Below are 57,671 nucleotides of genomic sequence, written 5' to 3' on the forward strand. Positions count from 1 at the left end.
TTTCTTGGTCATGGTAAACTCCTCGTTGAGTCGTTAGTTTACCAAGTTTACTTGTACGGTTTCTTCAGCATAGCTCAGTACAACTGTCATAATTAAACTGGTTTTGGCTGTATACTCTACTGTTATAGAAATGTATAGTCAGAATACAAACGCTAGTTATAAGCTGTATGCTACTAGTAGCCGTTTACTTGTATATGGTTGACACATTGGTAGTAAACAAATACTACTACGCTTTAGTGTTTATACTTATAATGAGTAAACTAAAAACCTAATGTTCCACTCTGACAGTTGTTGATTATTAACTAGGTATCGATATCACACATTTTATGAATACAGAAAACATAATATCTGCACTTAACAACCCCATGCGTCGTCAAATCATAAAGTGGTTGAAGGACAGATCAAACTTCCCAGCGTCATTACCAGAGCATGCTAATCTGGATGGTGTATGCGTCAGCTACATTCAAGAAAAAGCTGGATTGTCGCAATCAACCATTTCAAACTATATGGGTGTGTTAAAAAAAGCAGGATTGGTTACGTCCGAACGCCATGGACAATGGACGTTTTATCAGCGTCATGAAGCTAACATCGAAGCATTTCTCAATGAAGTTGAAAAAGAGCTGTTAAAGCTTTAAAAATTTCTCATAATCTTTAGAGCTATTTTTCTTTGTTACAAAACATCTAGATATTTCAATATAACGATTAACTGTCTCCATACGGCATCATCCAAACCAGTTACTTCTTCCTTTCTAGCTATCCCTTCTCTTCTGCCATCCTATTAGCTTGTAAAAACTTCATCCATAATGGAATATAGTCTCCTAATCAGGTTTTAATCTGCATAAAAAAAGCCGAGATATACTCAGCTTTTTTGTATTTATCAATATGACACTATTGATACATAGCTAATTTAATGCGCGCCTAAGCTTTGCTCAGCATCTGGCTTATCACGCACACCGAAATTGTCTATCATCGCCTGGCTCGCCTCGTTCAAACCGATGAGCTCTACTTCAGTGCCTTCACGGCGAAATTTAATAATCACTTTATCTATGGCGGCGACTGCTGTCACGTCCCAAAAATGCGCGCGCGATACATTGAACCGCCCCGGGATTGTTGGAGACTCAATTTTCTGAGAGAATATGACAATGAAAACACGAAATTATACCCCTGAAATGAAAGAGAGCGCCGTCCGTATGCTGATTGCAGCTAAAGACGATTACCCATCCACCTGGTCAGCCATCAAAGCCATAGCGCCAAAGATAGGTTGCACGCCTGAGACCCTACGATCATGGCATAAAAAGCACATTGATAAAACCATTCCTGCAAACATTCAAGCTCAAAGCCAAGCGGAGCGTATCAAAGAGCTTGAACGTGAGAACAGAGAGTTAAAGCAAGCCAATGAGATTATAAAGAAAGCTGCCGCTTTTTTCGCCCAGGCGGAGAAGGGCCGCAAACCCAAGTAATGGTTGATTTTATTGAAGATCATAAACAACAATATGGAGTCGAGCCAATCTGTAGAGTATTACCGATTGCTCCATCCACATACTATCGTGCTAAAGAACTAGAAGAAAATCCTGAAAAGCGTTCACAGCGTAGTCAGCATGACGATTTCTACCTTAATGAGATTAAACGTATCTGGAAGAACAGCAAATGCCGATACGGTGCTCGTAAAGTTTGGCAACAGTTGAAAGCAGAGGGTATACATCCTGCACGCTGCACTATAGAGCGGTTAATGCGTCAGCATGGTATGCAAGGTGTTTGGCGAGGTAAAGGTAAGATAACGACTAAGTCTCGTGATGATCAAAAGCGTGCTGATGATTTAGTTAATCGTAACTTTAACGCCCATCGCCCTAACCAACTATGGGTAGCTGATTTTACCTATATAAAGACATTGAGTGGTTGGGTATATACCGCCTTCATCATTGACGTATTTGCCCGCTGTATTGTTGGCTGGAAGGTGTCTAATCGTATGAATACTGATATGGTGATGGCAGCGTTAAATCAAGCCATTGCAGACAGAAATAACCCAAAAGATGTGATTCATCATAGTGATCGCGGCGTTCAGTACTTATCCATTCGCTATATTGATAAGATGGCTGATTCTAGCGTCATTGCATCTGTTGGTACGACGGGTGATTCATAAGATAATGCGTTAGCTGAAACGGTTAACGGGCTTTATAAAACAGAGGTGATTGAATATTTAAAACAGCAGTGGCAAGGTGTGAATGATGTTGAATTAGCAACCCTTGAATGGGTCGATTGGTTTAACAAAACTCGCATTCATAGTACGATTGGTTATGTGTCGCCTTTTGAGTTTGAGAGACGATACTATGATAGTCTTACTGAGTCAGACAAAGCTGCCTGACTCAAGCAATCCACTCTCCGATATAGTCGGGGCGGTTCATCTTTGTGGTGGCAGCTTTTATAGAGTTAAGAAGTGATATTTTGCGTCATTTTAACATACATGAAGTGGATTAATAAAAACATCGCCCTTTTGGCGAGGATTTAACTTTTTAGCTATCCCAATTACCGATCCTAAGTCACCACTCTACTCTTCTATTTGAATAAATTTATAGTCTTTTGGGCTTTACAGATCTCGATTCTATATTAGAATCACACGAGACATTTAATAGTGTCTCCATATACCCCATCTCTAGGAAACTGACATGATTGTCCGGCAAACACCCAATGCCCTTAAGATATTTTTCACTCTGCGTGGATCAATCATTCCAAAAATTTATCCGCAAATTTTGCTGATTACTATTCTTAGTACGCTCATCACGATTATTCAGCACTGGATGCCTGACTCGTTTCCTTATTATGGTATGGCAACGTTTACCTTGCTCGGGATTGCCTTATCGTTGTTTCTTGGGTTTCGAAACAATGCCAGTTATCAGCGTTGGTGGGAAGCGCGCGGACTGTGGGGTCAGCTGGTATATGACTCTCGTAGCTTAACGCGCCAAGTGCTGTCTTTTATAGATGATGACGATGCGAATGCCATAGATGATGGCGAGGATGACAATGCGACTGCACACGATACTCAGCGAACGATGGTATATCTGACCATTTCTTTTGCCCATGCTGTGCGCCACCGATTGCGTGGTACGCCACCTTGGGCGGATATCGAGCCTCTTGTTGCAGCGATACACCATGACCGTATGCGCCAAGCGAAAAACGTACCTGATTATATAATGCGCCTAATGGGTAAACAGCTTGGCGATATTCGGCGTCAAGGACTGGTATCGGAACAAGTCATACAAAATATGGATGAACGCCTGACCTCTATGACAATTGTACTGGCAGCGTGCGAGCGCATTCATAACACACCACTGCCCTTTGCTTACATGCTGCTGGTACATCGCACGACCTATTTATATTGCATTATGTTGCCCTTCGGTTTGGTAGCATCACTCGGTTGGGCAACCCCGTTGATTTGTGCGGTGATTGCTTATACCTTTTTTGGTTTGGACGCGCTTAGTGAAGAGTTAGAAGAACCTTTTGGCTTGGCGGCTAACCAGTTACCTTTGACTGCCTTGTCACGCACTATCGAGATTAATCTACGAGAGGCATTGGGAGAGACGGATATTCCACCTGATATCACTCCTATCAATGGTTATTTACAGTAGCTTCTATTAATAGTTTTAATAAAAGCCACTTAGCTTACTACTTTAAGATGAAACGGACTAAATACAGACTTCACTTGAATAATCGCTCATAGACCACTATAAACAGTGCATATATTCTCTGCCTAATATAGCCAGTCCACTATAAAAGTATGACAGCGTTAACCTCGCTTGAAGTATCACATCTACACTCGGTTGCCTTGTACTACTTTTAAATTGAATCGACTATAGCTTGACTGATTTAAGTGCCACTTACGACCATACTGAGCCTGTCTCAGATTTTTGCGTTATGCTTTTGGCATGATTTGAGCAGATGTTTAACTAACTAAATGTCTATAGCAGCGATTTTCGAATGACTTAATGTTAGTTACTTACTACTAATGACTGATTAACTTTTTCCTATTTATCTATATAAGCGAGGCTCATATCATGAGTGATGATTCAAAAGACAACAACGACAACAGCGCAAATAACCCAACCAGCAATCAGCCATCAGTTAAAGTCACTGACCTGACGCCAAATAAAGGCGCATTGGTAGGCAAAAAGACTGATATTCAAAACCCAGAGCTTTGGGAGTTCCCGATGAACTACCCACTAAGCATCATCGGTCATGAAGGCGAGCGTGAAAGTTTGCTTAATGAAGTGAAGCTAATTTTGGGTAGCCAGTTCCCTGATTTTGATTTGGCGTCTATCGAAGTTAAGCCGTCTAAAACGGGTCGTTTTCACTCAGCACGGGTCAATTTGTACCTCACCGCTGCTGAGCAAGTGAATGCGCTTTATGCCTCACTTGATAATGCAAAAACGGTTCGTATTGTTTTATAAGTCGCATAAAAAACTTTCACGCCTTTTTAGTCCAAATCGTCACTCGCTAGTAATAACATATGGGTGGCGATTTTTTGTGGTTTGATGTACAATCTGCGCCCGCATTATTGCCGCCATGACTCGCAATATCAGTCGACAATAACCGAGAGAATGAAAAGCAAATCGTCACGAAATTTTTACAAAAATTTTATTATTGACTGCATTTGCGTCTAACCCTTATCCCATCGTCCTTTGCCAAAATTTGGACTGCCTACAACCTTGTAGCAACATAGTTTTATTCTAAAATCAATATAGTATTTTCAAAATTTTCCCGCTATATTGTGCCTACCAATTAACAAACACGCTATATGTAGTACTCAGTGATTTTAACCGTCACTATGAGTAGTGGTAGCTTTTTGTCCAAAAAAACCAGCTAGCACAACCCAGCATAATAGCGTTATAAAGAATGTCTGCCGCCCACTCGGCACGCAGCATCACAATAAGCAATCAAAATAGAGGCCAGCATGACACATATTGACAAAATCCAAGTAACCAAACGTGATGGACGTTTAGAGCCTATTGATTTAGACAAAATTCACAAGGTAATCGCGTGGGCGGCTGATGGTTTGGACAACGTGTCTGTGTCTCAAGTTGAGCTAAAGTCGCACATTCAGTTTTATGAAGGTATCAAGACTCGTGACATTCACGAAACCATCATCAAATCTGCCGCCGACCTAATCTCTGAAACCACGCCTGACTATCAATATCTGGCTGCGCGTTTGGCTATCTTCCATTTACGTAAGATTGCTTATAACAAATTTACCCCGCCGCACCTATATGACCATGTCAAAACTTTGACTGATGCTGGCAAATACGATCAGCATATCCTAGCTGACTATAGCCGTGCTGAATTTGACGAGTTAGAAGAATATCTGGATCACTGGCGTGATATGAACCTTGCTTATGCCGCTGTCGAGCAAATGGCTGGCAAATATCTAGTACAAGATCGTGTGAGCAAGACTGTCTATGAGAGCCCGCAGTTCTTATACATGCTGGTCGGTATGTGTCTGTTTAGCCAATACGACAAGTCAGATCGTCTTGATTTCGTCAAACGCTTCTATGATGCAACTTCAGAGTTCAAGATCTCACTACCGACGCCTATCATGTCAGGTGTGCGTACGCCATCGCGTCAGTTTAGCTCGTGCGTATTGATCGAATGTGGTGATAGCCTAGACTCTATCAACGCCACCACTAGCGCCATCGTACGCTATGTGTCACAGCGTGCTGGTATCGGCATTAACGCAGGTCGCATCCGTGCCCTTGGTAGCCCTATCCGTGGCGGCGAAGCGCAGCATACTGGCTGTATCCCGTTCTACAAACTGTTCCAGACTGCGGTGAAATGCTGCTCACAAGGTGGCGTCCGTGGCGGTGCTGCGACGTTGTTCTATCCACTATGGCATTTGGAAGTTGAGTCATTACTGGTACTCAAAAACAACCGCGGCGTCGAAGACAACCGTGTTCGTCATATGGATTACGGCGTCCAGTTAAACAAGACAATGTACACTCGCCTAATCAAAGGCCAAGACATCTCGCTATTCTCACCAGGCGACACGCCAGGCCTATACGATGCGTTCTTTGAAGACCAAGACAAATTCGAAGAGCTATATACCAAATACGAAAATGATCCTAACATCCGTAGCCGTCAAATCCCAGCTGCTGATTTGTTCAGTCTAATGATGCAAGAGCGTGCCAGTACGGGTCGTATTTATATTCAAAACGTCGATCATTGCAACACGCATAGCCCATTTGACGCGACGGTTGCCCCGATTCGTCAGTCAAACCTATGTATGGAAATCGCACTACCGACCAAGCCACTGGATAACATCAATGATGAAGAAGGCGAAATCGCCCTTTGTACGCTATCAGCGGTCAACTTGGGTAAAGTCGAAAACGTCAGCGATATCGAAGAGCCAGCCGAGCTAATCGTCCGTGCACTTGATGCCCTGCTCGACTATCAAGACTATCCAGTAAAAGCCGCTCAAAACGGCAGCATGCGTCGTCGTACGCTAGGTGTGGGCGTAATCAACTATGCGTATTACTTAGCCAAGAATGGCGCACGCTACTCTGACGACTCAGCATTGGGTCTGACCCATCAAACGTTTGAAGCGTTGCAGTTCTATCTCTTAAAAGCGTCAAATAAATTGGCCAAAGAGCAAGGCGCGTGCCCTGCGTTCAATGAGACTACGTACTCACAAGGTATCTTGCCAATTGACACGTACAAAGCCGACTTGGACAAAATCTGCCAAGAGCCGCTACATCTAGACTGGGAAACGCTACGTGGCGAGATCACTGAGCACGGTCTACGCAACTCTACCCTAACCGCCTTGATGCCTTCTGAGACCTCAAGTCAGATCGCCAACGCGACCAACGGTATCGAGCCACCACGTGGTCTGGTCTCTATCAAAGCGTCAAAAGATGGCATTCTAAAGCAAGTCGTGCCTGAGATTGACAAGCTAAAAGATCAGTACGAGCTACTATGGCAAATGCCAAACAATGACGGTTACCTAAAGCTGGTCGCTGTCATGCAGAAGTTCGTCGATCAAAGTATCTCTGCCAATACCAACTACGATCCAGTTCGTTATGCTGGTGGCCGTGTACCGATGAAGATATTGCTAAAAGACTTGCTAAACGCTTATAAAATGGGTGTGAAGACGTTGTACTATCACAACACTCGTGATGGTGCTAACGATGCCCAAGCGGATATGGAAGATGATTGTGCTGGCGGTGCATGTAAGATTTAGGTTGAAAAAAGAAGCTCTTTAAATAGAATTTCTGATGGATGGCGGGTTTGGCTTTTGGTTAGGCTCGCTGTTTTTTAATAATTTAATTACATCTTATAGCTGTACCCATAAATATTAAGAAAATCTTTTGACCATTGTAAAAAGGGAATTATTGATGGCCAGTAATATTGAGCGCATGAATAACAATAATGATGCTGATAATCAACCAACACTTGAAATTGGGGGTAGAGGAAATTTAATATCTCCAAAAATTTATCAATCTATATACAATCATATAACAGGGAGAACTGAGAAAACCTCTCAAACTTATGAAGATAATATCTTAGTTGGCTTTGATGAACTAAAACAACTTCACCTCAAGATATTACAAATTAAAGATATTCATAATGTACTAGCCCAGAATGAAACTATTTCTCTATTTTTTTCAGGTGAAAGAAGAGAAGTCTTTACATCCTTTGAGAGATTTGAAAAATACAATTCTAATAACACTAAGCCTACAAAGAGCTTGCAGCTGAAATATAATTTTTCGCTTTTACTAGCAGGAACTTCAGTACCTCAAGAATATGTTGTGACGATCAAGTTAGTATCAAGATTTGCTTCTATTCAAGCTTTTGAAGAAAAGAAAAATAGACTTCTTCCTTCAGGTTTAGTAAACATACTTGTATCTAATACTGCTGATATCACTATTGAATATGTAGACTATCTAGTCGCAAAGACTTATCTTCAAGCATTCGATGAATGGATAAAAGGCTGTCCCTGCGAGCAAGAAAGTAGATTTACTTCATTATTACAGTCTTTTTCGCATTATGTTCCAAGGATTATTCAGTTAATTATAATTGCGATTTGTTTATATTATTACAATATTTATATCTCTACACTGTCAGAAAGTTTTGATAAGGATTGGGGACGGTTTTTTCTCTTTTCTTTAGTTTCAATTTTTGTTCTGACAAAAATAGCTTTTATAGTTGGAGAAAAAATCGAAAGATATATAGATAGTTTCAAGCAAGACTCATATTTGAATTTGAATAATGGCGATAAAAAATTAATTAAAGAATTTGCTTCTAGAAAAAAAGCTACTTATAGAAAAATCTTTTTTCAATTGGTAATGACTGTGGTATTGGGTATCATCAGTTCTAAACTGTCTCTATTATTTTGACGAAGCCTATAATTTATGGGGTGCGGCTGAACGTAGCTGTAGGGTACTCGTAGCGTACCGATGATATGTAAATTGTGTTTAAAGGTGCGCGAGGCGCACCCTACAAATTAAGCGTAAAGATATTAACAAATAAGACCTAATTTTCGTGCTAAAATTAGCCCTATATTTAGAGCGTAATTTCAACGGAGAATGCGTCATGCAACCAATATTTGCGACACAAACAGCCAGTATTTCAGAGCTAAAAAACAATCCTTCTGCATTGATTAAACAGTCAGATGGTGAGTCGATTGCGATTTTAAACCACAACAAACCCGTGGCTTACTTGGTCTCAACAGACGTCTTTGAGCGCATGATGGAAGCGATGGACGATATGGCACTCAGCCAAACCGTAAACGCACGGATGAATGATGGGCAAACACCGATAAAGGTCACGTTAGATGACTTATAGTCTTGAGTTTCACCCGCTAGCGTTAAAAGAATGGAAAAAGATAGCGCCAAGTATCCAGCAGCAATTTAAGAAAAAATTACAGCAGCGACTATCCAACCCTCATGTGCCTGCGTCAAAACTCTCTGGACATACAGACACTTATAAAATTAAATTACGCACCATAGGGTATCGTTTGGTATATACCGTCAAAGATGACGTGGTGGTGGTTTATGTATTGGCAGTTGGTAAAAGAGAAAACAACAAGGTATATGACAGTCTGGCGACGCGTCAGCCATAATCAAAACCTAGCAGAATAAAACGACGGAGGTCATAGACGTGCAATATACCGCAATCATCAAAGACGGTGGTTTGTTTATCCCAAACGTATTTTCAGACCTAAACGATGGTGGCTCGCATATCGTACAAGTCGAGGTTGATATTGCAGCGGTGCGTCAGCAGTTAGGTGTAGACGAAACACCCAAGACAACTATCGCCAAAAAAAGCGCGGCAAAAGCAGCCAAAAAACCAGTATCGAGAGCGGCTAAAAAAGACGTAAAAACAGCAGAAGAGTCTGATGTGAGCACCTTACGCAAAAGCGCACTTGATGAATTAGAAGCACTCGATGATAGTGAGCTGAGCGAAATATTCAAAGCCTATATGAACGATGGGCAAGAGTCGTCACAGATATCGCTAGAGAACCTATAAGCTAAAACGCTATAATCCAAAAATGTGTCATAACCTCAAATCAAAACCAGTCAAACCCCTATAAATTAATAACCGTATCAATTATAAAGGCAGTCCCATGACTTACTCGATTTTTTCTCAAACGCCAAACAATGCGCTAAAAGAGCCGATGTTCTTTGGTCAGCCCGTCAACGTGGCGCGCTATGACCAACAAAAGCACCCTATCTTTGAGCAATTGATTGAAAAGCAGCTATCGTTCTTTTGGCGTCCAGAAGAAGTCGATGTATCAAAAGACCGTATCGACTTTAGCAATCTGTCCTCGCATGAGCAGCATATATTTTTGAGCAACCTCAAGTATCAGACCCTACTCGACTCGATCCAAGGTCGTAGTCCAAACGTGGTGCTACTGCCGCTGGTGTCTATCCCTGAGCTTGAGACATGGATTGAGACATGGTCGTTCTCTGAGACCATTCACTCACGCAGCTATACGCATATCATCCGCAATATCGTCAACGATCCAAATATTATCTTTGATGACATTATGCAAAACGAGCACATCTTAGGCCGTGCCTCTGATATCGCCCAGTACTATGATGAGCTGTATCGCAACTCGCAGCTATATAGCCTGTATGGTCCAGGTACGCACAATATCAATGGCGAGGAAGTAGCTGTTGATTTGAGATCATTGAAGAAACAAATGTACCTATGCATCATGGCGGTCAACGTCCTAGAAGCCATTCGTTTCTATGTATCGTTTGCTTGCTCGTTTGCCTTTGCTGAGCGCAAATTGATGGAAGGTAATGCCAAAATCATTAAGCTCATCGCTCGTGATGAAGCGCTGCATTTGACTGGTACACAGCACATGCTGAACCTGATGCGCAACGGTCGTGACGATCCTGAGATGGTCGAAATTGCCGCAGAGTGCTATGAAGAAAGCATTGAAATCTTCCGTAAAGCTGCTGAGCAAGAAAAAGAATGGGCAGGCTATCTGTTTAAAGACGGCTCGATGATCGGTCTAAACAAAGACATTTTGTGCCAATATATCGAATACATCACCAACTTACGTATGGAAACTGTCGGCTTGCCAGCGGCGTTCCCGAACTCAAAATCAAACCCAATCCCGTGGATTAACACGTGGCTATCGTCTGACAATGTGCAAGTAGCACCGCAAGAGACTGAGATTAGCTCATACTTGGTCGGTCAGATTGACTCTGATTTGTCAGACAGTGATTTTGATGATTTTGAGCTATAAAGGCTCCGAATTATAAGAGCTGAGTTGTAAGAGCTTTGAGCTAGAAAGACTGAACTATAAGAGCTTTGAGCTAGAAAGACTTTATATGATAAAGGCTTAAGCGATAGAAATTTGAAGTTATAAAATTTCTATCGCGGTAATCGTCTTATGGGTTAATAGTAGGGATAGCAATAGCACAGACATATCCCAATAGGATTCACGATGACTTGGGTAATGACCAGTAAAAAGCAGTTCTATCTGCATGATGACGAGAGTCTGCTAGATGGACTGCTACGCACCGGACACGAGGTAAACTACCAATGCCGCGAAGGCTACTGTGGTAGTTGCCGAGTCAAACGTATTGCCAGCTCGCATACGGTCGACTATCCATTTGACCCACTGGCGATGATTGAAGAAGATGAAATCCTGCCCTGCTGTTGCCGTGTGCAAGGTGTTATTTATATCAATCATGATCCTATTGAAAAGTTATAGCAGGGTTATAAGCAAGAAGGGTTATCAGTAAACAAAGCTAGTCTTTGAGTTCAGAAAAACCAGCTCCAACAAAAAGCGCGCTCCTTATCTAAAGGAGCGCGCTTTTTTGTGCTATCAGCTAAATAAAAGTGCTGACTCATATATACATTATGAGCCAACACATAGTGGTGGTAAGAACAACTACAACTTACTGCGACGCGGCATCTTGTTCAAACAGTTTCATTAGCTCTTCGCGCATACGATCACGCTCTGCCTTTGACATCATTGGCGTTTCTTCATCGCCTTGAATGTTTGGCTGCTCCATTCCGCCCATGCTCTCATTTTGTAGTACGACAGGACGCTCAAGTGGTTCTTGTGCTGGACGCTCTTCTAACGTGATTTTTACTTGGGCATTTTTACCTTGGCGTAGTATCTGCGCATCCAGTTCAGTGTTTGGCGGCTTACGAGCAACATACTGAATCAAGGTATTGGCATCTGTCATCTCAACATCATCAATGGTTAGGACGATATCACCAACACGTAGGCCACTTTTTGCCGCTGGGCTGTTATCAATGACGTTTAGCACTTCTACGCCTGTTGACGTCTCTAACTGTGTTGGGTCACGTAGCTGTGACTGAATCTCAATACCTAACCAGCCACGACTGACACGGCCGTCTTTGATCAAGGCATTCATCACTTGCTCAACCAATGCCGTCGGAATCGCAAAGCCAATACCCATCGAGCCACCAGAGCGCGAGAATATGACGGTGTTGATACCGACTAGCTCGCCATGAGCATCGACCAGTGCGCCGCCTGAGTTACCCGGATTAATCGCCGCATCAGTCTGGATAAAGTCTTCAAACTTATTAACGCCCAGTCCAGTACGACCAGTCGCTGAGATAATCCCCTGCGTCACCGTCTGACCCACACCAAATGGATTACCAATTGCTAGCGCCAAATCCCCCACACGAATTGGATCTTCGCGGAAGCCAAGTGGTGTCAGCCCTGTCATATCGACCTTGATCACGGCCAAGTCGCTATCAGGATCTGTACCAATGATTCTGGCACGGCTCTTACGACCATCATTGAACGCGACTGTGATTTCATCTGCTTTTTCGATCACATGGGCATTGGTCACGATATAGCCGTCTTCTGATACGATCACACCAGAGCCTAAATTGGTATTGCCCTGCTCTTGTGATGGGCCACCATGATACTCAAAAAACCGGCGCAGTACGGGATCATCCATATAAGGATGCTCGGTCATCGTTTGCGTCGTATAGATATTGACTACAGACTGCGACGCACGCGCCACTGCATTATGATAAGAAGAGATAGGCGCTGGCGTGTCCGACACTGGCTCTGCTGCTTGCTGCTCCGCAGGCGGGGTTCTCGGCGGCTCCCATGTGGCCTCTGACGTCGACTTCATACTCGTGAACAACCAGATAAACGCTGCCAACACTAGCAGCAATAAGACCCAAGGTAACCATTTTAATAAAGACGCCTTGTTGTTGGTGTTCCGGGATGACGACATATAAAACCTCTATAAATTTATTGCAAACAGACATTGAAAAACGATGTGAAATAATGGCGACCGCTTAGCTAGTCTTGACCCATTCATCAGATGGTCAAATGCTATACAGCTAGGCAGACTCACGTGTATAAATTATAACCGCAATACCAGTAAATAGTAACGTATCGTGTACCATTTCAGTTATCCAGCTTGTCTGCTTGCTTACAACGACATGTTAAAATAGCTTTTACGATGCTCGACATTTCAGCATTTCGAGAATTGAACATAAAGCTAGAAGCCCAAAACCAAACATTTTCAAACATGACAGATAATACATAATTTTTGCTTAGTGAATCCATAGCACCTTACGACATACATTTTATTGATGACAGGAAAACATAATGACTGCAAATCATACGACAGCTGAATCCAATACTCAAAGTATCAGCGCTCAGGCATTGACACAGTTCTGTGACGACTACTTATCTACCAGTGCGTTTAAAGACTATGCACCAAATGGTCTGCAGGTCGATGGTGGACAACCGATTCAACGTATTGTCACTGGTGTCACGGCTTGTGAAGCCTTGATAGATGCTGCGATCGCTGACAATGCCGATGCGATTATGGTGCATCATGGATACTTCTGGAAAGGTGAACCTGCTACGCTTACTGGTATGAAAGGTCGACGCGTGCGCAAGCTGATGCAACACGGTATCTCTATGATTGGCTATCATCTACCGCTCGACGCACACCCAATCTCTGGCAATAACGCAAAGCTTGCTGACGTACTCGGTATGACGATCAACGGTGCGCTCTATCCTACCGAGTCCCATCCTGTGGGCAATATCGCTACTTGTACACCGCAAACTGCTGACGATCTCATTGCCACCATTACTCAAGCCTTAGGTCGCGCGCCATTACATATTCCAGCTGAGTATCATACAGACTCATCTGTTCAGACAAATGGTAGGCTGATCGAACGTGTGGGTATATGTACAGGTGGCGCGCAGGATATGATTGAGCAAGCGGCTAGCATGGGCTGTGATGCGTTTATCTCTGGTGAGATATCTGAGCGTACCACGCATAGCGCACGTGAGCTTGGGATTGACTATTTCGGTTGTGGTCATCATGCGACGGAGCGTGGCGGTATTCAGGCGTTAGGAGAGATAGTCGCTCAAAAATTTGGTCTGCCAGTTACTTTTATCGATATCAAAAACCCAGCATAAACTAGCCACTTAAAAAGCCATTTTAAACGGTTATTATTTATAGAGAAAAATTTGCAGAGAAAAACTTCTAGAGAAAACGATAGTTCAAAAGCCAAACCAGACTTGCTAACAGCTTCAGTCAAACCATAAGCACAAAGTCTAGTTTGACTGCTATTTGAACTTTGTTATTCTATTTTTGATTATCGTGTACCAAATATCTGGAAAATTAACCGTTTATATCTTAATTGTTAAGTTTTATCGCTTTTTTCTTAACTCTACTTGAATAATGCAATTAGTAACCGCATATTACTACCCGTAAGAAAGAACGTTTTGTCATGAAACTTCCCACTATTACAGCTTCCGGTTATGGCACCAAAATAATGCTGGTAGTTGTTTAAGACTTTATGATGCTATATCAGCGATAAGATTTTAAACCGCTACCCATTGAAATACTATGTTTGCACTATATATGTTAGCGGCATGGTATTTTTTTATTTTTGGTGTCGCGATGACGGTATGACATAGTCAGTTTGATAGACAGCTATAAACTATTAACTCTGGTTATTTTGCTTACCCTCATCGCTGGACAAACAACTTTATTAGCCAGCTAGTCTATTACTAGTAACTTAATATTAGTGATTCAAAGTATAGCCAGCCATCAAAGTTAGCATAGTTAAAACAGAGGAATGTATTTGCCTCATTGGCAAAACCTTACATCAATGTTTCAAGCTATGTCTCTGTCTCAATAACTTAATCATGACCTTACCTATGTTTGATATATAGTTGTTTGGCCACTAGCCATATTTAGTTATCGATGAAGGAATCATCTGATTTATATCCTTCGCGTCGTTGTGCGTTCAGTATTTTAAACCAGTACTAATAAACACTGTTTAGAACGCTTTTATGACATATCGATAGCTGGCTGACGACAAACTATCCCACTAACTCTTAGAGAGAGTACGCTAGTGGCGCTATAGTCAAACAAGATAGAGTGGCATTCATCCTATTAAAAATGCCACTCTATTTAAGATACGATATCGATATATGTCAATATTATGCACATATATTTATACGTGTTTTTGCGGTAAGAAGGATGGCTAAAATCAGGAGACATCCATGCAGCGTATTACTTATCGTGTAAAAGTATCTGCGCAAGGGGCCAAACGCCGTATTTCTTATTTACTGCGTCCATCTAAACGCCTACTGAACACCAAAAGTAACATCGTTTCATCCGTTACCCCTATTGCGTCTAATCATTTTGCCAGAACCAAGAAGCTGGCACAAATCTCTAGCATCGCTCTACTCTCGTTGCCCGCTGAGAGTTTGACGACCATGAACACATCGGTACCAGCCTATGACAATGTCATGCTGGAAAATACCTTGACCATTGCTGCGGTACCAGGCGATAGCACTTACTTTGCTACCGATGGCTTCCAACATGGTTTTGGGTTTGATCTGGTGCGCACTTATGCCGACGAGCTCGGTGTCGATATCAATCTAAAAGCCTATGCCAGTGAAGAAGCGGCACTAAAAGCACTAAGAACAGGCAATGCTGACATGGCGCTGACCACGGCTAGCACCAAGCTAAAAAGCCAGTTGAACCTATCATCTATCAATGTCAGCTGTGGTTATGATTCTAGTCTGACTAAGAACGGTCTACACCCTAAGGTAAGTTGGACGTTTAGCTCATCCAATGATCCACTGTCTAGAAAAGCCAGTTACTTTTTGTGCGATAGCATCAAGCTAAAAAACACACAAAAACTTGCTGCGTTCTACAATCAAAACCTGCTTAAAGATGCCTATAGTCAGGATCACTTCCAGAGAACCTTAACGGAAAAGTTACCGGACTATCAGTCTTCGTTTGAAGAGCAAGCACGCAATTATAATCACGACTGGGAACTATTGGTCGCGATGGGTTATCAAGAGTCACATCTTGATGCCAATGCTGTGTCGCCGACTGGCGTACGCGGATTGATGATGCTGACCAATAACACTGCAAAAGCGATGGGCGTCTCAGACCGTGTCGATCCTTACCAAAGCATTGGCGGCGGTGCACGCTATCTAGAGCAAGTAAAAGCAGACTTCTCTGATGTGCCAAAAACTGACCGTATCTGGTTTGCCCTTGCAGGTTATAACATGGGTCCCAATGCAGTAAAAAGAATCCAACGCGAACTACGAGCTCAAGGTATCGATGATAAGAGTTGGGCAAACGTCTATACTTATTTAGCAGATAATAGAGCGTCGAATAGCCGCTATGGTCAAGCCATGCACTATGTCAGTAATATCAGAAGCTATCTTGAGACTATTAAGACTCAGACGGTCTAATTTGTAGCTATTACTAGACGGTTCGCAAGCTAAACCTTCACAGTAATTTATTCTTATTAAATAAAAAAAGCTGCTCTTATAAAGAGCAGCTTTTTTGTGCGTTACGATTCATAGTTAATATTAATGACGTCTCGTTTAAACGGTATCCATTAATATTTTATTCATTAGCGATTAGGTACATTCAGACGCTGACCGCGCTGCAACATCGTATCAGCGGCGATATTGTTCATATCAGCCAGCTCTTGGGTTGAGACACCATATTTACGTGCTAGACCAATCAAGCTGTCGCCCGAACCAACCGTGTAGCTTACTGTCGCTTTTGGTACTTTAAGTGTTTGGCCGCGTTGTAGCTGAGCATTGGTCGATAGATCATTGGTCGCCGCCAAATCCTCTACTGAGATGCCAAACTGACGTGCCAAAGCAATCAAACCATCGCCAGATTTAACTTTATAGTTTTCAGTGTTACCTAATTTCGTACCACTGCTTACTGAGCTACTACTACTAGCAGAGCTGCTACTTTGGCTGCTACTAGATGCACTTGCCACACTGCCGCTAGCAGGGATGGTAATAGTACGGCCCAGTATCAGATTCGAATTGGTATTCAAGTTATTCGCTGATGCCAAATCACTTAAGCCAATATTGTAACGTTTAGCGACACCCGTTAATGTATCACCTGATTTTACTTTGTAGCTGACCGCTTTGTCATTCAACTGACGGTCGACCAATTCTTTAGAAGCAGGTACTTTAATCGTTTGACCACGTTGCAAGCGAGCCTTTGCATCGAAATTGCTATTTACCGCAGCAAGTTCCGTTGCACTCACTCCGATGCTATTCGCAATACCAATCAGCGTATCACCTGATTTTACTTTGTAATTGGTGGTCGCGACCGAGCTTGAGCTGTTACTACTGCTCGCACTTGTAGTACTTGCAACATCGAAATTAACACTGGCTGGCACTTTAAGTGTCTGACCAACATATAGCGAACTTGTGCTGTTGATGCCGTTGAGGCTGGCTAAAGTATCTGTCGACACATTGAATTGACGTGCCAATGCAATTAATCCGTCCCCTGCTTTTACTTTATAATTCTTGGTCGCAGTGCTTGATTTACTCGGCTTGGTAGAAGGAGCGGCAGGTGTTGTCGCAGGTGCAGTCACTTTACCCGGTATGAGCCATAATTTTTGACCTCTGAGCAAATCAGCACGGCTGCTCAGATTATTATAGCTGGCTAGCTGAGTGACCGATAAGCCAAAACGATTGGCCGTACCGATAAGCGTATCACCACCTTGTACGACGTAACTATCAGGCTGACTAGCGGCTGCATTGTTAGCAGTACTTAATGGCTCGATAGTCTTGGCATCATATAGATACAATGTGCTGCCAGAGAGCAGATTAGCACTGGCATCTATCTGGTTCCATTCTGCAATATCACGCCAGCTAACCCCTGCTCGACTCGCAATGTTCGAGAGCGTATCGCCACGTTTTACCGTATAAGTGGTACGCGTGCCTTGTGGTTTTGGCTTACTTACCGAGGTTTTGGCAAAGCTAAGTTTTTTCTCTGCGCCACTCGCTTCTAAGATAGATTGCTGTGTTTGTACGGCTGATAGATTAATATTGCCGTCAGCATTGATGACATTGGTCTCAGAAGTATTTCTACGGATTTGATTGGCGATGAAATCTCGCTCTTCTTTGCTAAGCGGTGGCTCTTGGACAATCGTATTGTTCTGAGTAATCTGAGCTGAGGTGGTCGGTAAGCTGTTACTGCTCTTAAGCTCAGCATTGATCTTGTTAGTCTCTGCGGTGGTCAGTGGTGGCTCAGTGCGAGCTGAGGAATTACCACTGTATACCGAGCTGCTAGTCGGTGTCGCAGACGGTGAGATATAGCTGGTGGTCTGCTGAGGTACACTTGCACTAGCGGCATAATCAGCCAATGCGCTACCAGTAGACGGCAGTGATGAGGCAGTATATGGTTTGTTATTGTAGCTTGGCGTAGTCGCTGTCGTGCTTGAGCTACCTGCGTTGCTTGATGCAAGCACATTGCCTGTACCATTACCTCTGAGCCCACTTAGTTTGGCATCAGCATTAAGGCTAACATCGTTAGGAATGATGACACGCTGTGGACCTGAAGAATCAACACGGCCTGATGTCAGTGCAGTATTTAGACGTTCTAGCTCATCGTAGCTAACGCCAGTTAACTGCGATACTTCTGCCAAGCTCACACCATAGTTAACAGGTACACTGCGGAAATGCTGACGGTTAGCGATAGCGGGCAAATACACACCATACTGCTCAGGCTTGGCGACGATTTCGGCTACAGCTAAGAAACGCGGCACATAGTTCATCGTTTCGGTCGGTAATTGAAGCGACCAATAATCTGTTGGCAGTCCGCGCGCTGCGTTGGCATCGATTGCTTTTTGTACACGGCCAGGGCCAGCGTTATAAGCAGCCAATGCTAGCTCCCAACTACCAAACTGGTTGTGCAATGCTGTTAAGAAGTCATAGGCAGCACGTGTTGATTCGATAACATCGCGGCGACCATCATAAGTGCTGCTTTGATTCAGACCATAAATACGGCCCGTACTCGGGATAAACTGCCACAAGCCCGCAGCTGCCGCACTACTCGTACCACTTGGATCGTAAGAGCTCTCGATAACCGGTAGCAAGGCAAGCTCTGTTGGGATGTTGCGACGCTCTGCCTCTCGTACCGTATGATAGATATAACGACTGGCACGTGCAGTTAGGCGATTTAGATAATCCTGTCTACTGGTAAACCAGCTTTTTTGACCTTCAATACGCTGATTATAGATTGGCTTACCACCATTCATGCGGTAGCCTGCGCGTAGACGATTCCACAAATCACCATATTGCTGAATAGCAAGCTGGTTACCTTCTACCATGGTCATGTCAGTGGCTTCTAACAAGTCAGCCAACTCATCCAAACTCTCTGCATCTAAAAACGCAGTTGAGTAGTCTGCACTACCTGTATTAGTCCCTTGATTGGCAGGACTTTTAGTGATGACAGATGAGCTATTGGTCGCACCTTTGTTTTTTACCGCTGATGTATTGCTACACGCACTAATCAGTAAAGTGGATACCGCAAGCGTCAATGGCAACGCAATAAATGAGCGAGAGTGTGATAGCACAGTAGACATGATATTGGAGGTTTCCTAACGACAGAAATTAATAAGATAAAGTTGATGGATAGTATAGTATGCAATGTAAAGCAAAGACTAGCCTAATATAAAAGATAATCATAGACGCTCAAGTAGCCTATAAAACTAAGTAATAACTGTTTAACCAACTAAAATCTCTTATAAGTTAGAATCTCAGCCAATTAAACTAACTATCGCTTATATAACCCATTATATTTTTGAGTCTTGCGTGATTAATGGCGATTTAATTAATAGCTACCTGTGATACTGCGCGCAAGAGCACTGCATTACCAGTAGACAAGGTCAAGGTCACACGAGATGTGGTAACAAATGATACTTGCTGACCATTTTTTACCCAGCTCTCATTGGTCGTCACATTGGCTTTGGCTTGTGAACCAGTAATCACCACATTATCTACCGAAATATCATAGCGATAATTAGACGTATCATTCCAGCTGTTTTGAAGCAGCTTTAAATACGCGTCTTTATCTAAACTGGTAGATTTACCTTTTCTAGATAATGAAATCAATGCGTCGTCCGATACTAGGCGCGATACCTGATTGATGCTCTGGCTATTCGCTGATGCTTTCATTGCGGCGGCATAGTTCTGTACCAAATCTTCGGTCATAGTTGCTGCTTGTGCATTGATACTGATGGTGCTGGCTACTGCTACGATTGCAGTGATGCTGGCGCTTTTCACCAATAGAGCTAATAGCCTATTTCCCAATAATTTTTTCATGATAATCCTTAGCGATATTTTTTTCGTTAGTGTCATATATTGACGATTAACGCTCTTTTATCATTTATTTTGGCAGTGTGTCTGTATAGATATATCTATATAAGTATACTCATATCATATGCCGAGCCTATCATCGAATTCTCACAGCCATGTGACACCCTGTGTAATTATTGCGAATAAAAACCCAAGCTATCAAATCAAATGTTCTTAACATTTTATGCTATAAATCCTAGCTCAAACGGTTAGATGCTTTGCAGCTCTAGTTTGATAGTCAGCCCATAATGAGCTGACCATTTTTAAACCATCAATCTTTAGAACCATCAATATTTATGGTTAAGCTATCCACGTTAGAGTTTTGCTTCATTAACGCTTCGTTAGGACTTAGGTTCGTTGTTACTGTCTTCATATTGCTCATCATCGCTGAGCTTCATGCCTAAACGCTCTACCCGTCTATCCATCATCTGGCGAGCCAAGGCCTGCATGTCTTCGACGCGGTCTATCTCATCAACAATTTCGAGACCTAACAATGTCTCAAACACATCTTCTAGCGTGACTAAGCCTTTAACTTCACCATATTCACCGACTGTAATCGCAATATGAATACGATTTTTTAGCATCAACTCTAACAAGTCAAACAGCTTCATTTTAGAGAAAACAAAAGTGATGTCTCGTTGAAATTGCGTCAACGGCTTATGCATAGCATGGTTCACTTTAGCCAACAGCATGTCCGTTTTTAGGACAAACCCTGTAATGTTATCTAGGTCACCATCATAGATTGGCAGGCGAGAAAATGTCAGCTTTGGACGATCAACCAATAGCTCAGCGACGGTTTTATTCTCTTCGAATGCAAGCATCACCGAGCGCGGTGTCATGATGTCTTCGACTTTAATCGCGCCAAATGCGAGCAAGTTACGAATGATACGCGACTCTAGTGGGTCAATTTGTCCTGACTCTTCACCGATACTAGCAAGAGCAGCAAACTCACGGCGGCTAAATGTTTGCGGCTCTTTACCGCGTACCAATAGTTTCGTCAGACGCTCTGAGAACCAGATTAATGGGTATAGCAGCATGATGATGCCACGAACGAAATAAGCAACCAAACCACTTAGTTGACGCCAGTAAACTGTACCCAGTGTTTTTGGGATAATCTCAGACAAGAATAAGATAGCAAGCGTCATGAGGGCCGAAAACAGACCAAACCACGCGCTACCAAAGACAATCGTAGCCTGTGCACCCGCACCGATAGAGCCAAGTGTATGGGCAACCGTATTTAACGTTAAAATAGCAGCTAGCGACTGGTCAATATTGTCTACTTTGAGACTTTTAAGCATTTCTGCTTTTTTTGGACTGGTCTCTTGTACATCCGCAATAAACGATGGCGTCATGCTCAGCAAAACAGACTCTGCTAATGAACAGACAAAGGAGACACCAATAGCGAGTAAGACAAAAAATATCAATAAAGAAACGCTAAGCGCGGTTGGTGCTGCCGCCTCGCTAGATGTTGATACAGCACCAGCTGCCCACACTGCATGCGGTAGCATAAGAATTGCTAATGCAGATAGTGCTAAAAAAGAAGTATAACCAAATCGAGAACTAGTAGTCATTCTCGGGGGAGGTTCTGCAGATGCGTCTTTACGATGAGCGCGCGGACGACATAAACGAGGTACAAACATAAAAGTGGTGAACAAGTTAGGTAACCTAAAAAGAGTAAAAGGAAGATAATGTCATGAGCAATTTATATCGAGTTGCAGAATACTATTAATAAAGTAATAAAAGACTTCTGTCTATCGTATAAATAATTACTCAAAGCTGATTTAATCGCTATTTCAAAGCCATACTATGCTTCAATAAGCCGTATTATGCTTGAATATATAGCATACTAAATACAGGCAATCACTGCCATTTGATAGTAGCATTGATGATACCATTTCACAATAAGTCGCCATTTTTAAGTTTTTGTTTTTTGATGACTTTTATTACCCTACTATTAACGGTTGTATGACGATATCTTTACTAGCCAATTCATGACAGTTATTTAGCCTGAGGCTTTATATAGATTATCTAAATATAGTAAAAACATTGTTGTCCTATCCGTTGGCTGATAGTATGCCTTACGCTAAGAAAAACACGCTCAGCCTATGATTAACAGTTACCAAGTCTGGGATTTTTTGTTACTATGCGTCTAATTTTATTATTGTCTATGACTTACTGAGAGATATTATGAGCTTATTTATTCAAGCTGCCCATGCTGCACCAGAGACTGCAGGTGCTGCAGGTCTATTCGGTCAGATTTTACTGCCTGTTGCGTTTTTTGCGATTTTTTACTTCTTGGTCATTCGCCCGCAGTCTAAGCGTACCAAAGAACACCGTGCCATGGTTAATGCATTAACCGTTGGTAGTGAAATCATTTTCGCTGGTGGTTTAATGGGTCGTATCAAAGCAATCGAAGGCGATTATGCCGTTGTGAGCCTAAACAACAATACTGACGTGAAAGTACAACGTGCTTCTGTTATTTCAGTATTGCCTGCTGGCACGATCGAAAGCGTCTAATTAGAATGTTCACTATTTTTTATTAGTGAAAATTTATTAGTGAACATTCAATAGTCGTCGCATTAACGAATGTAATGACTAAAAAATGACCGTATATGATTTACGGTCATTTTTCGCTATTAGCGCAGTGAGGTAAAATTGCTATATAAATTAGGCTTACTGTTTAGATGTCCTATCTTTATCCAAGTCAGCCATATGATTTTTGGTGACCAGATAAACAGACATCTGTATTATTTGCTTTACTGTTTTATGCGTTACTATCATCGCGGATGATCGCAATGGTGCATGATGACGGCTGCTGAACATAGCACTCGACCGTTGCTATCGCTAACTTCCCATCTGCTAACTTGTGGCCTACGTCGCCAGTCGTTTATCAACTTAAAGAAGTGATTATGCAATATCCCGCTTGGAAATACTTACTAATTGCCGTCGTGCTACTCGTTGCCGGTCTATATGCTGCCCCCAACCTTTATCCTGACGAACCTGCTGTGCAGATTACGAGCGCAGCCGCAGGAACTCAGCTATCTGAAGGCATCTTAACCGAGTCTCAAAGCTTACTCGAAGAGGCAGGTTTAGATAACCACGATGGTACGTTTGAGGGTAACAGCGCGCTGGTACGCCTCAACAACCCAGTCGATCAGCTAAAAGCGCAAGAAGTGCTACGTCAAAACTTGGGCGAAGACTATGTCGTTGCCCTTAACCTAGCACAGACTACCCCGCAGTGGCTACGTGATATCGGTGCAAGACCGATGAAGCTTGGTCTCGATTTGCGTGGTGGTGTACGCTTTGTACTCGAAGTCGATATGGACAAGGCGCTTGAACAGCGTTTGACCAGTGCCAGTCGTGATATGCGACGTGAGCTACGTGCTGAGCGAGTAGCAATCAAAGGTATCAAGACCGAAGATCGCGGCGTGGTATTGCATTTTGCTGATACTGACACTCGTAACCGTGCCCAAAATGTATTACAAGGCTCAATGAGCAATACGTTTAACTTGCAGTCTTCTATTGATGATCAAGGTCCTGCATTGGTCTTATCGTATAACGATGCGACACTTGACGAAATCAATAGCTACGCGGTCAATCAGAACTTAACGACTCTACGTAATCGTATTGCTGAGCTGGGTGTTACCGAAGCTTTGGTACAGTCGCAAGGTGCTAGCCGTATCGTTGTTGAGCTACCTGGTGTACAAGATACTGCTGAAGCAAAACGTGTACTTGGCCGTACTGCAAACCTTGAGTTCCGTATGGTAGCAGAAGATGCTGACACTTATACTGGCGGTATACCTCCAGCGGGCACAGAGGCATTCCCATTCGAAACACTTGATGGTCCTCCTGTATTGTTAGATCGTCAAGCGATCGTCACCGGTGACAAAGTAACCAACGCGCAAACTGGCTTGGATGAAAGCGGTCTACCTGAAGTAAGTATTACCTTGGACAGTGCTGGCGGTAAGCTCATGCAGAACGCCACACGCACAGCGGTTGGTCAACAGATGGCTGTATTGTTCATTGAAAACAAACAAAGAATCACTTACGAAGAAGATCCAGCGACTGGTGAGACGACTGAAGTACGCACACCTTACGCTGAAACAAAGGTCATCAACCGCGCCAACATTCAAGCGGTATTGGGTTCATCATTCCGTATTACTGGTTTAGATAGTAGTGCTGAAGCAGCTGAGCTTGCGCTATTGCTACGCTCGGGCGCACTTGCTGCACCGATGTATTTCGTAGAAGAGCGCACTATTGGTCCATCACTCGGACAAGAAAACATCGATAAAGGGTTGTTCTCTACGCAAGTCGGCTATCTATTAGTCTTCGCGTTTATGATTATCTTCTATCGCCTGTTCGGTGTGATTGCCAACGTTGCGCTAGCCGTTAACGTTATTATTATCATTGCCATTATGTCAATTTTGGGTTCATCACTTACCCTACCGGGTATCGCAGGTATCGTTTTGACCATCGGTATGGCGGTTGATGCCAACGTACTGATTTTTGAGCGAATACGAGAAGAGATTGCCAATGGTGTGCGGCCAAAATCAGCCATCGTGGCAGGTTTTGATCGCGCATTTAGCAGTATTTTTGATGCCAACATTACAACCTTATTGGTCGCGTTTATCCTATTTGCGATTGGTACTGGTCCGATTAAGGGCTTTGCGATTACGCTAGCTATTGGTATTGTCAGCTCGCTATTCACCGCTATTTTGGTGACACGTGCACTGGTACAAATTGCTTACGGTAAGCGTAAATCCATCAAAAGTCTGAGCATCGGTTAGGAGAATATTATGGCGATCGATAATAACAACCCTTTAGAACAGCAGAATAATCCTGATCGAAATGGCTCAAACGGTGACACGACCAATGCAAGTACGCGTCGCCGTAACAAACCGCGTCGTAATGGTAAAGGTAGCAATACTAAAACCAATAACCCTACTACCGCAAAGTCAGGCAAAAGCTCTAGTCGTCGCGGCGGTAAAGGTCAAAATGCTAAAGACAGTCAAGCACTGTCTACCGCTGTTGATTCTGACGTAATATCAGGTGACGCCGCTGATGATGCCGCAGCTGTTGCTGAAGGTGGCATCAAAGCGGTTGGTAACCAGCGTATCATTCCATTTATGAAGATAGAAAAGCCGATGGCACTACTGTCTTTATTTATGGTAATCGGTAGTATCATTGCTATCGCGGTAAATGGTCTGAACTTAGGTCTTGATTTTACTGGTGGTGTCTCAGCAGACGTGCGTTATGAGCAGCCTGTTGAGCAAGTTGCTGTTGTACAAGCGCTGGCAGACAATGGCTTCGATGATGCGGTTGTACAGTATCTAGGTACGCGTGAAGAGCTATTGGTACGTCTACCTCCTCAGTCTGATAACGTCGATGGACTAAGCGCAAACCTGACTCAAGCATTGGCATTACCTAGCAACACCGCTACGATTAGCAACGTTAATATTATCGGTAGCCAAGTTGGTAATGAGGTTTATTTAAACTCAGTCATGGCATTGGTATTGGCACTGGTTTGTATGCTTGGCTATGTTGCCCTACGCTTCCAGTTCAAACTGTCTCTAGGTGCTGTACTGTCACTATTCCATGATGCTGTCGTAACCATCGGTGTATTTGCGTTATTCGGCTTCCCGTTTGATTTGACGGTATTGGCTGCGGTATTGGCATTGATTGGTTATTCATTGAACGATACCATCGTTGTCTATGACCGTATTCGTGAAAACTTCCGCCGTGTTCGCGGAATTACGCCAGAGCAGACGATTGATTTGTCATTGACCGAAACGCTACGCCGTACGATTATGACCATTTCAACTGTTCTATTGGTCGTACTAGCCATGCTCTTCTTGGGCGGTGATGGATTATACTGGTTCTCAGTAGCTCTGTTTATTGGTTTGCTTGCGGGTACTTACTCATCGACTTATATCGCCAGCTCGATTCCGCTACGCATGGGTCTGTCGCGTGATGACTTTATCGTAAAAGTAAAACCAGAGTTTGAAGAAGAAATCGTTACTTTCAACGATCCAAAAATGTTTGAGCAAGACAACGTTTAGTAAGGTATATTAGATGGATTGATACGTTGAACTAGCGTGTTATCACACTCTATATAATTACTGATTGTACAGCTAAAACGTTTAAATAAGAGCACCTGACTCATGAATAATGAGTCTAGGTGCTTTTGTCTTTATAGCTATTTTGTCTCTCATATTAGATGTACTGCCTTACAATTTTATTATTATTTAACGAACACACCTCTTTATCGTTCACGCATAAACGAGTCACCCATGTCAGCTAATTCCGCAACTTCTCACGCGATGCCACCTATTGATACAAGCTATAAACGTATTGTCGCGATTGCATTGCCTGTGCTACTCGCCAATTTGGCTATGCCATTGCAGAGTGTCATTGATACGGCCATTGTAGGCAATATGAATGACACGGCGAAACTTGCTGGGATGGGTCTAGCCATACAACTGCTGTCGCTATTGCTTGTTAGTTTCAACTTTTTGCAGTATGCATCATCTGGGCTTGCTGCGCAGGCATTGGGACAATTAGCTAATAATACTAGCAATGCATCAGCTGTATCAGTGCCCACGCCTTTGCTGTCTATCTTACAACGCGCGTTACTATTGGCCTTTGTTATCGGAGCAATATTACTACTTGCAAAGCCATGGCTGATTGATTTTGGCTTACAAGCACTATCAGCCAATCCTGAGAGTGGCCGCGCGGCGAAGACCTACTTAGACGTACGCTTTTGGGGCGTGATCGCGGAGCTGATGAATTTTGCATTTATTGGTTGGTTTGCAGGGCAAGGTAAGACCCGTTATATGCTGTATCAGCAGGGCTTTATTGCTGTACTTAATATCGTACTGACTCTGTTTTTTGTATTTGTAATGCAGATGGGCTTGGCTGGTGTCGCACTGGGAACGACTATTGCATTTTGGTTTGGAATATTGATGGCACTGTGGTTGAGCCGTCAACACTTAAAAATATCGTGGTCTGTATTATTTAAAGCAGATCGACAGTATTTTACGAAAGAAAAAATGCTTAGGCTATTTTCTTTAAACAAAGATATTTTCGTGCGCACCCTTATTTTAACGCTAAGCTTTGCTTGGATTACTCGACTTTCTGCTCAAAGCGGTGATGTCATACTGGCTGCTAACGCTATTTTATTGCAAGTATTAAGTATATCTGCCTTCGCTTTAGATGGCGTCGCTGTCTCTGCTGAAACGCTAAGTGGACAAGCTGCAGGGCGACGTGACTGGCCACGGTTTCGTATTATTATAAAGCGTACAGGCGTGGTTAGTTATGGTCTTGCTATCATGTTAAGCGCCATCTGGTGGCTTGCGATGCCTACGTATTTGGGATTTATGACCAATATTGAGTCAGTGTTTGCCCTCGCCTATGATTACCATTTATACGCTGTATTATTGCCTCTTGTCGGCGTTGGTGCCTATTGGCTAGATGGGATATTTTTTGGTTTAACGGCTGGTAGCGTGATCCGCAATGCAGCGCTGATACTGGCTGCTATTTTCTTCCCGTTAAGCTGGCTGCTCTATCAACAATGGGATATGACTGGTATTTGGCTTAGCGTGTGGTGTCTATTATTATTGAGACTAGTCATTCTAGGTGGGTTTTTGTACCGTGCCAATCAGACTGGCAGTTATGAAAAACTACAACCTGAAGCTTAGTTAGTTTTATATTATGTTTTTTCTCTCAATTTTTACTTTTTAATTTTGCAGCAATACCGTTTGAATCAATAATTTTTATATCGATAGATTTATAAAAATATCATAAGAAAAATTTAGGATGTCATGTGAATACTCATTCAAATGAATTAAGCCATCAACATGAAAACCGTTACCACTGGGCTGAGGGCTTTAAGAAAAGCTTGCCAGTTGCTATGGGCTATTTGCCTGCCGGTATTGCCTTTGGTGTACTTGCACAGGTAGCAGGTATCCCGATATGGGCAACGATTATGCTCAGTATCGTTCTCTATGCTGGTGCAGCTCAATACGCTTGTCTGCCAATGCTGAGCGCTGGCCTACCGATTGGCAATATCGCCACCAATATTGCCGCGATTAATCTACGCCATGTATTCTATGGTATGCCGTTATTACAGTATTTACCGAAAAACAAGCTGGCAAAGACGTATTGTTTGTTTGCTTTGACCGACGAGACTTTTTCGATCATGACAAGTTTGCCAAATGAGTCGCGACGAGCGCTGATACTTCCTATTAGCTTATTTAATCAAAGTTGGTGGGTACTGGCGAGTACGGTTGGCGTCATGATTGGCAGTACGCTCAGTGATTTAGTGCCAAATTTAGATTTTGCGTTGGTTTGTCTGTTTGCGATTCTCGCTTATGAGCAATTTCAAAGTATCAAACGCTACTTCCCGATTGGTATTGCCGTCCTTGGCTTAATCATTGCTTCGCTATTTACCAGTGACTGGTTGCTACTAGTAGCCATCACTATCTGTATGTTTATGATCTTGGTACGTGGGTTTTGGATAGAGCGTCAAAAGACGGGAGACTCTTATGACCAGTAGTTATCTTATTTTTGCCACGCTTGCCATGGCAGCAGTGACCTTTATCACTCGTGCATTGCCAGCACTGATACCTAGAAAGCTACTCGATACACCTTGGCTACACCGATTAAATGAGAGTTTGCCATTATCAGTGATGGTGCTGCTAATTTTGACTAGCCTGTCCTATCAAGACGTATCGACGACTGTTACTTTGAATGACACCGAGTTGCATCTATTAATGGCTCAAATCGGCGCACTTATTTTGGTATTGTTTATCTATCATATCAGCCGTCAGCTTTTGGTCAGTATGGTTGTCGGTATCGCAGCAATCAATGGTTTATTTTGGTTATTTAGCAGTTTTCTAGGCTAAAACTGTTTCGACCATTTATAAAACGCCAGTACCCTTAGCGATATTTTAAACATAAAAAAGCTAGATTCATTCAGAATCTAGCTTTTTGTTATCTGAAAATAATTGCTTTAACTTAGCTTAAAGCTCTTCTACACCCATCATATCAACTGGGGTATCAGCCACTATTTGTACGCCTTTTTTACCAGTTTTTGCAGTATCATTACGCTGCTCTTGCAGGTGATCAAGATACGCTTCATTGATCTGACCAGTGATATAGCAGCCGTTAAATACCGCACAATCAAAACCTTCCACTCGGCTATGTTTGGTATCTTTTACCGCGTCGATCAAATCATCCAAATCTTGGAAGATCAAACGATCTGCGCCGATGATATCACGTACTTCTTCAACGCTATTTCCCGAAGCAATAAGCTCGCTACGTACGGGCATATCAATGCCGTATACGTTTGGAAATTTCACTGGGGGCGCAGCACTGGCAAAAAACACCTTGTTAGCACCAGCATCTCGTGCCATTTGAATGATTTCATGACAAGTCGTACCACGAACAATAGAATCATCAACCAACAGTACATTTTTGCCTTTGAACTCTAGTGGCACAGCGCTCAGCTTTTGGCGAACGGATTTTTTACGCTGCTGCTGACCTGGCATAATAAACGTACGACCGATGTAACGGTTTTTCATGAACCCTTCACGGTACTTAACGTTCATTTTTAACGCCAGCTCCATCGCTGAAGTACGCGACGTATCCGGAATTGGAATGACCACGTCGATATCATGATCCTCACCCCATTCAGCAAGGATTTTATCTGCCAGTTTTTCACCCATGCGTAGGCGTGATTTATAAACTGAGATATTGTCCATAATCGAATCTGGACGAGCAAAGTACACATATTCAAAGATACAAGGCGTGTATTCTTTTTGCTCGACGCATTGATGCGTATGCAGCTTATGGTTTAAATCGATAAAAATTGCTTCGCCTGGTTTTACATCACGAACGATAGTAAAGCCAGAACCTGTCAATGCCACTGATTCAGAGGCAACCATATACTCAGTGCCGCCATTCGGTGCCATACGTTTACCAAAGATAAGTGGACGGATACCATTTGGATCGCGGAATGCAAGTAAGCCATGACCCGTGATCAGAGCGACCACGCCATAAGCGCCTTCACAGCGTTTATAGACGGCTTTTACTGCTTCAAAAATATCATCAGCCGTTGGATGTGTTTTGCCTAGATTCTGCATCTCATGTGCCAGTACGTTTAACAGTACTTCAGAATCTGAGTCAGTATTAAGGTGGCGACGATCTTCGATGTACAAAGATTTGGCCAAACTCTCAGCATTGGTCAAGTTACCATTATGCGCAAGGGTAATACCATATGGTGAGTTGACATAAAATGGTTGTGCTTCGGCGCTGCTAGAAGTACCAGCTGTCGGGTAACGAACGTGACCGATACCGAACTTACCAACCAGTTTCATCATATGACGATTCATAAATACGTCACGTACCATGCCATTTTCTTTACGTAGATAGAGTCGCCCATCTTGCAAAGTGACAATACCTGCTGCATCTTGCCCGCGATGCTGTAGCATCGTCAAACCGTCATAAAGAATCTGATTGACTGGTTCGTGAGCTGCAACTCCAATGACTCCACACATAATAGCTATATCCTATTTTGACTCATACATTAGTACGACAATAACGGCAAACTTAACGACAGTATGTTGCTACAACCACTCGCCATCGCACGCCGCTAACCTGATGATATTGTAAGAAACTTAACGAGATTTTTCGATAATCTGTTTTTGATTATCAGTGACACGTGCAAACATTTAGAAGTATAAAAAGAAGTAAAATAATAGACAGTTAGATAAAATAATAGGCAATTAAACAATTACGACTGATTGACCTGATCCCAAGCCATGCCTAATACATCTGATACTAGAGCCTTGCCCATCGGTGCATATGGCATTAGCTCAGGCGCTAGTACTGAGGTTTGCCATTGCGGCATCTGTACTAGCAATGGCGCACTGACGCTCAGTACAACCAAGACCATCAATACGTTTTTGGCAGCACCCAGTACGCCGCCTGCCATTTTGTCCAAGACGCCCAAACGTAAGGTTTTGAGCACGCCTGAGAATACGAAAGCCATCAGATGCATAACTGCTAATATGGCAATCACTACCAATAAAAAAGCCATTGCCATCTGTAACACAGGGTTTTGTACGATACCCGTCAATTGGGGCGACACCACTCCTGCCAGCCTAGTAGCAGCGATAAGGGCGATAAACCAACCTACCAAGCCTATTGCTGTTTTAATCAGTCCTACTTGAAAGCCGCGCCATAAGCCAATCAAGACAACGATAGCAATCACAATATCTAAACCACTCATGCTCTACGCCTTATTACCTTATTTAGTGGATTAACTTTCCATGGCATCGTAATAGCCACCGATTGCCTGAATGCAAGACTGCACCAGCCCAGGACCACGATAGATAAGCCCCGTATAGAGCTGTACCATGTCTGCGCCTGCTTCGATTTTTTTGACGGCTTTGGCACCACTATCAATACCGCCTACGCCTATCAAAGCGACTTTACCATCTAACTGATCAGAGAATTGTTGCAAAATCTGGGTACTAATATGACTCACAGGACGACCAGATAAGCCGCCCATTTGGTCGCCATCACGCAAGTCTTCGACACCTATGCGGCTTAGTGTTGTATTAGTAGCAATCAAACCATCAATCTCAAAGTCTATTAATTGCTGCGAGATATAATCAACTTGTAATGGCTCTAAATCTGGAGCAACCTTAAGCACTAATGGGACATAAAAACCATATTCAGTAGCTAACTGACTGTGACGGTTTTTAATCGTATCCATCAGCTGAGTCAGCGCTTCACCACTTTGTAAATCACGTAAGTTTTTGGTATTTGGCGATGAGATGTTGACCGTAATGTATGAGGCATGCGGATACACACGCTCTAAGCAATACACATAATCATCGGCGGCTTGCTCTACCGGCGTATCGGCATTTTTGCCAATATTGATACCGATATTGCCTTTGTATTTACAGCGTTTAACATTCTCGATTAGATAATCAACGCCTTCATTGTTAAAGCCCATACGATTGATAATTGCGTCTGCTTGCTTGATTCTAAACAGTCTTGGCTTGTCGTTGCCTACTTGCGGTCTTGGCGTGACGGTTCCTACTTCTATAAAACCAAATCCTAACTCAGCCAGCGCATCAATATAATCGCCGTTTTTGTCCAAGCCTGCTGCCAGACCGACTGGGTTAGAGAACTGCAAACCCATACAGTCTGTTGGTTGCATTGACTGACCATACGCCAAGCCTAAAACACGCGCTTTATGCGCTTTATCCAATAAAGATAGCGTCATCTCATGGGCGTGTTCGGGATCCATATTAAACAAAAAAGGACGAAGTAAGGCATAAGACATAGTGATGGCAGACCCTGCTTGGAAGAAATAGTGAATAAAAAATGCGAATGAAATCGGGCGCAGCGATTATATCAGCTTAACAGAAATAAGAGCAAAGTTTCAGTCGCTAAATTTCTACATTTAAGCAGTAACCAATACTGATGAGTCTCTGCTACATAACAGTGAATTGTCGTTTTCTAAGTTAAAGACATAGCATAAAGGCACTCTTAAACATCTACGGCACTGGACGCCCATCAGTCAACGCAATCCAACCACGTATAATGCGATATAAATGCCAGATAAAGGTGAAGGTCATAATCAGTAAACCAAGACCAGCCAATAATATTGAGCCAATAGCGATATTGCCACTATCCGCTAGTATGCTAACGCCAAAGCCACCTAGCGCAAAGGTAATCAAAATAATGCCAATGACGAACCAAACAATACTGTACCAAAAGGTCTTGATTTGCCAATCAAAATGCGTGGCTAACCATGACCCATTAGCATCATGGCGCTTAGCATAGTTCATGACAATCGGCACAATCCACAACAGACCTGCAGTAAAGTAGCTGATCACATATAAGAAATAAGTGATATGGTTATAAGTAATTAAAGAACGGCGCTTATCGTTGCTCATACTGTCCCGCATTATGTGAGGTTTTCCTTACTGGTAATATTTTTGTTCAATAGTCATATGGTTAACTATTTAATGGAGCCGGATAAATGGCTTTTCAATGATACCAACGATACAGCAGTATTCTACTGTCTAATATCGAGTGTCGAGTAAAAGCACACAGTGATATAAGCATCTAAAATACTTATCACAAAATGATGCATTTTAAGAAGTGACCGTTGCTTGTACCTGAATAGATTTATTGGTCAGGTCTTGCTGCATAGATAACTGTGTAAATTGCCAGCCTTGCTGTTCAAGCTTACCCAATGCAGTGCTGACGACCGCTTGACTAGGATGCGTAAAGCTCAATTGTACTGCATCGCCAGTCGCAACTACCTGAGCACCTGCTATACCTGAGTTATTGAGCAGCGCGTTAATACGACTAGCAGGAGGCATATCAACCTCTCCAGTAGCGTTATTCCCAGTATTCAATGCACTATTATCAATATTACCTGCTTGAGCACGCAACCAAAAATAATCTGCCACTTGCTCCTGATAGTCGTTTTTACTATCGCTCGCTGCTTGATGAACGCTATAGCCACCATAGCCGCCTATAAACAACAGTAGAAATACGGATAATACAGCTAATGCTAGCTGATCACGGTGAGGTAATGCTTGCCAGCGCGTCGTTAGTACATTTTGATAATTATTCATACGCTCTGACAATACATGAGCCTTAGTACTGGTTGCAGAGACAGCTGTATTACGTTTGGTACGGCGTTGTAATCGTTTCATGTTTTGACCTTTATTACCAATACCTTGATGAGTTACGACGCTGCCGCATTATTTGCCATGGCACTGTTTTCTGCAATATTATTTTCTACCACATTGACGGTGACTTGACCACTAAACTGACCTTGCTCATTACTATTCACTTGTGCAAGTTTGGCATTTAAGCCTTGTGCTACCAGCGTGCTCGTAAATTTATCAAGACTACCGCGATCTGGAGCAATCAAGGTGAAACTGAGCGCTGATGGTTGCATTACCAGTGACTGTGCATGCAATGAGGACTGTTTAATTAATGGTGATATTCGCGACAGTGCCGCCATATGTGATGCAGGCGCTTGGCTATCGCTACGCAGTTTTGGTTGCAGCTGTACTTGCAGTTTGGTGCGCGTACTCAGTGGCTCATCGGCGAACCAAGATTGATACTGTGCCGCAATTGCAGTCTTGGTTGCGGCGGTTGCTTCATTATACTTGTACCACTGCACACCATCGGTTGCCATTTGCAGCACTAACGCTGATAGCGCAACCATCATCGCCACCCGTAGGTATGGTGATAATTGTGAGTCAGTAGATTTCATAAAGAAATTAAGCGCGTGACGCTCAGGACTGTCAATTGGCTTAGGTACTTTATGCAGAGTCGTCAGTAGCAGCTGATGATCAGCGATCAGCGCTTTAGTTTGCGCCACTAAATCTATTGTCGATGATGAATCTCGTGAGTCAACAGATCCGTCAATAGGTGCCTCAATAGATGGCAAGACCATTACTTCACTCAAATGCGGGAAACGCTCAAACATTAGCGGTAAATAGCTGACGGCCATACCCTGACGCAATGATTGGCGCAGCAGCATAGTCTGTGAATCTTGATAGAGGGTCACTTGTTGACCTGCGCCCTCTTCTGGCGGTGGCAACAATAAAAAGTCTGGCAGTAACGCTACTATATTCATACCGGCTAGCTGCGCGCTTTGTTGCCAGGATTCAATGTCGTTTTGTGCCAGTGCGTACAGTTGCGTCGTATCAGTATGGCTCAATTGACGGATGTTTAATTGCTCAATAGGCGTTAATGACGTTTCTTCAAATAAATATTGTTTGCCGCTATTACCCAGCTGTTTAAGCTGAGTAGCATTGAGCGCCGTATCCACTTGCAACGCATGACTTGAGGGAAAATATAGACAAAGCGTCTTTTGGCTACTGGACTTATAGTTACCATAGATTGTTTGCAGCTGTTGCCAACCATCAACCATTTGCCATTGCTGTACATCTTCGTGCCAGACAGCTAGCGGGCTATGCTGCGCTCGTAACCAAACATGTAACACTAAGCGTGTCCTCAATTATTGCTGCTGTTATCAAAATATCGTTAAGGATTGATGCGGTTTTTGAAAGAGCTGGACGATTTTATATGATTGATATAGGGCTGAACTTTGTACCAATACCATTTTAAATCCGTCATATCTAATCAATTCTGCTCTAGCAAAGCGTTCCTAATCAAAATATTAGATATCTAGTCTAGTAAGGCTGGTCAGGAACAAAGCGATCAACTTCCGTTGCCATGCCAGTCATCACAAACTCCATATCAAACACTCTGGCTTCCGCTAGAGAAAATGACTCAGGATAATCGCCTGTCAGCAATCCCGCGATATAGGCGACGATAGACATATGACAAACAACAACCAAACACTCAGCTTCAATATTGGCAATATCTATCAAAGCTTGGCGCGCATCATCCGAGGGCGTGATATTGTCCTGCACAGATGAGGCTACTTGCGGCGCTCGTGACTGAAATGCAGATAAAGTCTGCTGCGCTCTAATATAAGGGCTAACCACAAAACGAACTGGGCTATAGTGAGTGGTCACATACTCTGCCGTCTGCGCTGCTTGCTGCTGACCAAAGTCCGTCAGCTGACGCGCGCTATCTGGACGTGTTTCGTCTTCTGCTTGACCATGACGTACTAATATAATTTTCATAACCTTCCTTGGAGCGCTAAGTTCGACTCTCTTGATACTGCCTTCTAATAACATGTCTTACTTATCAGCATCGCTGTCTTTGCTTTTGGTATGACTGCCAGAGGTTTTCATATGAGCCGTAAGTGCTGCATTGCTATGATCATGCGCCATGACAAACTCAACATCGCTACGGAATCCTGCTTCCATTAGATGTAGCGCAACGCCTAGAGCAGCCTTGTCTTCATAAATGACCGCATAGAGCGCATGAGTAATTGGCATATAGATACCCGCTTTGGTCGCCTTTTCATGTACTTGCTGAATAGTATTTACCCCTTCAGCGGTTTGGCCAAGCTTTTTGACCGCGGCATCAATACTCATACCGCGTCCAAGCATATTACCGATACGATAGTTACGACTTAGCTCTGAGCTACAGGTAGCGTATAAGTCGCCTACCCCTGATAAGCCCAAGAAAGTGAGCGGATTGGCGCCTTCTTCAACACCAAAACGACTCATTTCTGCCAAAGCACGAGTAAGAATCATCGCCTTAGTATTCTCACCTACTTCATAAGCTGCCGCCATACCCATGGCAATTGCGTAGATGTTTTTTAGCGCGCCGCCAAGCTCGACGCCGCGTATATCATCACTAGCAAATACTCTAAAGAAGGCACTATGTAATGCTGCTTGCACGGCATGACGCAATGGCTCTGACTCACTTGCGATAACAGTAGCAGACGGCATGTTTTTCATGATTTCTATAGCGAGGTTCGGCCCTGACATGACGCCAAAATTTACTTCTGGCAGCACTTCTTTGATGATATCACTCATCATCGCAAAGGTGTCTTTTTCCATACCTTTGGTCAACGACACAATGGACTGACCACTGATAAAAGGTGCGATGTTTTTTAGCGTTTCGCGAAAGGCTAAACCTGGCACAGCGATAAAAATAATGTCTTTGTCTTTGACGCTTGCCGCCAAATCATGGCTGTATTTCAATCGATCATCAAACTTATAGCCCGGTAGATACTTTTTATTGGTCTGTGTTTTCGCCATTGCTTTTACGGTACGCTTATTACGTACCCACAGCGTGGTATCACAGCCATTACGTGCGGCTAAATTTGCCATTGCCGTACCAAAGCTACCACCACCCAAAAACGCCAAACGCAGCTTGGTTGGATTGCTATGAATGTCGGCCATATCCTTTGCCACAGCTGATTCAACAGGACTAGGATTTGACTTTTTACGGCCGAGACCTGACTTGGTTGCTCGCTCAAAAATACCTGCAAGCATACCATTATGCTTTTCAGACGACTCTTTGTCCGTTTCATTATTAGCACTGGTGTTGTTTTTATTACTATTGTTAGGGCTTGTCATGTTCTTTTATCCGTGTTGACTGACGTATTATCAATAGAATCTATCGTGCTCAGCTACTGGCCTTGTGATTTTTGAATTACAACTTTGTGAAATTATAATCTTATTAATAAACAGTACTGAGCTACATTACGACTCGAAGCGAACTAACGGTTCGATATCGATAGGTTTGCGTTTGGACTCATCCTTGGGACTTGTGCCAGTATAAACAAAAGCGGTCACATAATCATCTTCGCCTACACCGAAATACGCTTTTACCGCAGGCTCATTACACAGCAGCCCAGTGCGCCAAACCGTACTAAATCCTTGGGCTTTTAATGCCAAAATTAGGTTTTGTACAGCAGCACCCGCACTGAGCATCTGCTCAAAAGGTGGCACTTTTTTGTGTTCTTGCATTTGAGTCACGGCCGTTATGATTAGCGGCGCTCGCAGCGGCATATTTTTAGTTTTAGTGATGGTTTTTTCAGACAACTCTTCGCCATCTTGTAGCGCTTTTGCTTGGGCAGCTTCGAGCAAGGCACGGCCTAACTCGTGGCGCGCCTCACCCTGCGTCACGATGAAGCGCCACGGACGCAATTTTTTATGATCTGGCGCAGTTGCCGCACACTCAATGGCAGATTCAATCTGCGCACGCGTTGGTGCTGGCTCATCTAGATTACCCATACTGCGTCTTGAATTGATCCAACCTATCAGCTCGTCACTGGTAGAGGAGATATCATTCGCCGCTACGTTCTTCACAGACAGTTTTTTATCTTCTACTTCTTGGCTTTCATTATCAGTTGTAGTCATTGTTTTATCCTTATTTATTATTATCTATCACTACTTATTATTAATAATATCATTTTCTTATTTTTTAACAGCTATAGAGCAGTTGAGAGCTACACATAGGCAGTCTCAACTCAGCGATAAACTACGCAACATCTTCGACTCGGTGGTCCATGCGTAGATAGTCCTCCGACTGCATTTCAAGCAGACGTGAACGAGTACGTTCAATCTCAAACGCCAACTTCTCTCCTTGATATAAGTCTAGAATCGGCTGCTCTGCCCGTACCAATAATTTCACACGGCGATCATAAAATTCATCGACAAGATAAATGAAACGGCGCGTTGGATCACGCAAGTCGTCATCTAGCGCTGGCACAGAGTCAACTAAAACAGTGCTAAATCGTTTGGCAAGCTCAATAAAATCAGCGGCTGATCGCGGCGCCATACAGAGATGACGGAAATCACAGAATAAGATATCTTCGGTACAAGCGTTGATTTTTACTTCTCGTCCATTGATAGTAATGGACTCTTTGCTGATTTTCTGATTATTCGACAAGCTCGCAAAACGGTTGGCTAACCAATGATAGTTCGCCTTAGTAAGTGGCGCTTCGTATAACTCAGCTTGCTGCAATACGCGCAGACGATAATCAATTCCCGAATCGATATTCATTACCGTCGTATGACGCTCAACTTCCGCAATGGCAGGCATAAAACGGTCACGATGCAAGCCATCTTTATACAGTCCAGCTGGCTCAATGTTTGAAGTAGCAACTAAAGTAATACCGCGATTGAACAGCATAGTAAACAAATCGCCCAATATCATGGCATCAGAGACGTTAGAAACAAAAAACTCGTCAAAACAGATGATAACCGCTTCTTTATAAATAATATCAGCGACTTTCTCTAACGGATCGCTCTCACCTTGTAGTTTGTTAAGCTCTCTATGGACACGCTGCATAAAATGATGGAAATGCAGACGCATCTTGCGCTCGATGGTCAACGAGTCATAAAACATGTCCATCATCCATGTTTTGCCGCGGCCGACACCGCCCCACATATAAAGACCCGTTGGCGCGACAGGCTTAGATTTTAAAAAGCCAAAGAAACCTTTCTTTTGCGGTGCGCTATTGATGAGCTGATGGTATATCTCATCAAGATAGCTCATGGCCTGAAATTGCTGCTCATCCCGAGTAAACTCATCTGTACTGACAGCTTTCTCGTAACGTTGCAATGGAGATAAACTCATAATACGACTCATCGTTGGATTAAATAAATATCAAAATAGTAGAATAATTTGGCATAGCGCTGGTGTTATCAAGCAAGCCATATCAAAACGGAAACCATTAAGCTGAGTTAGCTATGAATAAACTTAGCTATCCTGCCCAAAGCTATGCTTGTCTAATAAGCCCTTGAGCTCTGATAAGCGACCATGGAAGAAATGACCCGCGCCATCGACCACGCTGACTTCAATGCCTAATCGGTCTGCAAATACCTGCATATTATCAGGTTCAATCACCTCATCCGCATTACCATAAATCTCAAAAGTTCTATCTGCAGGCAAATTAATATCAGTACTGTCGTTTTTTTCGACTGATGGTGCGATAAGGGCGATTTTCGTTACTTCAAAGTCACCCAATCCCCATATATGCGCGGCTTCAAGCACTTGCTCAGCCACGCGTGCCGTGACATAACCACCAAAAGAAAAGCCACCCAGCCATAGCTTTCGAGCATTGGTTTGTTCAGCAATCCATTGTAGCACGGTCATTGCATCGACCACTTCACCTTCCGCATAATCATGCTCGCCTGTCGATTGGCCAACGCCGCGAAAGTTAAAGCGCACCACATGCATACCATTATCACGGGCAAAGCGATACATGGTGGTGACCACTTTGTTATTCATCGTACCATCAAACAACGGATTGGGATGGCATAGCAGCGCCACCGTGTCTGTATTTGGGTCATTAGGATTGTCATTTTGCCACAGTGCGTCAACCTCGAGCACGCCAGCAGGAGCAGGAATTAATTGCATAGTATTACTTATTAATAAAAAATGAATGGCTCAATTATCCTAGATACAATTTATATTTCAAGTGATTTGCTGTGTACGGATGCGACTTGTTTTATTTTTGGTCAATAAAGGTTGTCTGTAGTTTTGCAATATTGCTGTTCTTAAGATATTAAACTGGTTTATATCTAGGGCAAGGTTCATCGGCAATATACCCGTAATACAGCACACAATAACTGTCTAGACAGGTAATATCTAGATAAGCTACATTCATAAAGCTTTGCCTATAGCTAAGACGTTCTGCTTATATAAATCAGGAATTATTTATGAACACTTTTAATAAAACTGCCAGTTTGACGGCAACGTTAGTGGCTGCACTTGCTTTGAGCGCTTGTCAAAGTACGCCTTCCTCACCAGTTATCCAGCGTGCCAACTCTATCTATGAAACAACAGGTATCGCTGATACCAAGGTCAAAGCACAACAAAATGCGATCGATAGTGCGCAAAAAACCTGTCGAAGCAAGCAAGTGATTATCGTTGATGACAATGTAAAGTATAATGGTATCTTAAATGAGCGTACTGGCCGTATGGTTGGACAAGTGGGCGCAGTCGTTGGCTCAATCTTTGGCACTGGTTCGCCAGATTTGTCACGTAGCGATGATTATGAATACACCATTAACTTCCGCTGCCAATAAACATAGTCAATACCATATAAATCAGATACAGTGTCAGGCTCACTCAATCTACTATTTGTAGCACTTTCACTCGCCTTCCTTGTATCTGAATTATCTTGAACCGACTATATCTAGCTAAAAATACCCATCTACTTTTCTCTACACGACAACTTCTTTTAGACGGAAACAGATTTACGATCTAACCGCTAACATTAAGTGATATACAATCCTTCTTTGATTAAACAGCCAACAAACTGAGATATAGATAATATATCAATCAAAGCTTGTTGGCTTCGCTTTTTGTGCGCGCTGTTTTAAGTTAAACTGTTCCCTATTGTATTTAACCTGCCCTCATCAGCTTTTTCTGTTTTAATCATCTTTGGTCTTCTATCATGCGCAAACCCAATCTTTCAAACACCAAACAAGCCAAAGTATTAACGCCTGCTAAAGATTTGGCCACTCTAGAGGCAGAACTCGCTGAGCAGGAAGACCATCTAGAGGATACGGTCTTACGCCTAAGTGATTACTTATCAGCGGTTGAGATGGTCATCAAACAAACTTTTGACCACCGTGTCTGGGTAAAAGCTGAAATCCGTAATCTATCGAGTAAAGGTGGTCATTACTACTTTGAACTAGCAGAAAAAGACGACGATGGCAAAGTAGTCGCCAGCTGCCGTGGCAATCTCTGGCGTTTCAAAGCTGCTCGTATATTAGCTAAGTTTGAACGTGCGACTGGTATGCCGCTTGAGCGTGATTTGACCGTACTCCTTAAAGTATCGGCAGGGTTCCATGCCCAGTACGGCTTTTCAATCACCATTGAAGATATTGATCCTAGCTATACGCTAGGCGACTTGGCCCGGCAATATGCAGAAATGGTTGATCGCTTAACAGGCGAAGGGTTATTACATCTCAATCAGCAGCTACCTACCCCTTTTGATATCGAGCATGTACTGGTCATCGCCCCTGAAAAGGCGGCTGGTTTAGGCGATTTTCAAGCAGATGCCGATCGCTTAGCCAGTACAGGTGCGTGTCACTTCCACTACCATAATGCAACTTTTCAGGGCAATCATGCGCCCGCTGAAATCCGTCAAGCCATCGTTAGCGCCCAGCAGCAGTTTTACGATACTTATCAGCGTCTACCAGACTTGTTGGTCATCATTCGCGGCGGCGGTGCAGTTGGTGACTTGGCTTATCTCAATGATTATGAACTGGCAGCTTTGGTTGCTGAGCAGCCCGTCCCTGTCTGGGTGGGTATCGGTCATGAACGTGACAAAGTCATCTTAGATGAAGTGGCACATACCAGTTTTGATACACCCTCAAAGGTGATTGCTGCTATCCATAGCCACTTGGCCCAGCTCGTCACTCAGACGCTACAATATCAGGCACAAATTAAGCAAGCGGCTCAGCGTCAATTGAATACTGCTGAACAACAAACTGCGCGACAGTTGAGCCAAATACAGTCGCAAACGATTGGGCAGCTCACCGCTCTACGAAAAGACAGTGACTATGCATGGCGCAGTATTCAACAGAGTGCCCAGCGCCAAGTAAAGCAAGCAGTCAGACTGACGGCTGAGCGATACACACAAACGCAAACCTTGGCGCATCAACAGCTCGCAAAAGCCGCTACCAATAGCAAAAGTCATCAAGAGACAATCATGCAGAACGCGCAGCAGCAAATTGTGCAAGCACAGCGCGATAGCGAACATCTACGTGACATCGTGCTATTACATCGACCGTCTCGCGTGCTCAAGCAAGGCTACACCATGCTCACGGATGCTAAAAACAAGCAGACTCTCACTAGTAGTACCCAACTCTATCCTGAACAAACCGTTCATATCATTTTAAAAGATGGCAACGCAAAAGCGCAGATTCTCGATATCACTACGGATAAGAAAGCGATAGAAACTTCAGGCACTCCAACTTAACCACATAATAATATCTACAGATTACTCATCTACTTACCTTTAAAAATTAGGAAATTTTATGACTACCCCTACTCGCCGACGCAAAAAAGCCGCCCCAAAAACCTTTAAGGCGGCTTATGATATTTTAAAGACCAATGCGGCTGAACTACAGCAACAAGACGAGCCTGATATTGATAATCTAATGACAACGGTCGAAGAGTCTATTGCCGCTTATCGTGTTTGCGAGACTCGTATCAATGCTGTACAGCAAGCACTGGATGCAGCCTTTGCCGAAGAAAAATCTACTAGCAGTGTTGATAGTTAAATAAAAATCAGCCGCTAGATAGCAGCTGATTAGTTAAATTAGTTACATCAAGCTCATTTGACACTGTCACAGCCTTATATTTAGCTTATTCAGGCTCATCAACCTCAAAGACTTGGCGCAGATAGGCAAGATACGTGTCGTTATTGATCATGGTCTTGCCTGGGCTATCAGACAGCTTAGCGACTGGCTGACCATTGCACTCTACCAATTTAAGCACGATATTAATCGGAGTAATGCCCATATCATTGGTCAAATTGGTGCCGATGCCGAAACTGGTTCTAATGCGACCTTTAAAGTATTGATGCAGCTCCCACGCCTTCTCTAAATCCAACCCATCGCTAAAAGTTAGAATTTTAGTTTTTGGGTCTATTTTTAGCTTCTCATAATGGGCAATTGCCTTATCACCCCAAACATATGGGTCGCCGCTATCATGACGCAGACCGTCGAATAACTTGGCAAAATATAAATCAAAATCACGTAAGAACGCATCCATTCCAACCACATCTGTCAATGCAATACCCAAGTCGCCACGGTACTCATGCACCCATGCTTCAAGCGCGGCCTTTTGTGAGTCGCGCAGACGCACATCTAATGCCTGAAACGCCTGCATAAACTCGTGCGCCATCGTGCCTATCGGCGTCATTCCTAATTGTTTGGCCAAATACACATTTGATGTACCACCGACTATCTTTGGCTCGGCTTTATGTAGCGTCTTCACTACATGTGCCTGCCAGCGTCGACTAAAACGTCTACGCGTGCCAAAATCAGCGACTATAAATGGCGGCGTATCTTGACCGTACTGAGTTTGTTTTTCGGCATATTGATGTAATAGCGCTACTTTTGCATCGAGGCGACGTTGTCCTTCTTCAATCACGCTGTCATTAGATAGCGCATTAAAATACAGCTCATTGACAATAGCCAATACGAATACTTCAAAGAACATCGCTTGAATCATTGGCCCTTCGATATCGATAAACAGGCGACCTTTATCGTCTGTACTTACCGTAATAAAACGACGTTTTAGCTTAAATAATTCTAGATAATCAACGAAATCTGAGCGAATAAATCGTAGGCTACGTAAGTACTCTAGCTCATCTGGCAAAAAGCGCAATTCGCATAAGCTGTCTAGTTGCTGCTCTAGATCTTTTTGGATATCAGCCAACGGATAGGCTGCATCTTTATTGTTACGGCAGCGAAAGCGATAAACACCATGGGTTTGCGGGAACTGATGCAGCATGGCTTGTAACATCGTAAATTTGTACAAATCATTATCAAGCAATGAAGTAATAATAGGTGCATAAGAAACGGTCATGCTATGGCCTTAAAATTGCAAAATAAGAAACAAACGTCATTTGATAGACAAAGCGACATCATATGTGGACGATAAACAATACACGCTCATTCATTATGAGCCATCGATAAACCGTTCAGTATAACGAAGTTTGGTATTTATTTCAGAGTTCACTTTTGATTGCCGAAAAAGAACAGTAAAATTCCAATAAAACAATTACTCAGACCATTCATAAAAACATCGTATAAGTCTATCCTGAAAATCTATTCATAGATGGTTAACACGGCTTACGCTTTTGCACTCATAAACTGCTCCACATAATCATCAGCAGGATTGTGCCGTAACTCGCTTGGCGTCCCCGTTTGTATGAGTCGACCACCATTTAGCATACTGATACGCTGACCTACTTTGACAGCTTCATCGATATCATGGGTAATAAATACAATGGTTTTGCTCAATCGTTCTTGCAATTCGAGTAATTGGTCTTGCAGTTGAGCGCGAATGAGCGGATCAAGTGCAGAGAACGCTTCATCCATTAGCAAAATTGGATTATCCGTCGCTAAGGCACGAGCCAAACCAACGCGCTGCTGCATACCCCCTGAGAGCTCATCAGGGTAGCTGTTTTCCAGATTTGATAGCCCGACTTCATTCAGCCAATGTCGAGCCGTTTCATGTCGCTCGTTTGCGCTCATTTTTCGGACACGCAGCCCATAAGCGACGTTTTGTATAACTGTCATGTGTGGCACTAAGCCGAAATGCTGAAAAACCATGCTGACTGTCTGCTGACGATAATGCTGCAACTGCTTATCGTTGAGCGCTAAAATATTAATAGCCGTAGCAGAGCTTTCTTCTACTGCCTTACTCATATTATCTATCACTGATTGCCTATCAGCCATCGTGTGAGTCGCATGATCTCTATTCAGAGCAGTATCTACCCATATCTCACCACTGGTTGGATCGATCAAGCGGTTAATATGGCGTATCAGCGTTGACTTGCCCGAGCCTGATAGTCCCATGATGCAATGCAACTCGCCTGCCTTAATATCTAAATTAATATCATACAGACCAACCGAGTAGCCCGTTTGCTCTTTTACCTTGATGCTATCCATACCCTCAGCCAGCAATGCCAATGCAGACTGTGCTTGCGTAATACTGGCATTATAAATCTTACTGATATTTTTTAATTGGATATGAGTCATCGGTGCTCTCACTATTCATGTGGTTTTTATCATTAGGGCTTCGGTCGATTACCATGGATTCAGTCGTATGCCACTAGACAACTTTCTATCCAATCGGACGTCTGCCTGCTTCGATGGTTTTTTGACGGGTACGCTTACCTTGACCAAATGCTTGCGTAATACGGTCAATGATAATGGCAACGATAACGATGGCCGTACCTGCTTGTAGACCTTGACCGATATTGAGCGTTTGGATAGATTGCAATACATCTTCACCAAGCCCAGGAGCACCAATCATTGAGGCCAATACCACCATGGCAAGTGACATCATTACGGCCTGATTGATACCTGCCATAATACTGGGCAACGCTTGTGGCAATTTAATCCAAAGGAGCAGCTGTAGGTGGGTACTACCAAAGGATCGTCCTGCTTCGACCATTTCATGATTGACTTGCGTAATCCCTAATGTCGTCAGACGAATCAAGGGTGGCAGCGCATAAATTACAGTCGCGAATAACGCAGGCACTTTACCAATACCAAACAGCATCAGCACTGGTATGAGATATACAAAACTCGGCATGGTCTGCATGATATCTAGCACTGGCGTCACTATCTTGCGTAGCAGTTTGCTACCTGACATAGCGATACCAATAGGAATACCAATCACCACCGTGACCAGTACCGATACGATAAGCAGCGCTAAAGTATCAATTAATGCGCCCCATAAACCAAAAGCGCCAATAAAAAACAGCCCTGCTCCACATGCCAGCGCAAACCAAATCTTGCGAACACCAAACCAGCCAAGCACAGTCACAAATGCAATAATCAACCAAGGCGGGATAACCGTTAATAATCGTTCAATAGGTAGTAGCAGATAAGTAAGCGCCATCGTGCTAATAGTACGAAATACATCACCATAGTTTTGGACCACATTTGCTAAGGCATTATTGAGTGGGGTCTCAAGCGACCATGAAGGAAAGCTTGAGGCAAGCGCTGACGCATTGATATTAGATGCAGTTGTACCGGTAGAGGTAGCACCCGTTGAGCTAAGACCTAACTTGGTAGCGAGATTGGTAGCGGCTTCATCGGACAGCCATGCTTGCCAAACTTCTGGGTTGTCACGCAAAAACACCATGGCTTGCTCATCGCCAGTGTGTTTACTTTCGCTCATCTCCAAGATAGCACCGTTTAGCTCATCAGAGGTAAATTGCACCTTTTCAAAGACAGCTGCTAGTTCAGGATTGGATTCGACAAACGGGGTAGAAACGGCAATACCTAGCGGCGATACTGGGAATCCTGACACGCAATCCATCTTACCATCAGCGAGCAGCAGATTTTGCCAACAAGCATCCTCATAAGCTGGAAACTCTAATGGCGCAAGGTCATATTTTGCCATTAGCCCAGTGGGTTGCCAGTAGTAAAACAACAGTGGCTTATGCTGTTCAAAAGCGGAGGCAATTTCGGCATCGAGAGCAGCACCTGTACCAGGGTGTGCGTTGTTGAAAAGGCTGTCTAGACCGGTGGTTTTTAGCAAACGTGTGTTAAAAATCTCACACGTCCAACCAGAGGGACAGTTCATAAAACGTGATCTACCAGGATCTTCAGGGTCTTTAAATAGCTCCGTATATTTAGGCAAATCTTGATAGCTGCGTAGTCCTGGGTTCTCTTCCAATACATATCTTGGGACATACCAGCCTTGAGTTGCACCACCTTTTAGCGTATCGCCGATGATGGCCACTTTATTTTGCTCAATGGCTTTTTCCATGATTGGCGAACGGCCAACCCACTGCTCCCCGATGACCTGAATGTCATTCTGTGAGAGCGCTGTATCAAGTGCAGGCCCTGCTCCTGGTACTTCTTCTACTGTGCAGCCGTATCCGTCTTCTACGATATATTTGAGTACGCCGGAGGTAAATTGCCCACTCTCCCAGGTTAGCGCCCCAAATTTAATCGGCGAGTTGCAGGCTGCAGACGCCGATACAGGCAATAGTATCGCGCTCATCCACAGTAAGCTTAATGCAATCCATTGGCGCATACTCTTTCCTATTATTATGTTGTATCGGCATGAAATCACTATCAAAACAATAGAACTAAAAAACAGCTGAAAGGTCTATATCAAGTTTACCAATGCTGGCTCTAGACCATTCAGCTACTATCTACTGTTGTTTAGACTTACTACAAAGTGTAGCGATTTATAGAAGTGATGACAAACGCTTATTTGTAGATTAACGCATTAGATAAATTTACGATAATTTTGATAAAGCTCTTATGACACGTCGCTCTTAATTTGAGAAATCTATGTTTGTAAATTCATATTTTAGACAAAAAAATAGCACCTATCTGGATAGGTGCTATTGGTTATGATATCGACTAAAAAAGGTCACTATTAATTTCTATAGCTACTATAAAATGTCTAATTCAAGAATTGTTATTTTAAAGACTGTTATTTCAAGAACAGTTATTTCAAAAAAAGCGCCATCGCCTTTTTAAACAGTCCACCATAAGGCGGCAATAATAAATTCAAGCCATTGAGCTTAGTTTGGACAAAAATCGGCTTCATATGGCTGAGACGTTCAAAGCCAGCCTTACCATGGTACGCACCAGTACCAGAGTCACCCACGCCACCAAACGGCAAGTCGTGCTGAGCCACATGTATCAAAACTTCGTTGATACATAAGCCACCCGAGACCGTATTGTTACGCACGTTTTCGATACTGCTGTAATTGTCACTAAACACATATAGTGCCAATGGCCGTGGACGCGAGTTCACAAAGTAAATGGCATCATCAAGCGTCTCATAATGCATCAGCGGCAAAATCGGGGCAAAAATCTCATTTTGCATGAGGTCGCTGTCAGGCTCAGGCTCGCTGACGATGACTGGCGGCATTAAACGGGTCTCTATATTAGATTCAACGGCAGTTAACGCATGTAACTCGCCGCCTGTTAGCGCATCTAGATAGCCTTTTACCCGTTTGAACTGCTCACCATTAATAATGCGAGAATAATCTGGGTTTTCTTCGATATCAGGATAATGCTTGGTCATCCACTCTTTTGCGAGTTGGATAAACTGGTCATGGTATTGACGATGAATCAAGACATAATCTGGAGCAATACACGTCTGCCCAGCATTTAGTGTCTTACCCATCATCACTCGATTGACAACAGACTCTAGATTGGCATCATCTAGTACGATTACAGGTGATTTACCACCAAGCTCAAGCGTCACTGGTGTTAAATTGGGCGCAGCGGCAGCCATTACCTTTTTGCCCACCGCAGTCGATCCGGTATATAGCAGATGGTCAAATGGTAGCTCACTAAAGGCGGCGGCAATCTCAACTTCACCGAGCACCACACAGATCATATCTGGCGAAAAATAACGAGCAATGGCGTCAGCAAACGTCTGAGCAAATTGCGGCGCGGCCTCACTCATTTTGACCATAATGCGGTTGCCCGCGGTGATTGCATCAATCATCGGGCCAATTGCTAAAAATAATGGATAGTTCCAAGGCACCATAATACCGACCACACCCAATGGCTGAGGCTGGATTTCATTATGGGCTGGCATATACAGCGCTGAGATCGGCGCACGATGTGCTTTCATCCATTTTTTGCCGTGTTTTTTGGCGTGGCTAATACCGGTAAAGCTAGGAAATAACTCAGCAAACTGCGTCTCTGACTGGCTACGATAGCCAAAGTCTGCACTAATCGCCTTTGCAAAACTCTCTTGGTTGTCACTCAGCATCACTTCTAGATTATCTAGCTGCGTCGTACGAGTGCCCCAATCATTGATTGGCTGGGTGCGGCTTAACATTTGCAAGCGTGAAAATTGCGCTTTCATCTCATCGATAGTCGTCGCCGTACTTAGGGCTTCAGGCACACGCTGCAGCGCAAAACCGGTCTCGGTCACTGCCTGCTCATGGGCGCTTTGGTTGCTATCTGTCATTTGTCTTCCTTGTCATAATCATAGTAATAGTCATAAGGTTTGTAGTCACTACATTATATTGGGTTAGAGGCTCTATCTTTCTAGTCAGGTGCACTCTTTGATAACCTACTCTGACTATAAATTTCATCAGATTCCATTCATCACACTTTAATGTAGCGCATCGACTGAGCAATGAACAGCACCTTTGGTTGACTACTGCGTCTGTACTAGCAGCACCGCTATGAACCACTTGCCACTGTTCTATACCTATTATTTCGTCAGCCATTGCTAGCTGATTGCTATTAGCATTTACGCCATTTACAGACATTGCGAAACTATATATCTTTGGGCGATAGTCGCCAAAACTGCTACACTACTGATGAGCATTATTTATTTTAAACTTGATAATAATAAGACAGATACTCTCATGCAAAATGACACACAACCCCTTAATGACACGCTTGTCAGCAAATCTCTCTCAGCGGCCGATTATGTCCCTACTCTCGATGCGATGCTAGCACGCACCCTTGAACGTATCGATCTAAAGAAACGACAAGAGCTGCGTACGCCTGATGAATTATGGATTGTAGATCATAACGACGTCTACACGCTTGGACAGGCAGGTAAAGAAGAGCATATATTACAGCGTACTGACACGCCTATCATCAAGACCGATCGCGGTGGTCAGGTGACATGGCACGGTCATGGGCAGCTGGTTATCTATTGGTTGTTTGACTTAGACAGTCTCAAATGGAGTGTACGCAATCTCGTCTCCCATGCTGAGCAAGCGATAGAAGACGTCATCAATGACTGTTTGAGTAGCTCACCATCTAATAGTGATAATATCAGTGCTCATGCACGCCGCGATGCCCCAGGTGTCTACTTATATGCAGATACTGCTGCAACAGATGACCGCACCTCTACAGATGACAACTCTCTTGATAATAAGATTATGCTTGGCAAAATGGCCTCGCTAGGCTTTAAGATTAAGCATGGCTTTAGCTACCATGGCATTGCGATTAATCTAAACTGTGACCTGTCTTCATTTAATGCCATCAATCCTTGTGGCTATGCCGGCATGCAGATGTTGCGATTGTCTGACTTTGTAGCCATGCAGACAGATTCAGAGCAAACAGAGCCAGAGGCGCAGACCGAGCAGCAAATGAGCGATTCATTCAGCTATGAGACAGTCACTCAAAAACTTATTGATAACATCGCTAAGCGTCATGCTGGGTTGATTGAGTTGCGAGCTATCGCGCCCAAGTAAATTTTGAGTCCGTTTTTGCATAATCTTTTTTTGCATAATATCTTGCACGCTTAGACTTAAGCATTAAGAGAAAATTCAGTACAAACTTGCTATAATCGCATGCAGTACAAATCGGACGCAGCAACTATCCTTGCTGTCTCCCTAGCTCAACCCCTTATTCAAACATTTAAAACAAAAGCAAATTGGAGCATTTTATGGCAGATTTTAACAAAATTTTGGACGCAGGCGACGTAGACGGCGGCATCATCAACGTAGTAGTAGAGATCCCAGCTGGTAGCAGCCATAAAATTGAGTGGAATCGCGAATTAGCAGTATTTGAGCTTGACCGTATTGATCCACAGATTTTTGCCAAACCTTGTAACTATGGTTTCATCCCACAAACACTTGACGAAGACGGCGATGAGCTTGACGTATTGCTATTGACTGAGCAGCCACTACCGACTGGTATTTTCTTAAAAGCCAAAGTTATCGGTGTGATGAAGTTTGTCGATGATGGCGAAGTAGATGACAAAATCGTTGTCGTACCTGCTGATGACCGTGACACAGGCAATGCTTACAACAGCTTAGAAGACCTACCAAAGCAGTTGATCAACCAGTTAGAGTTCCATTTCAGTCATTATAAAGACTTGAAAAAAGCTGGTACGACGGTTGTTGAATCTTGGGGCGATGTCGCAGAAGCGAAAGAAGTCATCAAAGAGTCTATCCAACGCTGGAAAGATCTATAATTATCAAATATTGGCAAAAATGCCAGTAACGATAAATAATAAAATACCGCAGTCACCATAGTGGCCGCGGTATTTTTTTGCTTGAACATTGCTTATCTAACATGGTTATAATGAGCATATCACTCATTCACACTTATACGCCGTAATAAGGACAGTCATGTTTAACCCCGACCCTAGCGCAAAAACGGTCAATACCAAGTTGCCAAGAGACGTCATTATGATGGTCGAAAAAAACAACCTAGTAATGGCCATCAAAACTTTGGCGGCAGACGAAAACATCAGTATGGATGAAGCCAAAAGTAGAATTGATGCTTATGAGACCCAGCTGAAAGTAAAGCAACAACAGAAGCTCAATACTATCGCTAGTAAACAAGGCATTCCAAATCAAGCCATCAGCTTTGATAGAGAGCAAGAAGAAGACGAGCCTGGGCCATTGGTAAAAAATCGTGTCAAAACCACCAAACAGAGTCAAGGGTTTAAGGGGCTGCAAGACGGTGTCGATAGTCAGCTAAATGACTTAGGCTATAAGAAACCTCTATTGCCTTATTGGCTAAAACGATTGCTCGTGATCGCTGTCTTAATGATAGGAATGTTTTGGATATTATGGCGAGTATTTGGTTAAGTGATTTAGCTAAATAAGAAACTGGTTCGACATATTCCCTATAAAACTACATACCGACTAGCTACAATTTAAGAATGTAGCTAGTCGGTATGCTAATTGAAAACCTACCGTTGAATCCTTTCAAGCGTCCATTAATCTTAAACTACTTAGAGCAACCCTTTATATAAAAAGTAACAGCCTACGACGGTTAACAGTACCGCAAAGCATTTTTTCAGCAACTGCGGCGATAATGCGTGAGCAACTTTTGCGCCTAGCTTGGCGGTAAAAAAGCTCATGATACTAATACCTAGAAAAGCATAGATGTGAACAAAGCCAATCGTATTGGGCACGTCGACTTGAGCTTGCATACCAAAGAACATAAACCCTAGCGCACCTGCGATGGCGATCGGCAATCCACAAGCAGCCGAAGTACCAACGGCTTTTTGCATCACTACACCGTAACGCGTGAGATAAGGCACGGTTAAACTACCACCGCCAATCCCAAAAATAGCAGAAGCGATACCGATACCAGCTCCTGCTGCTAGTTGCTTAGGCTTTGAAGGTAAAGCTATATGGACATTACCAGCTTCGTTACTTGCTTTCTTTTTGCCGCCCATAAACATTTTATAAGCGACCCAAAGCAAAAACACACCAACAATCAACTGCAGATATAACCCAGATATCTGTCCTGCTATCCCTGCCCCTAAAAAACAGCCTATTGCTAAACCTGGCGTCAGATTTTTAAAGACAGGCCACATGACTGCGCCTTTTTTGTTATGCGCCATGAGCGAGCTTATGGACGTGACAATAATGGTCGCCAGTGAAGTACCCAAGGCCAAGTGCATAATACTGTCAGGACTGTAACCCATTTGCGTAAAGACAATAAATAGCAGTGGTACGATAATAGTGCCACCGCCTACTCCAAATAGCCCCGCAGCAAATCCTGCTAGCGCCCCTATTATTAAAAAAGTTATTAATTCCACAGGATAGTTACTTCTTATTTAGATTTAATGAGATGATTATTATAGTTAAATGACTGCTTAATGTTGCACGAGCAATAGCCCATAGGCTCAGGGGTTGGACTATAAATACTGGATTAAATAAGTTCCACTTGCCCCACTCTAGAGTAGGCACGATTGAAGTAAACCAACCCTTCATCAGTGCCGCCTTGTGACTCAGCCTGATTGACGGCGACAACGCGGCACATAAAGACGCTATGCGTGCCGACTTCTTGAATTTGTTCAATCTCACAATCAAAGCTGACCAAGGCATCCTCCAACACAGGAGCGCCTGTTTGTAATTGTGTCCAAGAACCATATTCAAACCGTTCTTCTGAACACAATTTAGAGGCAAAAGCATTGGACAGCTGCTCATGTTGCGCGCCTAATACATTAACACTTAAAATCTTATTTTCCAGAAAATAGCCATGTGACCGAGACGTTTGATTCATACAGACAAGCAAGGTCGGCGGTGTGTCTGTAACACTACATACTGCCGATGCTGTAAACCCATGTACGCCCGTTGCACCTGCTGTGGTCACCACATTGACCGCAGTCGTTAGCAAAGACATGGCATCTCTAAAGTCAGTCGCGTCAATCCTATCTTTAATCATTGCTTCAATCCCGAGAAACGTTAAAAAATAACGTTAAAAAATTGTGCTTCAATTTTAGTTTTGCAAAGGAAATTCTTTAAATAGAATTTCCCTTGCAAAACTCTAAGCAGTCAGTTCTTGACGAACGATTTGAGCACCAGCGCTCAGTGCTGCGAGCTTACCACGTGCGACTTGGCGAGACAAAGGTGCCATGCCGCAGTTAGTCGCAGGATACAGCTTGTCAGCATCGACAAATTGTAGCGCTTTGCGTAGCGTATCTGCCACTTCTTCTGGTGTCTCGATAGTGTTGGTTGCCACATCAATGGCACCAACCATCACTTTTTTACCACGAATCAATTCAATCAGATCCATGGGCACACGTGAGTTTTGACACTCCAGTGAGATGATATCGATTTTCGACTGTTGCAGTTTAGGAAATGCTTTTTCGTATTCGCGCCACTCTGAGCCCAGTGTCTTTTTCCAATCAGTATTGGCTTTGATGCCATAGCCGTAGCAAATATGGACAGCTGTCTCACATTTTAGGCCTTCAATGGCGCGCTCTAAAGTCGCAATACCCCAGTCGTTCACATCATCAAAGAACACGTTAAATGCAGGCTCATCAAACTGGATAATATCAACGCCAGCCGCCTCTAATTCTTTTGCTTCTTGGTTCAGGATTTTAGCAAATTCCCAAGCCAATTTTTCACGGCTTTTATAATGACCGTCATATAACGTATCAATCATCGTCATCGGCCCTGGCAACGCCCATTTTATTGGCTGATCGGTTTGCTGACGTAAAAACTTGGCATCATCAACGAACACGGACTTCGGACGGCTCACCGCACCAATGACTGATGGCACGCTCGCATCGTAGCGATTACGGATTTTGACCGTCTCACGCTTCTCAAAGTCGACACCATCAAGGTGTTCGATGAACGTAGTTACAAAATGCTGACGAGTCTGCTCGCCATCACTCACAATATCAATCCCTGCATGCTGCTGCTCTTGCAATGATATACGCAGCGCATCTTGCTTGGCTTCAAGCAACTGCTCGCCCTCTAACGCCCAAGGTGACCAAATTTTCTCAGGTTCTGCTAGCCAAGACGGTTTTGGTAAGCTGCCAGCGGTAGACGTCGGTAATAGTAGTTTCATACGATTTATCTTCTAGTTAATTTATTTTTTATTATGTTGATGAGTGATGCTCAGTTAAGCGGCTTGCTTCCTAGCCGCTTTCTTGTCAGCGGCTTCTTTTTGAGCAGTCTCGCCTGTTACATCATAGCTTGCAGCCCATTCCTCAAGGATGGTTTGATACGGCTTGATAAAGTGTGTCTCAGTAAATCTGCCTTGGGTTACTGCCATCTGACTACGTTCGGCGCGGTCATAGACTACTTGCGTCAATGAATAGTCTTGGTAATTCAGGCTAGGTTGATACACTTGTCCAGCGCTTGAGTTGGCATTGTAAATCTCAGGACGGTAGATCTTCTGAAAGGTCTCCATGGTACTGATTGCACTAATCAGCTCAAGATCAGTGTAATCACTGAGCAAGTCCCCTGCAAAATAAAATGCTAATGGCGCGGCGCTACCCTCAGGCTTAAAATAACGTACCGTTAAGCCCATTTTATGAAAATAGTCGTCGGTCAACGAGTATTCATCTTGCTTGTATTCAATGCCCAATACAGGATGCTGATTGACAGTACGATAGTAAGTCTTGCTGGTTGAAACGCTCAGGCAAATCACTGGTTTTTTGTGAAAATGAGCGTTGTAAGCCTCTGAGTTCAATAAGTATTGAAACAGCTTGCCGTGCAATTCACCAAAATTATCTGGCGTTATGGATGCTAGGTTTTTGTCACGATGCTCTAGTAACACAATACTAAAGTCATAATCACGCACATAAGATGAGAAACTGTTGCCAACCATCCCGTCGATACGCTTGTTTTCTTTATGATCCACAATCGTGGTTTTTAGCGTTTCGATAATAGGGAACGTCTGACCATTGCCTTTAACATCCAGATCGACAGAGATGATATCAACTTCAACAGAATAACGATCTGCTGTCAGATTGTCCCAATGCGCCAATGCATTGAATCGATTATTGATCATATTTAACGTTTTGCGTAAGTTCTCTTGGCGGTGCTCGCCGCGTGCCAAATTTGCAAAGTTAGTCGTCAGACGCGTGCTATCTGCAGGCTGATAGTTTTCGTCAAAACGAATGTGCTTAATTGAACAATTGAATTCTTTACTCATGGTGATCCGCTACCTTATTTATCTGAGATAAAACCAAATCTTTGTATGAGGTGAATCATACCGAAATCTAAACATGAATAAAAACGATACAATTTAAACATAAGATGAATTTCATTCATCTTCCTGAAAATTAGATATATAAAGGAAATTGAATAGCAGAAGTTTTGAGAATTCATTTAACGTATAACTAACCCCTTCCCATACTGGCGGCGAAGAAGATTTTTATACTGCTTAAGAGTATTTGAGGCATTAAAAAAGGACACCGCAGCGTCCTTTTTTATTCTAAATCAAGGCTCATATACAGCCTATTCTAATGATGCTCACCAGGCAGTATTCTGGCAAAGGCACGCTGAGCAAGGTTTGGTTTCTTATCAGTAGTCAGTCCAGCGCGGGTGCTTGGAAAAATACGATAACCCATCGATTGAATACCAACGTTGATTGCTGGTGCTAGTGAATAAGTGGCTGATGCAAACTTACCCATGTTGCTGGCAATACTGTTTGGTTTATGGACAATCGCTTTGGCAACCATCATCGCCGCTTCATCAGGCATTAATGCAGGCATGTAGCGGTACAACTTAGTAGGCTCAATCATCGGGGTACGCACCAATGGCATAAAAATATTGGTAATCGTCACATTATCGCCCTTCACTTCAGCAGCTAAGCAGCGGCTAAAGGCATCCAATGCCGATTTTGAGGCGACATAAGCGGCAAAACGCGGACTGTTTGCCAATACGCCAATAGAGGAGATATTCACAATTTGACCAGTCTGACGTTCAATCATCCTCGGCAAAAACCCAAGAACTATTTTAACCGCGCCAAAGTAATTGATATCCATAGTACGCTCAAAATCATGGAAACGATCAATAGACTCGTGAACCGAACGCCGAATTGAACGACCAGCGTTATTGACCAAGACATCAACATGTCCGAAATCTGCCAAAATTTGCGTGCTAACTTTTTCGATATCATCCATATTGGTCAAATCACAAGGGTAATAACTGGCATTGCCACCAAGCTCCTCGATACTTTCTTTAACGGCTTTTAGTTTGTCTTCGGTACGTGCTAATAAGATAACATGCGCACCGCATTCACTAAGTAAATATGCTGTACGCTCACCGATACCACTTGAAGCACCTGTGATGATAATATTCTTACCTTTGACAGCTTTGGTAATTGCTTTTTTCGAGAGATTGGCCATAAAAAGTCCTTTTCGTTTATTCTATAGTTATTGGTATTCGGTTATAGCATAGCAAAAAAATGTCGTAGGGAGTGAACAAAACCATAGTGGGCGTTAGCTAACGGAACTTTTACAAATTTCGTCGTCGACATAGATATTTATAGATACATTTTTAGCTTATTGTTAATTACTAAGTGTTAAGTACTAAGTGTTAAATGCTAAGCTTTTTTCTAATCAATTATGAGGAGTATTTGCTTTGATAGACACACTAACTCACTATATCGACTTAATTGCCAAAATGATCGAAGTCATTGGCGTCCTCATTATGTTTTTTGGGCTATTTCTTGCTTTATATAGAGCTTTTCGAGCGTCTGGTCATTTCAACAATGATACTTATGTTGAAATCAGACAGACCGTAGGCAAATCTATATTGTTGGGGTTAGAAGTGCTGATTGCCGCTGATATAGTGGCTACTGTCGTCACCGAGCCATCTCTACGCAGCGTACTGGTGCTAGGTTTTATCGTACTGATTCGAACCTTTTTAAGCTTATCGTTACAGGTTGAACTAGAAGGTCGATTCCCTTGGCAAAATAGAAAGCCCGCGCCTGATAAACCGTCTGATACTGACAATCATACTGTGCCAATTGATAAAGCATAGCTGATATATAAAAGCGCTATCAAAAGGCAAGACGTAAAAAGCACTATGAAAAGTAACTAGCACGAGTTTATAAAACAAGATTCAAGCAATTACTGCTCGTGCGCCTGCAAAAAAGTCTCGACCACTTTGAATTGCCCAACGGTACTT

At 43.2% G+C, this 57,671-nt stretch carries 50 protein-coding genes, 2 pseudogenes and 1 other annotated feature (1 of these 53 running past the window's edge); of the genes and pseudogenes, 26 read left to right on the forward strand and 26 right to left on the reverse strand.

Annotation, left to right across the window (positions count from 1 at the left end):
* The first annotated feature begins 326 nt into the window (after window positions 1-326).
* Window positions 327-635 (forward strand): metalloregulator ArsR/SmtB family transcription factor, encoded by a 309-nt coding sequence (locus tag I3249_RS01750; RefSeq protein ID WP_101204781.1) that lies wholly within the window; start codon window positions 327-329, stop codon window positions 633-635.
* Window positions 636-907: 272 nt separating this feature from the next.
* Here the strand turns inward: I3249_RS01750 and I3249_RS01755 are convergent.
* A pseudogene (locus I3249_RS01755) lies at window positions 908-1,093 on the reverse strand (STAS domain-containing protein); the annotation flags it as partial.
* Window positions 1,094-1,142: 49 nt separating this feature from the next.
* Between I3249_RS01755 and I3249_RS01760 the strand changes: the two are divergent.
* The 10 genes and pseudogenes from I3249_RS01760 to yfaE all read left to right on the forward strand — a co-directional run bounded on the left by I3249_RS01760 (window position 1,143) and on the right by yfaE (window position 11,212).
* Window positions 1,143-2,362, forward strand: a pseudogene (locus I3249_RS01760) (IS3 family transposase).
* Window positions 1,418-1,534: a sequence feature (AL1L pseudoknot), on the forward strand. Its footprint overlaps the pseudogene before it by 117 nt.
* Before the next feature lie 301 nt (window positions 2,363-2,663).
* Window positions 2,664-3,623, forward strand: coding sequence for a bestrophin family ion channel (locus I3249_RS01765; protein ID WP_238053062.1), 960 nt, complete (start codon window positions 2,664-2,666; stop codon window positions 3,621-3,623).
* Window positions 3,624-4,130: 507 nt separating this feature from the next.
* Window positions 4,131-4,442 carry a DUF493 domain-containing protein gene (locus tag I3249_RS01770; RefSeq protein ID WP_310649256.1) on the forward strand — a complete coding sequence of 104 codons (312 nt, stop codon included), beginning with the start codon at window positions 4,131-4,133 and terminating at the stop codon, window positions 4,440-4,442.
* Window positions 4,443-4,945: 503 nt separating this feature from the next.
* Window positions 4,946-7,222 (forward strand): class 1a ribonucleoside-diphosphate reductase subunit alpha, encoded by a 2,277-nt coding sequence (gene nrdA, locus I3249_RS01775; protein WP_238068256.1) that lies wholly within the window; start codon window positions 4,946-4,948, stop codon window positions 7,220-7,222.
* A 154-nt stretch (window positions 7,223-7,376) separates the two neighbouring features.
* On the forward strand, window positions 7,377-8,378 hold the full coding sequence (locus I3249_RS01780; RefSeq protein WP_238068258.1) for a hypothetical protein: 1,002 nt from the start codon (window positions 7,377-7,379) through the stop codon (window positions 8,376-8,378).
* 196 nt (window positions 8,379-8,574) lie between these two features.
* The gene (locus I3249_RS01785; protein WP_238068260.1) at window positions 8,575-8,826 is read left to right on the forward strand and encodes a type II toxin-antitoxin system Phd/YefM family antitoxin; all 252 of its coding nucleotides are present in this window, start codon (window positions 8,575-8,577) and stop codon (window positions 8,824-8,826) included.
* Window positions 8,816-9,103 (forward strand): type II toxin-antitoxin system mRNA interferase toxin, RelE/StbE family, encoded by a 288-nt coding sequence (locus I3249_RS01790; RefSeq protein WP_071001399.1) that lies wholly within the window; start codon window positions 8,816-8,818, stop codon window positions 9,101-9,103. Before I3249_RS01785 ends, I3249_RS01790 begins: the two co-directional genes overlap by 11 nt.
* Before the next feature lie 38 nt (window positions 9,104-9,141).
* Window positions 9,142-9,510, forward strand: coding sequence for a hypothetical protein (locus tag I3249_RS01795; RefSeq protein ID WP_238068262.1), 369 nt, complete (start codon window positions 9,142-9,144; stop codon window positions 9,508-9,510).
* Window positions 9,511-9,607: 97 nt separating this feature from the next.
* Window positions 9,608-10,741, forward strand: coding sequence for a class Ia ribonucleoside-diphosphate reductase subunit beta (gene nrdB, locus I3249_RS01800; RefSeq protein ID WP_238068264.1), 1,134 nt, complete (start codon window positions 9,608-9,610; stop codon window positions 10,739-10,741).
* Between the two features lie 201 nt (window positions 10,742-10,942).
* A complete protein-coding gene (gene yfaE, locus I3249_RS01805) occupies window positions 10,943-11,212 on the forward strand; it encodes a class I ribonucleotide reductase maintenance protein YfaE (protein WP_101205363.1) in 270 nt (89 codons plus the stop codon).
* 187 nt (window positions 11,213-11,399) lie between these two features.
* Here the strand turns inward: yfaE and I3249_RS01810 are convergent, their stop codons facing one another.
* Window positions 11,400-12,725, reverse strand: coding sequence for a trypsin-like peptidase domain-containing protein (locus I3249_RS01810; RefSeq protein WP_201566687.1), 1,326 nt, complete (start codon window positions 12,723-12,725; stop codon window positions 11,400-11,402).
* A 380-nt stretch (window positions 12,726-13,105) separates the two neighbouring features.
* Here I3249_RS01810 and I3249_RS01815 point away from each other — a divergent pair, with 380 nt between their 5' ends.
* A complete protein-coding gene (locus I3249_RS01815; RefSeq protein WP_238068267.1) occupies window positions 13,106-13,930 on the forward strand; it encodes a Nif3-like dinuclear metal center hexameric protein in 825 nt (274 codons plus the stop codon).
* Window positions 13,931-15,025: 1,095 nt separating this feature from the next.
* Window positions 15,026-16,234: a transglycosylase SLT domain-containing protein gene (locus I3249_RS01820; protein ID WP_238068269.1), complete on the forward strand. Its 1,209-nt coding sequence runs from the start codon at window positions 15,026-15,028 to the stop codon at window positions 16,232-16,234.
* Between the two features lie 164 nt (window positions 16,235-16,398).
* Here I3249_RS01820 and I3249_RS01825 read toward each other — a convergent pair whose 3' ends face one another.
* The 3 genes from I3249_RS01825 to I3249_RS01835 form a co-directional block, all read right to left on the reverse strand.
* Window positions 16,399-19,383 (reverse strand): LysM peptidoglycan-binding domain-containing protein, encoded by a 2,985-nt coding sequence (locus I3249_RS01825; protein ID WP_238068272.1) that lies wholly within the window; start codon window positions 19,381-19,383, stop codon window positions 16,399-16,401.
* Between the two features lie 244 nt (window positions 19,384-19,627).
* A complete protein-coding gene (locus tag I3249_RS01830; protein WP_101205368.1) occupies window positions 19,628-20,122 on the reverse strand; it encodes a hypothetical protein in 495 nt (164 codons plus the stop codon).
* Window positions 20,123-20,496: 374 nt separating this feature from the next.
* Entirely contained in the window at window positions 20,497-21,795 is a 1,299-nt protein-coding gene (locus tag I3249_RS01835) for a hemolysin family protein (RefSeq protein ID WP_238068401.1), read from the reverse strand.
* Between the two features lie 547 nt (window positions 21,796-22,342).
* On the opposite strand from I3249_RS01835, the gene yajC reads away from it, so the two are divergent.
* The 6 genes from yajC to I3249_RS01865 all read left to right on the forward strand — a co-directional run bounded on the left by yajC (window position 22,343) and on the right by I3249_RS01865 (window position 29,058).
* Window positions 22,343-22,672: a preprotein translocase subunit YajC gene (yajC, locus tag I3249_RS01840; protein WP_057759529.1), complete on the forward strand. Its 330-nt coding sequence runs from the start codon at window positions 22,343-22,345 to the stop codon at window positions 22,670-22,672.
* Between the two features lie 392 nt (window positions 22,673-23,064).
* Window positions 23,065-24,942: a protein translocase subunit SecD gene (gene secD, locus I3249_RS01845; protein WP_101205370.1), complete on the forward strand. Its 1,878-nt coding sequence runs from the start codon at window positions 23,065-23,067 to the stop codon at window positions 24,940-24,942.
* Window positions 24,943-24,951: 9 nt separating this feature from the next.
* On the forward strand, window positions 24,952-26,214 hold the full coding sequence (gene secF, locus I3249_RS01850) for a protein translocase subunit SecF (RefSeq protein ID WP_238068274.1): 1,263 nt from the start codon (window positions 24,952-24,954) through the stop codon (window positions 26,212-26,214).
* Between the two features lie 231 nt (window positions 26,215-26,445).
* Window positions 26,446-27,852: an MATE family efflux transporter gene (locus I3249_RS01855; protein ID WP_238068276.1), complete on the forward strand. Its 1,407-nt coding sequence runs from the start codon at window positions 26,446-26,448 to the stop codon at window positions 27,850-27,852.
* Between the two features lie 125 nt (window positions 27,853-27,977).
* Window positions 27,978-28,709, forward strand: coding sequence for an AzlC family ABC transporter permease (locus tag I3249_RS01860; RefSeq protein WP_114700993.1), 732 nt, complete (start codon window positions 27,978-27,980; stop codon window positions 28,707-28,709).
* Window positions 28,699-29,058 (forward strand): AzlD domain-containing protein, encoded by a 360-nt coding sequence (locus I3249_RS01865; RefSeq protein ID WP_114700992.1) that lies wholly within the window; start codon window positions 28,699-28,701, stop codon window positions 29,056-29,058. The genes I3249_RS01860 and I3249_RS01865 overlap by 11 nt, the downstream gene beginning before the upstream one ends.
* 117 nt (window positions 29,059-29,175) lie before the next feature.
* On the opposite strand, the gene purF is transcribed toward I3249_RS01865, so the two are convergent.
* The 11 genes from purF to I3249_RS01920 all read right to left on the reverse strand — a co-directional run bounded on the left by purF (window position 29,176) and on the right by I3249_RS01920 (window position 39,991).
* The gene (purF, locus tag I3249_RS01870) at window positions 29,176-30,711 is read right to left on the reverse strand and encodes an amidophosphoribosyltransferase (RefSeq protein ID WP_101205374.1); all 1,536 of its coding nucleotides are present in this window, start codon (window positions 30,709-30,711) and stop codon (window positions 29,176-29,178) included.
* A gap of 236 nt (window positions 30,712-30,947) precedes the next feature.
* A complete protein-coding gene (locus I3249_RS01875; RefSeq protein ID WP_102090972.1) occupies window positions 30,948-31,445 on the reverse strand; it encodes a CvpA family protein in 498 nt (165 codons plus the stop codon).
* Window positions 31,446-31,475: 30 nt separating this feature from the next.
* Entirely contained in the window at window positions 31,476-32,510 is a 1,035-nt protein-coding gene (locus tag I3249_RS01880) for a quinone-dependent dihydroorotate dehydrogenase (RefSeq protein ID WP_238068278.1), read from the reverse strand.
* 214 nt (window positions 32,511-32,724) lie between these two features.
* Entirely contained in the window at window positions 32,725-33,126 is a 402-nt protein-coding gene (locus I3249_RS01885) for a hypothetical protein (protein WP_238068280.1), read from the reverse strand.
* A gap of 201 nt (window positions 33,127-33,327) precedes the next feature.
* On the reverse strand, window positions 33,328-33,897 hold the full coding sequence (gene gspM / locus I3249_RS01890) for a type II secretion system protein GspM (protein ID WP_238068282.1): 570 nt from the start codon (window positions 33,895-33,897) through the stop codon (window positions 33,328-33,330).
* A 32-nt stretch (window positions 33,898-33,929) separates the two neighbouring features.
* Entirely contained in the window at window positions 33,930-35,201 is a 1,272-nt protein-coding gene (gene gspL, locus I3249_RS01895; protein ID WP_238068283.1) for a type II secretion system protein GspL, read from the reverse strand.
* A 190-nt stretch (window positions 35,202-35,391) separates the two neighbouring features.
* On the reverse strand, window positions 35,392-35,850 hold the full coding sequence (locus I3249_RS01900) for a histidine phosphatase family protein (protein ID WP_238068284.1): 459 nt from the start codon (window positions 35,848-35,850) through the stop codon (window positions 35,392-35,394).
* A 57-nt stretch (window positions 35,851-35,907) separates the two neighbouring features.
* A complete protein-coding gene (locus I3249_RS01905) occupies window positions 35,908-37,200 on the reverse strand; it encodes an NAD(P)H-dependent glycerol-3-phosphate dehydrogenase (RefSeq protein ID WP_238068285.1) in 1,293 nt (430 codons plus the stop codon).
* Between the two features lie 126 nt (window positions 37,201-37,326).
* A complete protein-coding gene (locus I3249_RS01910; protein WP_269137192.1) occupies window positions 37,327-37,986 on the reverse strand; it encodes a nitroreductase family protein in 660 nt (219 codons plus the stop codon).
* A 121-nt stretch (window positions 37,987-38,107) separates the two neighbouring features.
* The gene (gene zapE, locus I3249_RS01915) at window positions 38,108-39,208 is read right to left on the reverse strand and encodes a cell division protein ZapE (RefSeq protein ID WP_238068286.1); all 1,101 of its coding nucleotides are present in this window, start codon (window positions 39,206-39,208) and stop codon (window positions 38,108-38,110) included.
* Between the two features lie 123 nt (window positions 39,209-39,331).
* On the reverse strand, window positions 39,332-39,991 hold the full coding sequence (locus I3249_RS01920; RefSeq protein ID WP_238068287.1) for an alpha/beta fold hydrolase: 660 nt from the start codon (window positions 39,989-39,991) through the stop codon (window positions 39,332-39,334).
* Window positions 39,992-40,293: 302 nt separating this feature from the next.
* Here I3249_RS01920 and I3249_RS01925 point away from each other — a divergent pair, with 302 nt between their 5' ends.
* From I3249_RS01925 to xseB, 3 genes are all read left to right on the forward strand, one after another.
* On the forward strand, window positions 40,294-40,662 hold the full coding sequence (locus tag I3249_RS01925) for a hypothetical protein (RefSeq protein WP_238068288.1): 369 nt from the start codon (window positions 40,294-40,296) through the stop codon (window positions 40,660-40,662).
* Window positions 40,663-41,033: 371 nt separating this feature from the next.
* On the forward strand, window positions 41,034-42,566 hold the full coding sequence (gene xseA, locus I3249_RS01930; RefSeq protein WP_238068289.1) for an exodeoxyribonuclease VII large subunit: 1,533 nt from the start codon (window positions 41,034-41,036) through the stop codon (window positions 42,564-42,566).
* Between the two features lie 58 nt (window positions 42,567-42,624).
* The gene (xseB, locus tag I3249_RS01935; protein WP_101205385.1) at window positions 42,625-42,870 is read left to right on the forward strand and encodes an exodeoxyribonuclease VII small subunit; all 246 of its coding nucleotides are present in this window, start codon (window positions 42,625-42,627) and stop codon (window positions 42,868-42,870) included.
* Window positions 42,871-42,955: 85 nt separating this feature from the next.
* Here xseB and pncB read toward each other — a convergent pair whose 3' ends face one another.
* The 4 genes from pncB to I3249_RS01955 form a co-directional block, all read right to left on the reverse strand.
* On the reverse strand, window positions 42,956-44,182 hold the full coding sequence (gene pncB, locus I3249_RS01940; RefSeq protein WP_238068290.1) for a nicotinate phosphoribosyltransferase: 1,227 nt from the start codon (window positions 44,180-44,182) through the stop codon (window positions 42,956-42,958).
* Between the two features lie 266 nt (window positions 44,183-44,448).
* Window positions 44,449-45,360: an ATP-binding cassette domain-containing protein gene (locus I3249_RS01945; protein WP_238068293.1), complete on the reverse strand. Its 912-nt coding sequence runs from the start codon at window positions 45,358-45,360 to the stop codon at window positions 44,449-44,451.
* 85 nt (window positions 45,361-45,445) lie between these two features.
* A complete protein-coding gene (locus I3249_RS01950) occupies window positions 45,446-47,374 on the reverse strand; it encodes a glycine betaine ABC transporter substrate-binding protein (protein WP_238068295.1) in 1,929 nt (642 codons plus the stop codon).
* Between the two features lie 423 nt (window positions 47,375-47,797).
* A complete protein-coding gene (locus I3249_RS01955; RefSeq protein WP_238068296.1) occupies window positions 47,798-49,282 on the reverse strand; it encodes a coniferyl aldehyde dehydrogenase in 1,485 nt (494 codons plus the stop codon).
* Window positions 49,283-49,688: 406 nt separating this feature from the next.
* Between I3249_RS01955 and lipB the strand changes: the two genes are divergently transcribed.
* From lipB to I3249_RS01970, 3 genes are all read left to right on the forward strand, one after another.
* A complete protein-coding gene (gene lipB, locus I3249_RS01960; protein ID WP_238068297.1) occupies window positions 49,689-50,528 on the forward strand; it encodes a lipoyl(octanoyl) transferase LipB in 840 nt (279 codons plus the stop codon).
* A gap of 194 nt (window positions 50,529-50,722) precedes the next feature.
* Window positions 50,723-51,253, forward strand: a complete 531-nt coding sequence (locus I3249_RS01965) for an inorganic diphosphatase (RefSeq protein ID WP_057759479.1) — start codon at window positions 50,723-50,725, stop codon at window positions 51,251-51,253.
* Between the two features lie 157 nt (window positions 51,254-51,410).
* Window positions 51,411-51,875: a hypothetical protein gene (locus tag I3249_RS01970; protein ID WP_102090957.1), complete on the forward strand. Its 465-nt coding sequence runs from the start codon at window positions 51,411-51,413 to the stop codon at window positions 51,873-51,875.
* A gap of 146 nt (window positions 51,876-52,021) precedes the next feature.
* On the opposite strand, the gene I3249_RS01975 is transcribed toward I3249_RS01970, so the two are convergent.
* The 5 genes from I3249_RS01975 to I3249_RS01995 form a co-directional block, all read right to left on the reverse strand.
* The gene (locus tag I3249_RS01975; RefSeq protein ID WP_238068298.1) at window positions 52,022-52,837 is read right to left on the reverse strand and encodes a sulfite exporter TauE/SafE family protein; all 816 of its coding nucleotides are present in this window, start codon (window positions 52,835-52,837) and stop codon (window positions 52,022-52,024) included.
* Window positions 52,838-52,950: 113 nt separating this feature from the next.
* Entirely contained in the window at window positions 52,951-53,466 is a 516-nt protein-coding gene (locus I3249_RS01980; RefSeq protein ID WP_238068299.1) for a flavin reductase, read from the reverse strand.
* A 102-nt stretch (window positions 53,467-53,568) separates the two neighbouring features.
* Window positions 53,569-54,597, reverse strand: coding sequence for a methionine synthase (locus I3249_RS01985; protein ID WP_238068300.1), 1,029 nt, complete (start codon window positions 54,595-54,597; stop codon window positions 53,569-53,571).
* Between the two features lie 54 nt (window positions 54,598-54,651).
* Entirely contained in the window at window positions 54,652-55,689 is a 1,038-nt protein-coding gene (locus I3249_RS01990) for a DUF1852 domain-containing protein (protein ID WP_238068301.1), read from the reverse strand.
* Window positions 55,690-55,999: 310 nt separating this feature from the next.
* Window positions 56,000-56,887 (reverse strand): SDR family NAD(P)-dependent oxidoreductase, encoded by an 888-nt coding sequence (locus I3249_RS01995; protein ID WP_238068303.1) that lies wholly within the window; start codon window positions 56,885-56,887, stop codon window positions 56,000-56,002.
* A gap of 235 nt (window positions 56,888-57,122) precedes the next feature.
* On the opposite strand from I3249_RS01995, the gene I3249_RS02000 reads away from it, so the two are divergent.
* Window positions 57,123-57,524 (forward strand): DUF1622 domain-containing protein, encoded by a 402-nt coding sequence (locus tag I3249_RS02000; protein ID WP_197707720.1) that lies wholly within the window; start codon window positions 57,123-57,125, stop codon window positions 57,522-57,524.
* Between the two features lie 89 nt (window positions 57,525-57,613).
* On the opposite strand, the gene dusB is transcribed toward I3249_RS02000, so the two are convergent.
* Window positions 57,614-57,671, reverse strand: the 3' portion of a protein-coding gene (gene dusB, locus I3249_RS02005; RefSeq protein WP_238068305.1) for a tRNA dihydrouridine synthase DusB. 977 nt of this gene lie beyond the right edge of the window; the window shows 58 of its 1,035 coding nt (coding positions 978-1,035); the start codon falls outside the window, past its right edge; its stop codon occupies window positions 57,614-57,616.

Origin of the sequence: Psychrobacter sp. Ps1 (genome assembly GCF_022129425.1) — a bacterium.
Classification (GTDB): Bacteria; Pseudomonadota; Gammaproteobacteria; order Pseudomonadales; family Moraxellaceae; genus Psychrobacter.

Excerpts from the sequence above, each read along its gene's own strand:
- I3249_RS01920 (WP_238068287.1), bottom strand. The coding sequence starts at position 39,991 with ATGCAATTAATTCCTGCTCCTGCTGGCGTGCTCGAGGTTGACGCACTG.
- xseB (WP_101205385.1), top strand. The coding sequence starts at position 42,625 with ATGACTACCCCTACTCGCCGACGCAAAAAAGCCGCCCCAAAAACCTTT.
- I3249_RS01835 (WP_238068401.1), bottom strand. The coding sequence starts at position 21,795 with ATGTTTGTACCTCGTTTATGTCGTCCGCGCGCTCATCGTAAAGACGCA.
- gspM (WP_238068282.1), bottom strand. The coding sequence starts at position 33,897 with ATGAAACGATTACAACGCCGTACCAAACGTAATACAGCTGTCTCTGCA.
- I3249_RS01925 (WP_238068288.1), top strand. The coding sequence starts at position 40,294 with ATGAACACTTTTAATAAAACTGCCAGTTTGACGGCAACGTTAGTGGCT.
- I3249_RS01830 (WP_101205368.1), bottom strand. The coding sequence starts at position 20,122 with ATGAAAAAATTATTGGGAAATAGGCTATTAGCTCTATTGGTGAAAAGC.
- secF (WP_238068274.1), top strand. The coding sequence starts at position 24,952 with ATGGCGATCGATAATAACAACCCTTTAGAACAGCAGAATAATCCTGAT.
- I3249_RS01885 (WP_238068280.1), bottom strand. The coding sequence starts at position 33,126 with ATGAGCAACGATAAGCGCCGTTCTTTAATTACTTATAACCATATCACT.
- secD (WP_101205370.1), top strand. The coding sequence starts at position 23,065 with ATGCAATATCCCGCTTGGAAATACTTACTAATTGCCGTCGTGCTACTC.
- I3249_RS01815 (WP_238068267.1), top strand. The coding sequence starts at position 13,106 with ATGACTGCAAATCATACGACAGCTGAATCCAATACTCAAAGTATCAGC.
- I3249_RS01970 (WP_102090957.1), top strand. The coding sequence starts at position 51,411 with ATGTTTAACCCCGACCCTAGCGCAAAAACGGTCAATACCAAGTTGCCA.
- I3249_RS01965 (WP_057759479.1), top strand. The coding sequence starts at position 50,723 with ATGGCAGATTTTAACAAAATTTTGGACGCAGGCGACGTAGACGGCGGC.
- I3249_RS01785 (WP_238068260.1), top strand. The coding sequence starts at position 8,575 with ATGCAACCAATATTTGCGACACAAACAGCCAGTATTTCAGAGCTAAAA.
- I3249_RS01950 (WP_238068295.1), bottom strand. The coding sequence starts at position 47,374 with ATGCGCCAATGGATTGCATTAAGCTTACTGTGGATGAGCGCGATACTA.
- I3249_RS01855 (WP_238068276.1), top strand. The coding sequence starts at position 26,446 with ATGTCAGCTAATTCCGCAACTTCTCACGCGATGCCACCTATTGATACA.
- I3249_RS01865 (WP_114700992.1), top strand. The coding sequence starts at position 28,699 with ATGACCAGTAGTTATCTTATTTTTGCCACGCTTGCCATGGCAGCAGTG.
- nrdA (WP_238068256.1), top strand. The coding sequence starts at position 4,946 with ATGACACATATTGACAAAATCCAAGTAACCAAACGTGATGGACGTTTA.
- lipB (WP_238068297.1), top strand. The coding sequence starts at position 49,689 with ATGCAAAATGACACACAACCCCTTAATGACACGCTTGTCAGCAAATCT.
- yfaE (WP_101205363.1), top strand. The coding sequence starts at position 10,943 with ATGACTTGGGTAATGACCAGTAAAAAGCAGTTCTATCTGCATGATGAC.
- pncB (WP_238068290.1), bottom strand. The coding sequence starts at position 44,182 with ATGACCGTTTCTTATGCACCTATTATTACTTCATTGCTTGATAATGAT.
- purF (WP_101205374.1), bottom strand. The coding sequence starts at position 30,711 with ATGTGTGGAGTCATTGGAGTTGCAGCTCACGAACCAGTCAATCAGATT.
- I3249_RS01875 (WP_102090972.1), bottom strand. The coding sequence starts at position 31,445 with ATGAGTGGTTTAGATATTGTGATTGCTATCGTTGTCTTGATTGGCTTA.
- xseA (WP_238068289.1), top strand. The coding sequence starts at position 41,034 with ATGCGCAAACCCAATCTTTCAAACACCAAACAAGCCAAAGTATTAACG.
- I3249_RS01820 (WP_238068269.1), top strand. The coding sequence starts at position 15,026 with ATGCAGCGTATTACTTATCGTGTAAAAGTATCTGCGCAAGGGGCCAAA.
- I3249_RS01945 (WP_238068293.1), bottom strand. The coding sequence starts at position 45,360 with ATGACTCATATCCAATTAAAAAATATCAGTAAGATTTATAATGCCAGT.
- I3249_RS01955 (WP_238068296.1), bottom strand. The coding sequence starts at position 49,282 with ATGACAGATAGCAACCAAAGCGCCCATGAGCAGGCAGTGACCGAGACC.
- I3249_RS01910 (WP_269137192.1), bottom strand. The coding sequence starts at position 37,986 with ATGACTACAACTGATAATGAAAGCCAAGAAGTAGAAGATAAAAAACTG.
- I3249_RS01765 (WP_238053062.1), top strand. The coding sequence starts at position 2,664 with ATGATTGTCCGGCAAACACCCAATGCCCTTAAGATATTTTTCACTCTG.
- I3249_RS01990 (WP_238068301.1), bottom strand. The coding sequence starts at position 55,689 with ATGAGTAAAGAATTCAATTGTTCAATTAAGCACATTCGTTTTGACGAA.
- I3249_RS01810 (WP_201566687.1), bottom strand. The coding sequence starts at position 12,725 with ATGTCGTCATCCCGGAACACCAACAACAAGGCGTCTTTATTAAAATGG.
- I3249_RS01980 (WP_238068299.1), bottom strand. The coding sequence starts at position 53,466 with ATGATTAAAGATAGGATTGACGCGACTGACTTTAGAGATGCCATGTCT.
- nrdB (WP_238068264.1), top strand. The coding sequence starts at position 9,608 with ATGACTTACTCGATTTTTTCTCAAACGCCAAACAATGCGCTAAAAGAG.
- I3249_RS01825 (WP_238068272.1), bottom strand. The coding sequence starts at position 19,383 with ATGTCTACTGTGCTATCACACTCTCGCTCATTTATTGCGTTGCCATTG.
- I3249_RS01750 (WP_101204781.1), top strand. The coding sequence starts at position 327 with ATGAATACAGAAAACATAATATCTGCACTTAACAACCCCATGCGTCGT.
- yajC (WP_057759529.1), top strand. The coding sequence starts at position 22,343 with ATGAGCTTATTTATTCAAGCTGCCCATGCTGCACCAGAGACTGCAGGT.
- I3249_RS01880 (WP_238068278.1), bottom strand. The coding sequence starts at position 32,510 with ATGTCTTATGCCTTACTTCGTCCTTTTTTGTTTAATATGGATCCCGAA.
- zapE (WP_238068286.1), bottom strand. The coding sequence starts at position 39,208 with ATGAGTTTATCTCCATTGCAACGTTACGAGAAAGCTGTCAGTACAGAT.
- I3249_RS01905 (WP_238068285.1), bottom strand. The coding sequence starts at position 37,200 with ATGACAAGCCCTAACAATAGTAATAAAAACAACACCAGTGCTAATAAT.
- I3249_RS01790 (WP_071001399.1), top strand. The coding sequence starts at position 8,816 with ATGACTTATAGTCTTGAGTTTCACCCGCTAGCGTTAAAAGAATGGAAA.
- I3249_RS01900 (WP_238068284.1), bottom strand. The coding sequence starts at position 35,850 with ATGAAAATTATATTAGTACGTCATGGTCAAGCAGAAGACGAAACACGT.
- I3249_RS01995 (WP_238068303.1), bottom strand. The coding sequence starts at position 56,887 with ATGGCCAATCTCTCGAAAAAAGCAATTACCAAAGCTGTCAAAGGTAAG.
- I3249_RS01780 (WP_238068258.1), top strand. The coding sequence starts at position 7,377 with ATGGCCAGTAATATTGAGCGCATGAATAACAATAATGATGCTGATAAT.
- I3249_RS01985 (WP_238068300.1), bottom strand. The coding sequence starts at position 54,597 with ATGAAACTACTATTACCGACGTCTACCGCTGGCAGCTTACCAAAACCG.